Annotated in this window: 42 protein-coding genes and 1 pseudogene (1 of these 43 running past the window's edge); 21 read left to right on the top strand and 22 right to left on the bottom strand. The window is 72.8% G+C overall.

Annotated features, from left to right (window positions below; all coding sequences use genetic code 11):
• Positions 1-450: the 5' portion of a membrane protein YczE gene (gene yczE / locus IEY91_RS25645; protein WP_164326477.1), read on the bottom strand. The gene continues 240 nt to the left of window position 1, outside the view; only the first 450 of its 690 coding nucleotides appear in the window; the start codon lies at positions 448-450; its stop codon lies off the left edge, out of view.
• Positions 451-547: 97 nt separating this feature from the next.
• On the opposite strand from yczE, the gene IEY91_RS25640 reads away from it, so the two are divergent.
• Entirely contained in the window at positions 548-2,065 is a 1,518-nt protein-coding gene (locus tag IEY91_RS25640) for an SCO1417 family PLP biosynthesis transcription factor (protein WP_189175859.1), read from the top strand.
• Positions 2,066-2,106: 41 nt separating this feature from the next.
• Here IEY91_RS25640 and IEY91_RS25635 read toward each other — a convergent pair whose 3' ends face one another.
• Positions 2,107-3,681 (bottom strand): hypothetical protein, encoded by a 1,575-nt coding sequence (locus IEY91_RS25635; protein ID WP_164326479.1) that lies wholly within the window; start codon positions 3,679-3,681, stop codon positions 2,107-2,109.
• A 34-nt stretch (positions 3,682-3,715) separates the two neighbouring features.
• Positions 3,716-3,910 carry a hypothetical protein gene (locus IEY91_RS25630; RefSeq protein ID WP_016642855.1) on the bottom strand — a complete coding sequence of 65 codons (195 nt, stop codon included), beginning with the start codon at positions 3,908-3,910 and terminating at the stop codon, positions 3,716-3,718.
• Between the two features lie 326 nt (positions 3,911-4,236).
• On the opposite strand from IEY91_RS25630, the gene IEY91_RS25625 reads away from it, so the two are divergent.
• The 5 genes and pseudogenes from IEY91_RS25625 to IEY91_RS25605 all read left to right on the top strand — a co-directional run bounded on the left by IEY91_RS25625 (position 4,237) and on the right by IEY91_RS25605 (position 10,463).
• Positions 4,237-4,629, top strand: coding sequence for an ankyrin repeat domain-containing protein (locus tag IEY91_RS25625; RefSeq protein ID WP_164326480.1), 393 nt, complete (start codon positions 4,237-4,239; stop codon positions 4,627-4,629).
• 300 nt (positions 4,630-4,929) lie between these two features.
• On the top strand, positions 4,930-6,348 hold the full coding sequence (locus IEY91_RS25620; protein ID WP_164326481.1) for a HEAT repeat domain-containing protein: 1,419 nt from the start codon (positions 4,930-4,932) through the stop codon (positions 6,346-6,348).
• Positions 6,349-6,841: 493 nt separating this feature from the next.
• Entirely contained in the window at positions 6,842-7,975 is a 1,134-nt protein-coding gene (locus tag IEY91_RS25615) for a glycosyltransferase family 4 protein (RefSeq protein ID WP_189175858.1), read from the top strand.
• A gap of 14 nt (positions 7,976-7,989) precedes the next feature.
• Positions 7,990-9,135, top strand: a pseudogene (locus IEY91_RS25610) (glycosyltransferase); the annotation flags it as partial.
• 470 nt (positions 9,136-9,605) lie between these two features.
• Complete coding sequence (locus IEY91_RS25605; protein ID WP_189175857.1) at positions 9,606-10,463, top strand: SGNH/GDSL hydrolase family protein; 858 nt, start codon at positions 9,606-9,608, stop codon at positions 10,461-10,463.
• A 671-nt stretch (positions 10,464-11,134) separates the two neighbouring features.
• On the opposite strand, the gene IEY91_RS25600 is transcribed toward IEY91_RS25605, so the two are convergent.
• From IEY91_RS25600 to IEY91_RS25580, 5 genes are all read right to left on the bottom strand, one after another.
• The gene (locus IEY91_RS25600) at positions 11,135-12,019 is read right to left on the bottom strand and encodes a 5-oxoprolinase subunit C family protein (RefSeq protein WP_189175856.1); all 885 of its coding nucleotides are present in this window, start codon (positions 12,017-12,019) and stop codon (positions 11,135-11,137) included.
• Positions 12,016-12,630: a 5-oxoprolinase subunit B family protein gene (locus IEY91_RS25595; protein WP_189175855.1), complete on the bottom strand. Its 615-nt coding sequence runs from the start codon at positions 12,628-12,630 to the stop codon at positions 12,016-12,018. Before IEY91_RS25595 ends, IEY91_RS25600 begins: the two co-directional genes overlap by 4 nt.
• 176 nt (positions 12,631-12,806) lie before the next feature.
• Positions 12,807-13,571 carry a LamB/YcsF family protein gene (locus IEY91_RS25590; protein WP_189175854.1) on the bottom strand — a complete coding sequence of 255 codons (765 nt, stop codon included), beginning with the start codon at positions 13,569-13,571 and terminating at the stop codon, positions 12,807-12,809.
• 32 nt (positions 13,572-13,603) lie between these two features.
• Positions 13,604-14,401: a putative hydro-lyase gene (locus tag IEY91_RS25585; RefSeq protein ID WP_164328699.1), complete on the bottom strand. Its 798-nt coding sequence runs from the start codon at positions 14,399-14,401 to the stop codon at positions 13,604-13,606.
• 65 nt (positions 14,402-14,466) lie between these two features.
• The gene (locus IEY91_RS25580) at positions 14,467-15,768 is read right to left on the bottom strand and encodes an MFS transporter (protein WP_164326487.1); all 1,302 of its coding nucleotides are present in this window, start codon (positions 15,766-15,768) and stop codon (positions 14,467-14,469) included.
• A 231-nt stretch (positions 15,769-15,999) separates the two neighbouring features.
• Between IEY91_RS25580 and IEY91_RS25575 the strand changes: the two genes are divergently transcribed.
• The 5 genes from IEY91_RS25575 to IEY91_RS25560 all read left to right on the top strand — a co-directional run bounded on the left by IEY91_RS25575 (position 16,000) and on the right by IEY91_RS25560 (position 24,338).
• Positions 16,000-16,704: a GntR family transcriptional regulator gene (locus tag IEY91_RS25575; RefSeq protein ID WP_164326488.1), complete on the top strand. Its 705-nt coding sequence runs from the start codon at positions 16,000-16,002 to the stop codon at positions 16,702-16,704.
• 111 nt (positions 16,705-16,815) lie between these two features.
• On the top strand, positions 16,816-18,360 hold the full coding sequence (locus tag IEY91_RS25570; RefSeq protein WP_189175853.1) for a hypothetical protein: 1,545 nt from the start codon (positions 16,816-16,818) through the stop codon (positions 18,358-18,360).
• On the top strand, positions 18,360-18,494 hold the full coding sequence (locus IEY91_RS42390) for a hypothetical protein (RefSeq protein WP_268240908.1): 135 nt from the start codon (positions 18,360-18,362) through the stop codon (positions 18,492-18,494). The genes IEY91_RS25570 and IEY91_RS42390 overlap by 1 nt, the downstream gene beginning before the upstream one ends.
• Complete coding sequence (locus IEY91_RS25565) at positions 18,491-19,393, top strand: hypothetical protein (RefSeq protein WP_164326490.1); 903 nt, start codon at positions 18,491-18,493, stop codon at positions 19,391-19,393. The genes IEY91_RS42390 and IEY91_RS25565 overlap by 4 nt, the downstream gene beginning before the upstream one ends.
• 106 nt (positions 19,394-19,499) lie before the next feature.
• On the top strand, positions 19,500-24,338 hold the full coding sequence (locus IEY91_RS25560) for a hypothetical protein (protein ID WP_189175852.1): 4,839 nt from the start codon (positions 19,500-19,502) through the stop codon (positions 24,336-24,338).
• 81 nt (positions 24,339-24,419) lie between these two features.
• On the opposite strand, the gene IEY91_RS25555 is transcribed toward IEY91_RS25560, so the two are convergent.
• The 5 genes from IEY91_RS25555 to IEY91_RS25535 form a co-directional block, all read right to left on the bottom strand.
• Complete coding sequence (locus IEY91_RS25555) at positions 24,420-25,538, bottom strand: aromatic ring-hydroxylating oxygenase subunit alpha (RefSeq protein ID WP_229697230.1); 1,119 nt, start codon at positions 25,536-25,538, stop codon at positions 24,420-24,422.
• A 71-nt stretch (positions 25,539-25,609) separates the two neighbouring features.
• Positions 25,610-26,797 carry an N-methyl-L-tryptophan oxidase gene (gene solA, locus IEY91_RS25550; RefSeq protein ID WP_189175851.1) on the bottom strand — a complete coding sequence of 396 codons (1,188 nt, stop codon included), beginning with the start codon at positions 26,795-26,797 and terminating at the stop codon, positions 25,610-25,612.
• Between the two features lie 6 nt (positions 26,798-26,803).
• On the bottom strand, positions 26,804-29,269 hold the full coding sequence (locus tag IEY91_RS25545; protein ID WP_189176010.1) for a GcvT family protein: 2,466 nt from the start codon (positions 29,267-29,269) through the stop codon (positions 26,804-26,806).
• Between the two features lie 92 nt (positions 29,270-29,361).
• Entirely contained in the window at positions 29,362-30,447 is a 1,086-nt protein-coding gene (locus IEY91_RS25540; RefSeq protein ID WP_164326493.1) for an S-(hydroxymethyl)mycothiol dehydrogenase, read from the bottom strand.
• A 368-nt stretch (positions 30,448-30,815) separates the two neighbouring features.
• Positions 30,816-31,694 carry an IclR family transcriptional regulator gene (locus IEY91_RS25535; protein WP_229697229.1) on the bottom strand — a complete coding sequence of 293 codons (879 nt, stop codon included), beginning with the start codon at positions 31,692-31,694 and terminating at the stop codon, positions 30,816-30,818.
• Between the two features lie 187 nt (positions 31,695-31,881).
• Between IEY91_RS25535 and IEY91_RS25530 the strand changes: the two genes are divergently transcribed.
• Positions 31,882-32,310, top strand: a complete 429-nt coding sequence (locus IEY91_RS25530) for a bifunctional 3-phenylpropionate/cinnamic acid dioxygenase ferredoxin subunit (protein WP_189175850.1) — start codon at positions 31,882-31,884, stop codon at positions 32,308-32,310.
• On the top strand, positions 32,307-33,530 hold the full coding sequence (locus IEY91_RS25525; protein ID WP_189175849.1) for an NAD(P)/FAD-dependent oxidoreductase: 1,224 nt from the start codon (positions 32,307-32,309) through the stop codon (positions 33,528-33,530). The genes IEY91_RS25530 and IEY91_RS25525 overlap by 4 nt, the downstream gene beginning before the upstream one ends.
• A 217-nt stretch (positions 33,531-33,747) precedes the next feature.
• Here the strand turns inward: IEY91_RS25525 and IEY91_RS25520 are convergent, their stop codons facing one another.
• Complete coding sequence (locus tag IEY91_RS25520; RefSeq protein WP_189175848.1) at positions 33,748-34,302, bottom strand: hypothetical protein; 555 nt, start codon at positions 34,300-34,302, stop codon at positions 33,748-33,750.
• A 942-nt stretch (positions 34,303-35,244) separates the two neighbouring features.
• Between IEY91_RS25520 and IEY91_RS25515 the strand changes: the two genes are divergently transcribed.
• From IEY91_RS25515 to IEY91_RS25495, 5 genes are read left to right on the top strand one after another with little or no spacing between them, the layout of a single operon-like run.
• Positions 35,245-38,298, top strand: coding sequence for a nitrate- and nitrite sensing domain-containing protein (locus IEY91_RS25515; RefSeq protein ID WP_164326497.1), 3,054 nt, complete (start codon positions 35,245-35,247; stop codon positions 38,296-38,298).
• Positions 38,295-38,735, top strand: a complete 441-nt coding sequence (locus tag IEY91_RS25510) for a roadblock/LC7 domain-containing protein (protein WP_164326498.1) — start codon at positions 38,295-38,297, stop codon at positions 38,733-38,735. The genes IEY91_RS25515 and IEY91_RS25510 overlap by 4 nt, the downstream gene beginning before the upstream one ends.
• A gap of 9 nt (positions 38,736-38,744) precedes the next feature.
• Positions 38,745-39,146, top strand: coding sequence for a DUF742 domain-containing protein (locus tag IEY91_RS25505; RefSeq protein ID WP_164326499.1), 402 nt, complete (start codon positions 38,745-38,747; stop codon positions 39,144-39,146).
• Between the two features lie 25 nt (positions 39,147-39,171).
• Complete coding sequence (locus IEY91_RS25500) at positions 39,172-42,822, top strand: hydantoinase B/oxoprolinase family protein (RefSeq protein ID WP_189175847.1); 3,651 nt, start codon at positions 39,172-39,174, stop codon at positions 42,820-42,822.
• A gap of 42 nt (positions 42,823-42,864) precedes the next feature.
• The gene (locus IEY91_RS25495) at positions 42,865-43,470 is read left to right on the top strand and encodes a GTP-binding protein (protein ID WP_164326501.1); all 606 of its coding nucleotides are present in this window, start codon (positions 42,865-42,867) and stop codon (positions 43,468-43,470) included.
• 148 nt (positions 43,471-43,618) lie between these two features.
• On the opposite strand, the gene glpK is transcribed toward IEY91_RS25495, so the two are convergent.
• The 5 genes from glpK to IEY91_RS25470 form a co-directional block, all read right to left on the bottom strand.
• Positions 43,619-45,172: a glycerol kinase GlpK gene (glpK, locus tag IEY91_RS25490; protein WP_189175846.1), complete on the bottom strand. Its 1,554-nt coding sequence runs from the start codon at positions 45,170-45,172 to the stop codon at positions 43,619-43,621.
• A 24-nt stretch (positions 45,173-45,196) separates the two neighbouring features.
• Entirely contained in the window at positions 45,197-45,949 is a 753-nt protein-coding gene (locus IEY91_RS25485; RefSeq protein WP_189175845.1) for an MIP/aquaporin family protein, read from the bottom strand.
• A 370-nt stretch (positions 45,950-46,319) separates the two neighbouring features.
• Positions 46,320-47,510: a lipid-transfer protein gene (locus tag IEY91_RS25480; RefSeq protein ID WP_189175844.1), complete on the bottom strand. Its 1,191-nt coding sequence runs from the start codon at positions 47,508-47,510 to the stop codon at positions 46,320-46,322.
• Complete coding sequence (locus IEY91_RS25475) at positions 47,507-47,932, bottom strand: Zn-ribbon domain-containing OB-fold protein (protein WP_189176009.1); 426 nt, start codon at positions 47,930-47,932, stop codon at positions 47,507-47,509. Before IEY91_RS25475 ends, IEY91_RS25480 begins: the two co-directional genes overlap by 4 nt.
• A 53-nt stretch (positions 47,933-47,985) precedes the next feature.
• The gene (locus IEY91_RS25470; RefSeq protein ID WP_164326505.1) at positions 47,986-48,798 is read right to left on the bottom strand and encodes a M15 family metallopeptidase; all 813 of its coding nucleotides are present in this window, start codon (positions 48,796-48,798) and stop codon (positions 47,986-47,988) included.
• 71 nt (positions 48,799-48,869) lie between these two features.
• Here IEY91_RS25470 and IEY91_RS25465 point away from each other — a divergent pair, with 71 nt between their 5' ends.
• A complete protein-coding gene (locus tag IEY91_RS25465; protein ID WP_189175843.1) occupies positions 48,870-49,403 on the top strand; it encodes an NUDIX domain-containing protein in 534 nt (177 codons plus the stop codon).
• A 33-nt stretch (positions 49,404-49,436) separates the two neighbouring features.
• Here IEY91_RS25465 and IEY91_RS25460 read toward each other — a convergent pair whose 3' ends face one another.
• A complete protein-coding gene (locus IEY91_RS25460; protein ID WP_189175842.1) occupies positions 49,437-51,794 on the bottom strand; it encodes a glycoside hydrolase family 31 protein in 2,358 nt (785 codons plus the stop codon).
• 235 nt (positions 51,795-52,029) lie between these two features.
• Between IEY91_RS25460 and IEY91_RS25455 the strand changes: the two genes are divergently transcribed.
• Positions 52,030-54,012, top strand: coding sequence for an acetoacetate--CoA ligase (locus IEY91_RS25455; protein WP_189175841.1), 1,983 nt, complete (start codon positions 52,030-52,032; stop codon positions 54,010-54,012).
• An 80-nt stretch (positions 54,013-54,092) separates the two neighbouring features.
• The gene (locus IEY91_RS25450; RefSeq protein ID WP_189175840.1) at positions 54,093-54,986 is read left to right on the top strand and encodes a DUF8829 domain-containing protein; all 894 of its coding nucleotides are present in this window, start codon (positions 54,093-54,095) and stop codon (positions 54,984-54,986) included.
• Between the two features lie 105 nt (positions 54,987-55,091).
• Here the strand turns inward: IEY91_RS25450 and ptsP are convergent, their stop codons facing one another.
• Both ptsP and IEY91_RS25440 read right to left on the bottom strand, forming a co-directional pair.
• Positions 55,092-56,762 (bottom strand): phosphoenolpyruvate--protein phosphotransferase, encoded by a 1,671-nt coding sequence (ptsP, locus tag IEY91_RS25445; protein WP_189175839.1) that lies wholly within the window; start codon positions 56,760-56,762, stop codon positions 55,092-55,094.
• A gap of 81 nt (positions 56,763-56,843) precedes the next feature.
• Positions 56,844-57,293 carry a PTS sugar transporter subunit IIA gene (locus IEY91_RS25440; RefSeq protein WP_164326511.1) on the bottom strand — a complete coding sequence of 150 codons (450 nt, stop codon included), beginning with the start codon at positions 57,291-57,293 and terminating at the stop codon, positions 56,844-56,846.
• Between the last annotated feature and the right edge of the window lie 378 nt (positions 57,294-57,671).

Genomic DNA, 57,671 nt, shown 5'->3' with positions numbered 1-57,671 from the left:
CATCAGGCCGTCGCGCGGACCCGGCCCGAACCTGGCCGCTATGTAGAGGCCCGTCGCCACCCCGTTGAGCACGATCCCCGCCACCAGGAGCGGTATGCGGATGCCCAGGGCGTGCGCGTCCGGTACGAGGGCCAGGGTGCCGTCCATCGCCAGGCCGACCACGAAGACGTTCGACACGGTGCCGAGCCCCGGGCGCTGGCGCAGTGGGATCCACAGCAGCAGCACGGCGGCGCCCACGAAGATCGAGACGACGCCGATCGACATCCCGATGCGCTCGGCGATGCCCTGGTGCAGCACGTTCCACGGCTCGAGGCCGAGACCCGAGCGCACCAGGAGCGCGGAGCTGGCGCCGTACAGGGCGAGACCGACGTACAGCTGGCACAGCCGCCGTGTGAGGTGGCGCCCGCCGCGCGATCCCGTAGTGGGCCGACCTGATTTCGCCCTGAACAAGAGAAGCCCCCGTAGTGGTAGTGGCCTGACTCATGACACTCTGTGGCTTGGCAGAAGACGCCAACCATGGCCAATTCGATGAAGGTGGACTGGGATCATGGCTCAGTGGACATCAGCGGTGGGCTCGACCCAGCTCGCCCGGCTGCTCACCTCCCAGCAGGCGCGTCCCGCGGGCGCGGGCACCCGCCGCCCGCCCGCCTACCGCGCCCTTGCCGACGGTATCCGGCTCCTCGTCCTGGAGGGGCGCGTGCCCGTGGCCGCCCGGCTGCCCGCCGAGCGCGAGCTGGCCGTGGCGCTCGCCGTGAGCCGCACCACCGTCGCCGCCGCGTACGAGGCGCTACGGAGCGAGGGGTTCCTGGAGTCCCGCAGGGGAGCGGGCAGTTGGACCGCCGTACCCGCAGGGAACCCGCTGCCCGCGCGCGGCCTCGAACCGCTGCCCCCGGAAGCGCTCGGCTCCATGATCGACCTCGGCTGCGCGGCCCTGCCCGCGCCCGAGCCCTGGCTCACCCGCTCCGTGCAGGGCGCCCTCGAAGAGCTCCCGCCCTACGCCCATACCCACGGCGACTACCCGGCCGGACTGCCCGCGCTGCGCGCCATGCTCGCCGAGCGCTACACCGCGCGCGGGATACCGACCATGCCCGAACAGATCATGGTCACCACCGGCGCGATGGGCGCCATCGACGCGATCTGTCACCTCTTCGCGGGTCGTGGCGAACGCATCGCGGTCGAGTCGCCGAGCTACGCCAACATCCTCCAGCTCATGCGCGAGGCGGGCGCGCGCCTGGTCCCCGTGGCGATGGCCGAGGGGCTCGGCGGCTGGGACATGGACCGCTGGCGCCAGGTCCTGCGCGATGCCGCGCCCCGGCTCGCGTACGTCGTCGCCGACTTCCACAACCCGACCGGCGCGCTCGCCGACGAGGACCAGCGCCGCCGCCTCGTCGACGCGGCCCGGCACGCGGGGACCGTACTCGTCGTCGACGAGACCATGAGCGAACTGCGCCTCGACGAAGGCGACGACGAAGAATTCGCCATGCCGCGCCCCGTCTGCGGGTTCGACCCCGCGGGCTCCACCGTCATCACCGTCGGCTCGGCGAGCAAGGCCTTCTGGGCGGGCATGCGCATCGGCTGGGTGCGTGCCGCGCCCGACGTGATCCGCAGCCTGGTCGCGGCCCGCGCGTACGCCGACCTCGGCACCCCCGTCCTGGAGCAGCTTGCCCTCAACTGGCTGCTCAGCACCGGCGGTTGGCAGCAGGCCGTGGACGTACGCAGGACGCAGGCGCGCGAGAACCGCGACGCGCTGGTCGCCGCCGTGCGCCGCGAGCTGCCCGACTGGGAGTTCGAAGTGCCGCGCGGCGGGCTGACGTTGTGGGTCCGCACCGGCGGCCTGTCCGGCTCCCGCATCGCCGAGGTCGGCGAACGCGTGGGCGTCCGGGTGCCGTCGGGCCCCCGCTTCGGCGTCGACGGCGCCTTCGAGGGGTACGTACGGCTGCCGTTCACCGTCGGCGGGCCGCTGGCGGACGAGGCGGCGGTACGGCTCGCGGCGGCGGTGCGGCTCGTTCAGGCGGGGACGGGCGCGGGGTCGGGGGCGGAGGGGCCGCACACGTTCGTGGCATGAGGCGTGCTGTACGTGGCGGGTGTGCTGTACGCGCCGCGGGCTCAGCCCTCGGCGACCGCCGCCGGGGCCAGGTTCGCGTCCGCCGGTGTGGTGCGGCCCGGGAGCAGGTCGAGGACGGCCCGCCGGTGGGTGTCGCTCGTGGCGTCGTCGTACGGATCGGGGGTCGCCGGGACCTGGAGGCGCAGGACCGGGCCCGTGCCCAGGCGGGCGTAGCCGCGCCCCGGAGGCATGTCCGCCGTGGGCGTCGTGTGCGGGACCGCGCCCAGGACCTCCTCGACCTGGTCGGCGGTGGCCGGGCCGAGCAGCACGCGCGCGCGGGTGTGCTGGCGTACGGAATCGGTGAGCCCGTCCACGCCGTCGAACTGCTCGGCCACCACGACGGTGACGCCCGCCGCGCGCCCGTGCCGCAGCGGCACCTGGAGCAGTGACTGCGGATCCCGGTGGCCGTCGGCCGCGGCCAGGTGGCCGAGGACGCTCGGGCGGTCGAGGAGGATCCACAGCGGCCGTCTGGTGTCGTCGGGCGGCGGGTGGCCCGCCTGCCGGGCCCGGTTCGCCGCGATGAGGCGGCGCTCCGTCTCGTGCGCCGCCCACTCCAGGCTGGCCAGCGCCCCGGCGAGCCCGCACTCGACGGCGAGGACGCCCTCGCGCCCGGTCAGGCAGGCGTAGTCGCCGGTGCCGCTGCCCTCGACGATGACGACGTCACCGTACTGAAGCGCCTGCAGGGCGACGGAGCGCAGCAGGGTCGTGGTGCCGCTGCCGGGGCGGCCGAGGACCAGCAGGTGCGGCTCGGTGGAGCGGATGCCCGTGCGCCACACGACGGGCGGCACGTCGCGCTGCTCGTCGCCGTCGGCCACGGGCAGGGTGCGCTGCACGGCGGTGGGGTCGGTGAAGCCGAGGACGGTCTCGCCGGGCGCGGTGACGAAGCGCTGGGCGGCGATGTCGGTGGGCAGCGGCGGGAGCACGGTGACGGCGAGGGTGTTGCCCTCCTCGTCCCACGCGAAGTGGTATTCGCGGCCGCGCCCCGACTTGGCGTGCAGCACCTGCTCGATCCGCGCGCGGGACGCGGTCTCGCCGTCGGTGAAGTACGTGGGATAACGCATCACCAGGTGGGCGATCCGGCCGTCGCCGTCGAACGCGTACGAGGTGAAGGCCTTGTCCCACTCGCCGCCGTGGGCGAACAGCGGGCTCGGGTCCTCGGGGACGGAGAAGTACGGAACGAGCGCTTCGTAGAGCGACTGCAGCCGTTGGACCTGGGCGTCGTCCGGGCCGGAGGGGGCCGGCGCGGTGCGCTCACGCCCGGTCCAGGCGGCTGCCGCCATCAGGCAGATGGCGGCGAGCAGCGGACCGTAGGGGATGAGTGCCACGACGAGAACAAGAGAAGCGACCAGGAACAGCAGCGAACCGCGCCGTTCCTTGGGCGTCGCCGCCCACTTGCGCCGCCCGGCTCCGGCGAGGCGGCGCAGCCCGCGCGTGATGGTGATCAGCGGGTGGAGGACGTCGGTGGCACTGTCGGCGGCCGACCGGGCCACCTCGCGACTGCGCGCGATGTGCTCCCGGCTCCGGGCGATCTGGGCGGTGCCGGTGCTCAGGATGCGGGGGAGGGGGCGCCGGGCCACGTCGGTCTCCTGGAAGTGGTGGTGAGGAAAGCCGTCAGAACTTGATCCCGCCGAGCAGGCTCGCGAGGCTCGCGCTGCCCGCCTTGATGCTCGGAGCGATGGCCGTGCCCGCGAGGAAGAAGCCGAAGAGGGCGCAGACCACCGCGTGGGAGGCCTTCAGCCCGTCCTTGCGGAAGAACAGGAAGGCGATGATGCCGAGGAGCACGACGCCCGAGATGGACAGGACCATGGGAGTTCTCCTGAGTGAGGGGACAGTCACCATCAGTACTTCCAGGCTCACAGCATGTATCCATGCGATAAAAGCTGCAAATGGGGGATATTTCAGTTATTTCGCCCGGATGGTGGTGGGCTGTTGAGGCGTGCGCGAGCGGGTTCGGGCCGCGTCGTCCGGCCGCGCTGATCTTTGCCTCCGACGCGGTCGGTCATGTGCCGTGACGGGCAGTACCCTGTCGATTCACTCGTACGGCCGCAGGAACGGCGGCGGTGCGGGTGCGGTCACCCCCAGTACGGGTGCCGTCACCCCTGAGTCACGCGAGCGCGAAAGGCGGTCACACCATGAGTGAAGCCCCCGACCCCGAGGTCGTGGAGCTGGCGGGCAAGATCTTCGATCTGGCCCGGGCGGGCGACACCGACGCCCTCGCCTCGTACGTCGACGCGGGCGTGCCCGCGAACCTCACCAACGACAGCGGCGACTCGCTCGTGATGCTGGCCGCCTACCACGGCCACGCGGCCGCCGTGCGCGCCCTCATCGAGCGCGGCGCGGACGCCAACCGCATCAACGACAAGGGCCAGACGCCGCTCGCCGGCGCCGTCTTCAAGGGCTCCGACGACGTGGTGCGGGCGCTGCTCGACGGCGGCGCCGATCCGGCCGCGGGCACCCCCTCGGCGATCGACACCGCGCGCATGTTCCAAAAGACCGAGCTGCTCGGGCTGTTCGGGGCAGCCTGAGCGGGGTACGCGACCTGGCACGACGGGGGCGCCGGAAATGTGGTCGCGGCGGGCTGAACCGCTGGGTCATCATGACGACGTGATTCACGGACGCGACGTCGGGGCAGATGTTGCCGCAGCGCGCGGACCGTGAGCGGCCCGACCCCGGACTTGGCGTCCGGGAACCTCCGGGTCACCGACGAGAGGCAGAGGAAGATGGTCTTCAGCAAGCAAGAGACGGCGGGCGGCCCGACGTGTTGGCGCACGGCCAGGTAGTGCGGATTCCCGGTTGCGTCGACGCTTGATGTGAGGCTGTTTCCCATGTTCGAACCGGTCATAGCGCCCAGCGGTACGCTGCTCGGCCTGCTGCAGCGGGGCCGCGGCGACGGCACGCTGCACGCCCTCACCGCGCCACGGTCCGAGGCGCTCTCCGCCCTCGACCACTGTGTGCTGCACGATCCGCGGCACGACTGGCAGGTGGAGAACCGCTCCCTGTACTACGCCCGTCTCTACCTCGATCTGAACGGCGGGCTCGGCGCCATCGAGCGCCACCTCTTCGACCCCGACGACACGCTCGACCCGGACGACTCACGCACCGGGCTCGCGCTTTCGGTCCTCGGCCACCTCGCTTCGTACGACAGGCTGGACGCGCTGCGACTGCTGCGCAGGTACGCCGAGTACGGCGCGAACTGGGCCTGGGCCCTGGACGAGCTGGCCCTGCGAGACGACGACGCGGGCCTGCGCGCCCTCGCCGGGCCCGTGCTCGCCAGATTCCCCGCCGACGCCGAGGGCGAGGCCGCCCTGGCCACCGCCGTGCGCGACGCCTTCGAGCCGCGGCCCTGGCGGCTGTGGGCCGACGATCCGCGCCCCGGGATCGGCGCCCGTGTGCGCGCCGCCGGCGAACGCGGCTCCTTCGACCGCTGGCAGCGCCAGATGGAACCGACCGGGCCACGGCCCGGCTGGAGCGTCCAGGCCGTGTTCGACTGGGCCCAGGAAGGCCTTGACCGGGGGGCCGCGCTGCATGTGCCGGCCGCCCGCTGCCTGACCGCCGTCGCCGGGCCCGAGGACCGCGCCGAGATCGTGCGGGCCGCCCGGCACGGCACGGACGGGGCACGCGGCACCGCCTTGCGGTACTTGGCCGACACCCACGATCCCGACGTGCTCGACCTCCTGGAAGAAGCGGCCCAGAGCACCTCGCGTGCCGTCGTCGACATCGCGGCCGAGACGTTCGAGCGGATGCGCTCCGTCGCCGCCGTCGACCGGGCCCGACAGTGGGCCGGCCGGCCCGACGCGCTCGGCGCGGCCGCCGGACGCGTCCTCGCCTGCCGCGGCGGCGCCCAGGACAGCCAGCTCGTGCTCGCCGCGCTGCGCGAGGCGGTGCGCGGTGACGGCCCGGACGAGTCGACCCTGTGGCCGCTCGTCGACGGCGCCGGACGCCTCGGCATCGGCTGCGCGGCGCCCGTCCTGCGCCATGTCTACCGCGAGACCGCCTCCTCCCACCTCAGAGGCCGCGCCGCCCGCGCGCTGGCCGCCACCGACCCCTCCTTCGCCGCCGGCTTCGCCGTCGAGTGCCTGTGGGACTGCGAGGAGTCCACCCGCGAAGTCGCCGCCCGCCACGCCGAGACCGGCGACGCCCGCGTCGTCAACCGCCTCCGCAGACTGGCGGCGGATCCCGCCGAGGAGGACGACGTGCAGTCGGCGGTACGGAGCCGTATCGGGCCGGACGCGCCCGCTGTGTGAGCGGAGCCGCTTGGCGCGGTGCGGCGGGTGCCCTGTGGGTGCCCCGGCTGCTCCGCGGGACGACGGGGAGTGCACCGGGCAGGGGGAGCTGCACTGCGCGGGGGGTGCTGTCCCGCATGCCGCACTCGCCCGGTGCCGAACGGGGCGATGTTCCGCATGCCGCATCCGACGCGGGGGCGGGATGCGTCGCGTGGGCACCGACCCTTGCGGGACGCCGGGCCCGTGCGCTGCCGCGGGGGAGACGCTTCGCGCACCGCACCCCCCGATGCGGAGCGTCACGTACCGCCGCACGGGCCACGTAGTCGTCGCTCGCCGCACGCGGCCAGCACGCGGCCACGGTGCCGGGAACCCCGCTCGCCGCTCCCGCCCAGTACGGAACGTCCCCGCGTGCGGCGAATGGCCGGATCCCGCGGTGCGGAACGCTCATGGGACGTTCCACGTCAGGAAAGATCCACTTTGACGTGGGCACGCCCCGTCTGACGACAACACGGGTATGCGTGTCGTCATCGTCACCGAATCCTTTCCCCCCGACATCAACGGCGTGTCGCACTGCGCCCTGCAGACCGCGCGGCAGCTCGTCGCGCGCGGTCACGATCCGCTCGTCGTCGCCCCGGCCACCTCGGCCGGCGCCGCCGACGACACCGCAGACACCCTCTCCCCGTGCCCCGTCGTCCGCGTGCCGTCCCTGCCTCTCCCCGGATACCCCCAGGTCAGGGTCGCGCTGCCGAGCCGACGCCTTGCGGCCGCGCTGAGCGCGCACCAGGCCGACCTCGTCCACCTGGCGAGCCCCTTCGTCCTCGGCGCCCGCGGCATGGCCGCCGCCGTACGCAAGGACCTGCCCACCGTCGCCGTCTACCAGACCGACCTCGGCGGCTACGCGCGTACGTACGTGGGCATGGGCGAAGCCACCGCGTGGCGGCGCATCCGTGCGGTGCACGCCGCCGCCGACCGCACCCTCGCGCCGTCCACCGCGGCCCTCACCGACCTGGTGGCGCACGGCGTGCCCCGGGTGCGGCTGTGGCCGCGCGGCGTGGACACCGACCGGTTCCGGCCCGCGCTCAGGGACGCCGCCCTGCGCCGCGCACTCGCCCCCAACGGCGAACTGATCGTCGGCTACGTAGGACGGCTCGCCCCCGAGAAGCACGTCGAGCTCCTGGCCAGGGTGTGCGGCCTCGACGGGGTCCGCGTCGTGGTCGTGGGCGACGGGCCGAGCGCGGGCGCCCTGGAAACCGCGCTCCCCGGGGCCGCGCTGCTCGGCCGCCGCACCGGCGACGAACTCGCCCGGATCTTCGCCTCACTGGACGTCTTCGTACACACCGGCCCCCTGGAGACCTTCTGCCAGACCGTGCAGGAGGCCATGGCCAGCGGCGTGCCCGTCGTCGCGCCCGCCGTGGGCGGACCCCTCGACCTGGTGGTCCCCGGACGCACCGGCAGCCTCGTCCGGCCCGGTGACGACGCCGCCGTACGGGACGCGGTGTGGGCGATGGCCGCCGACCCGGGGCTGCGGGCCGCCTACGGAGCCGCCGGGCGCGCCGCCGTGCAGGGGCGCACCTGGGACGCCGTCGGCGACCAGCTGATCGAGCACTACGAAGAAGTGCTCGCCGAGCGCACGGCGGTGGCGGCATGACCGCGGCCCTGGGCATGAGCACGCTGGGCGCGGCACGCTCCGCGCGGACCACGGGGCCGATGCGGATCGTGCGCCTCGCCAACTTCGTCACGCCCTCATCGGGCGGACTGCGCACCGCGCTGCGGGAGCTGGGGCGCGGGTATCTGGCCGCCGGCCACGAGCCCGTGCTCATCGTCCCCGGCGAGCGGGCCGGGGCCGCCGAGACCGAGCAGGGGCTCGTCATCACCCTGCCCGGACACGTGCTGCCCGGCACCGGCGGCTACCGCGTCCTCGCCGACCGGCGCCGCGTGACCCGCCTCCTGGAACGCCTCGCCCCAGACCGCCTCGAAGTGTCCGACCGCACCACGCTGCGCTGGACCGGCGAGTGGGCGCGCCGCGCCCGGGTCCCGGCCGTGATGGTCTCCCACGAGGCGGCCGACGCGGTCATGCGCACCTGGGGGGTGCCGCCCGCCCTCGCGCGCCGCGCCGCCGACGCGCTCAACTCCCGCACCGCGCACGCCTACGCGCGCGTGGTGTGCACCACGGCATGGGCGGAGCGCGAGTTCGTACGCATCGGCGCGGGCAATGTCGTACGCGCCCCCCTGGGCGTCGACCTGGCGGACCGCCACCCGGGGCTGCGGGACAGGCGCGTACGTGACCGCTACGCGCGCGAGGACGACGTTTTCCTGTTGCTGTGCTCCCGCCTCTCCGTGGAGAAACGTCCCGGCACGGCGCTCGACACCCTGGAGACCCTGCGCGGGCGCGGCGTACCGGCCGTCCTCGTCGTCGCGGGCGACGGGCCGCTGCGCGCGCGGCTCGAACAACGGGCACAGGAGCGGGGGTTGCCGGTGACCTTCCTCGGCCATGTCGCGGACCGTGCCGTCCTCGGCGCGCTCCAGGCGACGGCCGACGTGTGCCTCGCGCCGGGACCCTGTGAGACCTTCGGCCTCGCCGCCCTCGAAGCCCTCGCGTGCGGCACCCCGGTGGTGGCCAGCGCCTCGTCCGCCCTCCCGGAGATCGTGGCCGGCGCGGGCGCGGCGGCGGCCGACACTGCGCGCACCTTCGCCCACGCGGTCCACGCGGTCCTCGAACGTCCGGAGCCCGCCAGGCGCGCGGCGGCACGTGCGCGTGCGGAGTGTTTTGGGTGGGATGCGGCTGTGGGGGCGTTCTTGGCGGCGCATGGGGTGGGAGCTGGGGGCGGTGACGTTGTTGCTTCCGTTGCGGGGTCCGTGGGCGAGGGGGTTGCTTCGGCGGTCGGTCCTGTGGGCAAGGGTGTTGCTCTGGCGGTGGACCTTGTGGGTGACGGTGTTGCTCAGGAGGTGGGCCCTGTGCGCAATGGTGTTGCTCGGGAGGCGGACCTCGTGGGCGACGGTGTTGCTCCGGAGGTAGGCCCTGTGGGCCATGGTGTTGCTCCCGAGGTGGACCTCGTGCGTGACGGTGTTGCTTCGGCGGCGGGCCCCGTGCGCAACGGTGTTGCCTCGGCGGCGGGCCCCGGGCACGGAGCCGCTGCGCTGCCGACAGCGGCTGAGCAGGGCGCCACCGCTGCGGCGGCTGGGGCGGGGCACGTCGACGTGGTGCCCACTGTGGGCCGGGGCCGTTCGCTGCGGCTCGTGGCGGGCACCGGCGGGGTGCCGGACGGGGGCGGTGGCGGATGAAGCCGGTGACGTACGTCGCGCTCGGGGACTCGCTCACGCAAGGCGTGGGGGACCCCGTGGACGGCGCGTGGCGGGGCTGGGCGGCACTGCTCGCCGCGGGCCTGGGCACGCCCCAACGGCCCGTGGAATTCCACAACCTGGCCGCCAGCGGGGCGCAGACCTGCGACGTACACGGCCACCAGATGCCGCGTGCGCTGACCCTGCGACCCGACATCGTGTCCGTCGTCGTCGGTGTCAACGACACGCTGCGCTGCACCTTCGACATCGGTGCCGTCGCCGGTCGCCTCGACGAGGTCTACGGCGCCGTCACGGCGGACGGCGCCGTGCTGCTCACGGCCTGCATGCCCGACCCCGGGGCGATGCTGGGCCTCCCCGGTGCGCTCGGCCGCCCGCTGGCGCGGCGGCAGCGGGCGGTCAACGCCGTCGTACACGCGCTGTCCGAGCGATACGGCGCCGTCCACCTGCACGCCGCGGGCGAGGAGTGGATCGCCGACCGCGCGCTGTGGAGCGCCGACCGCCTGCACCCCGGCGAGCGCGGCCACCGCGTGTTCGCCGCCCGCTGCCACGCCCTGCTCGCCGCCGAGGGCCTCGCATCCGGCGCCGGCCCCGGCCTCGACCCCGAACGCCCGCCGCCCACCCACGCGGCGAGCCTGCTCTGGCTTGCCACGGCCGGCACCGGCTGGGTCGCCCGACGCTGCACCGACCTGCTGCCGCAGTTGCTCAGCCTCGCCGCGGAGGAAGTACGGCACCGGGTGCGCGGCACGAGCGGCGGCCTGGACGTACGGGCCGCGCACGCGGCGACGGCCGCGCTGGCCGGGCTTGCGGGGGTGGAGCGGCGGGTGGAGGCGGCTTGAGGGGTGGCTGGCGGCTGGGTGCCGATGGTGGTTGGGGGAGGCGGCTTGGCGGGGCGACGCAGGGGTGGCGGGGACGCCTGAAGCCGGGCTGGGTGCGCCGACGTCAACGCGTCCGCGTGCCGGGCTTCGGCGGTGGAGACACCCGAAGGCGGGCAGGTGTGAAGGGAGGCAGGCCCGACACCGCCGTGTCAGAACGCCCGGTTCTCGTCGGTGGGGACGCTGGAGGCGGGCACGCTTCCTCCACCGCGTCCGTGCGCTGGCCTGCGGTGGCTGGGGCGCCCGAGGCCGGACAGGCTCGATGCCACCGTGGCCGTGCGCCTGGTCTCGGTGATGGGACGCTCGACGGCGGGGAGGCCTATTGGACCGCGTCCGCGTGCCGGTCCGTAGCGGCGGGGACGCCCGAGGCTGGGCAGTCCTCCGTAGGTCTGACGTCACCGTGTCCGATCTCGGAGGCGGGGACACCCGTAGGCGGGCAGGCCGATGTCACCGTGTCCGTTGCTGGCCTGCGGCAGCGAGGGCGCCGAGGCCGGTCAGGGCCGACACCATCGCGTCCGGGTGTCCGCCCGTGGCGGCTAGGACGCCCGAAGGCGGGCGCGCCCACGCCACCACGCCCGCGCCACCACGCCCGCGCTCCGGCCCGCAGCAGCGGGAACGCCCGAAGCCCCGCCGTCTCACCCCCGCCGCCCCGGCCAACCCCCCACCCCCACGAACCGCACCACCGTCCCCGGCACCGCCTGGGCCGCCGCTGCGAGGTCTCGTTCCCTGACGACGCCCACCACCGGGTAGCCGCCGGTGGTCGGATGGTCGGCGAGGAACACCACGGGACTGCCGTCCGGCGGCACCTGGACCGCGCCGAGGACCATGCCCTCGCTGGGCAGTTCACCGCCCACCGCCCGTTCCAGGGGCGGCCCTTCGGTGCGCAGGCCGATGCGGTTGCTGGCGGACGACACGCGGTACGCGCGCGTGGTGAGCGTGCGCAGGGCCGTGGCCGTGAACCAGTCCGCGCGGGGCCCGGGCGTCACCCGGAGGATCAGTTCCCTCGGCGGGCCGGGCTGCGCGGCGGTGTCCACGCGCGCGTGGGTGACGGGTGCGACTCCCAGGGGCAGCACCGCGCCGTCCGTGAGCGGGGGCGGGCCGAGCCCGGACAGCAGGTCGGTGGAGCGGCTGCCGAGGACCGGTTCGACGGCGATCCCGCCGCCGACGGCGACGTAACCGCGTACTCCGGAGACAGCGGACCCCACATCGAGGAGCGCACCGGCCGGTACTCGGATCGGGGCACCCCAGGCCGCCGCCCGCCCGTCCACCGTCACCGGACAGGGAGCACCGCCCACGGCGACGGTGACCGCGCAACGGGGCCTCAGCGCGCAGCCGTTGAGGGTGGTCTCCAGGACGGCGGCGTCGGGCGGGTTGCCGACGAGACGGTTCACCAGGGCGGCGGCGGGCCGGTCGAGGGCGCCGGAACGGGGCACCCCCAGGTGGGCGTGCCCCGGCCGCCCCTCGTCCTGCACCGTGGTGAGTGCCCCGGCCCTGACGACCGCGATGGCCCGGTCGGTCATGCGGCCTCCGGCACGAAGCGGACCCGGGCGCCCGGCGTGAGGAGCGCGGCGGGCACGCGCGCGTGGTCCCACAGCACCGCGTCCGTGGAACCGATGAGCTGCCAACCCCCGGGCGAGGGCCGCGGATACACGCCCGTGTAGGGCCCGGCGAGGCCGACGGAGCCAGCAGGCACCGCCGTGCGCGGGGTCGCGCGGCGCGGCACCTCGGGCAGGTCGCCGGAGCCGGTCAGATAGCCGAAGCCGGGCGCGAACCCGCAGAAGGCGACGCGGAATTCGGCCGCCGAGTGGATCCGCGCCACGTCCCGCACCGGCACGTTCCACAGCGCCGCCACGTCGGCCAGGTCCGGGCCGTCGTACCGCACCGGGATCTCCAGGACGCCCTCCGCGCGGGCGGCCGGCGGCGGGATCTCCCAGGAGGGCAGCCGCGCGGCGAGCCGGAGCGGGTCGTCGAGACCGTCGAGCAGCACGGTGCGTGCGGCGGGCACGATCTCGCGCACGGTGAGGTCGCCCTCCGCGCGGCGCCGCAGCAACTCGGCGTGCAGGGCCGCGGCGGCGGCACCGTCGGCCAACTCGACGAGGAGGGCGCGCTCGCCCATGGGCAGGACGTGCATGGGCGGGGTGTCCGCGTACGAGGGTGCCGCGGGCGGGTTCCCTGGGCGTGCGGTGCTGGGCGGGCCTTCCGCACTCGTGGCCCCGGCCGGCCCCGTCGCGCGCACGTCTCCCGCGCCCACGCTCCCAGCCACCGCGGCCGTGCCCCCTGTAGGGGAAATCCCCGCCGACGGCACCCTCATGCGAACGCCTCCACCCGCACACCCGACTCCTCGAGCCGCGCCCGCACCTCCCGCGCGAGCCCCACCGCTCCGGGAGTGTCGCCGTGCAGGCACAGCGACCGCGCGCGGACAGCGATTTGCTGTCCTCCGTGGGACGTGACGGTGCCGAACCGGGCGAGTCCCAGGGACCGTTCGACGACGGCGTCCGGCTCCGTGATGACGGCCCCGTCGGTGCCGCGCGGCACCAGCGTGCCCTCGTCGGTGTACGCGCGGTCCGCGAACGCCTCCGTGACGACCGGCAGTCCGGCCTTGTCCGCCGCCTCCAGGAGGCGCGATCCGGGCAGGCCGAGCACGGGCAGCCGGTCGTCGGCGAGGAGCACCCCCTCGACGACGGCGCCCGCCTGCTCCATGTCGTGGACGACGCGGTTGTACAGCGCGCCGTGCGGCTTGACGTACGCCACGCGCGTGCCCGCCGCCCGCGCGAACACCTCCAGGGCGCCGATCTGGTACGCCACTTCGGCCGCGAGTTCCGCCGACGGCACGTCCATCGCGCGCCGCCCGAAGCCCGCCAGGTCGCGGTACGACACCTGGGCGCCGACGCGCACCCCGCGCTCGGCCGCGCGCTCGCACACGCGCCGCATGGTGGCCGCGTCGCCCGCGTGGAAGCCGCAGGCCACATTGGCGCTGGTGACGACGGAGAGCAGCTCCTCGTCGTCGGTGAGCCGCCAGCGCCCGAAGCCCTCGCCGAGGTCGGCGTTGAGATCGATCGAGGCCCAGGTCATGTACGTGTCGCTCCCGTGTCTCTCGTGTGCCCTCAAGCGACGCGGTACTGCTCGTCGCGGGCGTCGGTGATGAACATCTGGCCCGGCGCGTGCGTGATCGCGAACGGCGGCCGCGAGGCCATCACGGCCGCCTGCGGCGTCACTCCGCACGCCCAGAACACCGGGATGTCGTCGGGCTCGGCGGCCACCGGATCGCCGAAGTCGGGCTTGCCGAGGTCGGCGATGCCGAGGCCGCCCGGGTCGCCGCAGTGCACCGGCGCGCCGTGCACCGCGGGCAGCAGGGCGGTCTCCCGGATCGCCGCGGCCAGGTCGCCGGGCGGCACCGGGCGCATGGAGACCACCATGGGCCCGCCGATCCGCCCCGCCTGACGGCACCGGCGGTCGGTGACGTACATGGCGACGTTGCGGCCCTGCTCGACATGGCGCAGCGGCACGCCCGCCGCCGCGAGCGCCCACTCGAAGGTGAAGCTGCAGCCGATGACGAACGACACCAGGTCCTCGCGCCAGTGCGCGAGCACGTCGGTGGGTTCCTCGGCCAACTCGCCGTCGTGCCAGACGCGGTAGCGCGGCAGGTCCGTGCGCAGGTCCGCGTCCGGGGCGAGCGGCGTGGACCAGGAGCCCGCGTCGGTGACGTCGAGAACCGGGCAGGCCTTGGGGTTTCGCTGGCAGAACAGGAGCATGTCGTACGCCCAGTCGGCAGGCACGGACACGAGGTTCGCCTGAGTGTGCCCGCGCGCCCAGCCGGCCGTGGGGCCGCTGAGGCCCGAGCGGAACGCCGCGCGGGCCTCCTGGGGGCTCAGGTCGGCTCCGGGGCTTCCCGCGACCTCCAGGGTCTCGGCGGCTCCACAGTCCTCAACGGCCGCGAGGCTCGCGGAAGTTCCCTCCCCTTCGTGATTCACAGAAGTTCCCTCCCGCGCGTCTCGGGCAGTCCGAAGAGGGCGATCACCGCGAGCGCGTAACCGAACGCCCCGAAGATCAGCGCACCGCCCACGCCCCAGCTGTCCGCGAGGAAGCCGACGGTCGTGGGGAAGATGGCACCCACTGCGCGGCCGGTGTTGTACGTGAAGCCCTGCCCCGTGCCGCGCACGGCCGCCGGGTACAGCTCGCTCAGGAAGGAACCGAAGCCGCTGAAGATCGCCGACATGCAGAAGCCGAGCGGGAAACCGAGGACCAGGAGAACGCCGTTGGCCCCGTCCGGGATGTTCGTGTACGCGGCGATGCTGGCCGCGGACAGGAACGCGAACAGCGCGATGTTGCGCTTGCGCCCCAGCTTGTCGGTCAGATAACCGCCGGTCAGATAGCCGATGAAGGCGCCGGAGATGAGGAACGTGAGATAGCCGCCGGTGCCGACGACGGTCAGCCCGCGGTCTTCCTTGAGGTACGTCGGCACCCAGGTGGCGAGCGTGTAGTAGCCGCCCTGGACACCCGTGGACAGCAGCACCGCGAAGCACGTCGTGCGCAGCATGCCCGGCTTGAAGATGGCCGTGAACGAGCCCTTCTCCGTGCTCCGTTCACGCTCGGCGGCCGCCTCCGGGGCGTCGTGCACATTGCGGCGTACGTAGATGACGAGCAGCGCGGGCAGCGCGCCGGTGAAGAACATCACGCGCCAGGCGATGTCGTCGTCCATGAACTGGAAGACCAGCGTGTAGACGATCGCGGCGAGGCCCCAGCCCACGGCCCAGGAGCTCTGGATCGCGCCGAGCGTGCGGCCGCGGTTCTTGGCGGTCGAGTACTCGGCGACCAGGATCGCGCCGACCGCCCACTCGCCGCCGAAACCGAGGCCCTGGAGGGCGCGGAAGACCAGCAGAGTCTCGTAGTTGGGCGCGAAGCCGCAGGCGACGGTGAACACGGCGTACGTGATCACGGTGATCATCAGGGCCTTGACCCGGCCTATGCGATCGGCCACGACGCCCGCGACGGCTCCGCCCACGGCGGAGACGACCAGCGTGACGGTCGTGAACAGGCCCGTCTGGCCGCTGTTCAGGCCGAAGTAGGCCGACAGCGCGACCATGCTCAGGGGCAGCGTGAAGTAGTCGTAGGAGTCCAGCGCGTACCCGCCGAAGGCGCCGGCGAACGCCCGGCGGCCGCGCGGTCCGAGCGCGCGCAGCCAGCCGAACGCGCCGTCGTCGTCGGGGTGTTGGTCCGCGCGCGGCTGGTCGTCCAGCTCGGTCGCGGCGGGCGGTGGAGTCGTACTCATGGGCACCTCGCAGAGGGGTCGGCGGTGCTGGAGGGTGCTTCTGAGGAGCGGTGTTGGTGCTGGAAGGCGCTTCAAAGGAGCGGCGGTGGTGCGGGGAGTGGCGCTTGCCGGGCAACGGGGACGTCGCTTGCCGGACAACGTAGAGGATTGTTCAACGATCCCTCAATACCCATGTTGTCTCGTTCTTGTATCTGCGATTGAATCCGGGCATGGCTGAGGGGATGGCTGATCATGGCTGAACTGACCGGTCTCGCCGACGACCGCGCGCTCCTGGGACGTACGAGCACCGCGGAGCGGGTCGCGGACATCCTCCGGAGCCGTATCGCGGAGGGGTACTTCCCGCCCGGCACCCGCCTCTCGGAGGACAGCATCGGCGGCGCGCTCGGCGTCTCCCGCAACACCCTGCGCGAGGCCTTCCGGCTGCTCACCCACGAGCGGCTGCTCGTCCACGAGCTCAACCGCGGCGTCTTCGTGCGGGTCCTGACCGTCGACGACGTAGAGGACATCTACCGCACCCGGCGCCTGGTCGAATGCGCCGTCGTGCACGCGCTCGGGCGCCCGCCGTACGCCGTGGACGCGCTCGCCGCAGCCGTCGCCGAGGGCAGGGCGGCCGCCGGACGGCGGGACTGGAAGGGCGTCTCCACGGCCAACATCCACTTCCACCGGGAACTCGTCGCGCTCGCCGGGAGCGCCCGCACCGACGAACTGATGCGCAGCGTCTTCGCCGAACTGCGGCTCGCCTTCCACGTGGTGGACGACCCGCGCCGCCTCCACGAGCCCTATCTCGTACGCAACCAGGAGATTCTGGACGCCCTGCGGGCCGGCCTCGGGCCGAAGGCCGAGCGGCTGCTCGCGGTCTACCTGGACGACTCGCTCCAGGGCCTGGTCGACACGTACGCGCGGCGCGTGGCGGCGGGCGGTCCCGGCGCGGGCTGAGGGGGTCGCGGCCCGTACGGGCCGCTCGTACGGCCGTCGTGCCCGGTCGACGCGGGCGGGGCATCTGCGTCGTTTCGACCGTTGTCAGACCGAGGACCTAGTCTGTGCACCGTGACTTCGCCTGCCGTACCGGACTTCGTTCCGCCCCAGCTCAGCGCGGGGCCGCGGCCCGCTCCGGGCCCGGCCGCCGACGAGGGCCTGGCGCGGCGCCTGCGCGCGCTCGCGTGCACGGCGCCGCTGCACGACCTGGACACCCGCAAGGCGAACCTCGCGGGGGAGTATTCGGTGTACGCGATGGCGGAGGTGGCCCTCTCCGCCATCGACCTCGTCACGCTGAACATGGACTTCGACACGGGCGCCGACCACGAGCAGATAGTGGCCCGGCTGCTGCCCCGCGTCGCCGCCCAGGCCCCGCGCCGCCCGACCGCCGAGCACGAGCGCGTCGCCCGTTGGGTCCTGGAGAACCTGATCAATGTGGGCAGCGTGGACCGCGGCTTCCGCGCGGTGTACGGCACCTTCGGCGCGGACGGGACATATGTCCGGCGTGACTACGACTTCAAGCTGATCGAGGAGGTCCCCGGGTACGGCGGCGGTGTCTACCTGCGCACCACCGACGAGGCCGTGAACGTCCTCGTGGGCGCCCTCGACACGGACGTCACCAGCGCCCAGATCGCCGCCGAGGTGAAGCTGGAGGTCCTCATCAACCGAGGACGCCTCGCCGACGCCCAGCTCGCCGCCGAGCAGGCGCGGTATCGCACCGTGCAGTACTCGGAGACCCTCCGCAAGGCCCTGGACGCGACCCGGCGCAACGTCCGCGCGGTGGACTGGCTCCAGGCCGTCCCGGACATGATCGCCGAGGCCCTGGACCACGTGGCCGACCGGTATCGCCACGAGAACGCGATCCTGACGAACATCCGCAAGGTGCGCGACGAGTCCGAGGCCGTCTCCGACTCCGCGGCGGGCGAGCACAAGCGCCGCGCCGCCGAGCTCGTCGACATCGTCAAGGACTGCATCCGCCGCCACACCCAGCTCCAGTCCCGGCTGCTCGAAGCGGGCCCCCTGTTCCGCGCCGAGCAGGACCGGCAGGCCTTCGCGACACCCACCGCCCGCGCGGGACTCGATCTGTACGGCCAGCTGATCGCCCCCGTCCTGCCGCTCCCCGCCGAGCAGGCGATCCGCGTGACGGACGCCTTCTTCGCGCGCGGGACGGGCCTGCGCACCCCGGTGTCGGTGCGGGTCGGCGACCTCGTCGACATACTGCTCACGCCGCCGCAGGAGCGCGAGCACCTGGGCGCGGAGATGCCCGAGCCCGACCTCATCGCCACCCCCGACGACAGCCGCTTCAGCGAGGAGCAGCTGGCGAGCGCGATGGAGCTGCTCGCGCTGCCGTCCGACGCGCCGCGCCGGCTCTCCGGGCTGCTCGCCGACGCCCGCCGCCGCGACCCCGAACTGCCCTACCTGGTCGCCCTGCTGGCCGTCCACGCCGCGAGCCCGCCGGTCGGCACGGCCTACCGCCAGGGCGAGCAGCAGCTCCTGTTCGCCGTGGACGACGGCACCGAACTCGACGACCCGGAGTTCGGCGGCGCCGACCTCATCGTCGGCACGGCCCTGCTCGACGCGGCGGGCATGGCGGCCGACCGTACGGAGGCCGCGTGATGACCACGCCCACTGGGCCTCGCACCGCCCTGGCCCCTGCCGCCCCCGGGGACGTACGCACGGCCCCCGACGACACGGGCCCCGCCCCCGAACACGTACGACCGACGGACCGCACCAAGGAGCCCAAGCCGTGACCGATCACCCCGCAGAGCACGCCGCGTGGGGCGAGCCGGACGCCAGCGCGGCCCCGGCGGCCGCCCCCGCGGGGGCCGCCGTCACGCCGGCCGACGCCGCCGACGCGGCACGGCTCGTCGCGTTCGGGCTCCAGCCCAAGCTCCAGCCCGCCCGCGACCAGGAGTACGGCGAACTGCTCCGTCGGTACCGCGAGGACCCGCCGTTCGCCCGCCTCGCCGACGCTGTGGCGGCCGGGCTCGGCCTCGTCGTCCTGGAGGTGTCCACGCGCGCGGGGATGGCGGTGACCGCCGCCGAGGACTCCGTGTTCGCCGTCCGCATGGGCGACTACGCACGCCGCGCCGCCGCCGACTCCACCGACCGCTTCCTGCACGGCCTCGCCCACCTCGCCGTCGCCGCCATGGCCTTCCCGCGCCCCGAGGACCTCGCCGACGACGGGTACATCGGACGCGTCACCGTCAACGGCGTCGACGCCTTCGTGCGGCAGGCCTGCCGCCGCCTGGAGGAGCGCGCCGAGGAGCAGGGCGAGAACACCGACCCGGCGACGGACGCGCCCGGCCTGGAGTCCGCCTGGCGGATCTGGGCGCGCCGCAGCTCCACCGGCGCCACCAAGGACGCCCGCAGACTCGCCGGTTCGACCACCGGCATCGTCGGCAAGGCCGCCGCGTTCCTGACCGACTCCGGCTTCCTCCAGCGCACGGGCGACGACTCCGGAGGGACGTACCGCACGACCGCGCGCTATCAGCTCCAGGTCCGCGACATGGCGGGCACCGCCGCCATGGCCGAGCTCCTGGAGCTCGGCGTCGTGCCCGTCACCGACGGCTCCGCGACGCTGCTGCCTCCCGACGACACCGACGACCTGGAGCTGGCGGCCGACGCGGGCCTTCCGTTCCACTCCTGAGCCGCACCCTCCGGTGGTCGCGGCCGAGCCGACCGCCCCCCCACGAACTGCCTCACGCTCCGCACGACTTAACGATCCGCACGACTTACGACGAGAGTCCGCCGCCATGTACGAGCTGTCCCGGGTCCGCCTCTACTCCATCGGCCCTGCCGGTGCGCGCTACGCCGACACCGTGCTGGACCTGCGCGGTGTCGGCGACGTGGTGCCCGACCCCGCGCCCGCGCAGGCGGAGTTCTTCGAGGAGGAGCCCGTCGGCCCGCCGCGCCGCCCGGCGCCCGCGGGCGTGCTCTTCCTGGAGAACGGCGGCGGCAAGTCCGTCCTGCTCAAGCTGATCTTCTCCGTGATGCTGCCGGGCCACCGGAACACGCTGGGCGGCGCCAGCTCCGGCGTGCTGCGCAAGTTCCTCCTGGCCGACGACTGCGGACACGTCGCCCTGGAGTGGCAGCACACGCTCACCGGCGAGTGCGTCGTCGTCGGCAAGGTCAGCGAGTGGCGCGGGCGGCAGGTCTCCAACGACCCGCGGAAGTTCGCCGAGGCCTGGTACTCCTTCCGGCCCGGGCCCGGCCTGAGCCTGGACTCGCTGCCGGTCGCCGAGTCCACCGCGGTGCGCCCCTCCGTGGAGGGCGCCTCCGGCGCCCAGGGGCGGCGGCGCACCATGAAGGGCTTCAGGGACGCCCTCATGGAGGCCACGAAGGCGTACCCGCACCTCGAAGTGCACTGGGAAGAGATCCACGACCGCTGGAACGAACACCTCGGGGACCTGGGTCTCGACCCCGAACTGTTCCGCTACCAGCGGGAGATGAACGCCGACGAGGGCGAGGCAGCCGGCCTGTTCGCCGTCAAGAAGGACTCCGACTTCACCGACCTGCTGCTGCGCGCCGTCACCGACACCCGCGACACGGACGGCCTCGCCGACCTCGTGCACGGCTTCGGCAACAAGCTGGGCCGCCGCGCCGAGCTGATCGCCGAGCGGGACTTCACCGCCGGTTCCGTCGACCTGCTCGGCCGCATCGTCGACGCCGCGGACACCCGGGCACGCGCGCGTGACGTGCACGCGGGCGCCGAACGCCGCACCCGCACGCTCGCCCGCCGCCTGTCCACCCGTGCCGTCGAGGAGCGGGGCCGCGCCGCCGAGCTCGCCGAGCAGGTCACCGCGGCCGCCCACACCGTCACGGCCGCCGAGCAGGCCCGCGGCCGCTCCGCGCTGATCGCCGCCGAACTCGCCTACCGGCACGCCTCGCTGGCCCTCACCGTGGCGGAGAAGGCCGCTGCCGCGCAGCGCCGCGAGCTCGCCGACGCGCGCACCCTGCACTCCGCCTGGCAGGCCGCAGAGGCCGTCCTGCGCCACCGCGCCGCCGCCGACCGCTCCGCGCGCGTGGCCGTCGCGATCCGCGAGGCCGAGCGCGACGCCGCGCCCGCGCTCGCCGCCCGCGCGAAGGCCGCCGCCGATCTCGTACGCGCCCTGCACACCGCGGCCGAAGGCGCCGAGTCCCAGGCCAACGAGGTGGAGGAGCGCTCGGCGGCCCTCCAGGAGACCGGCGAGGCAGCGCACCGCGACGCCACCTCCGCCGCCACCGAGGCGCAGCGCGCCCGCAGCGAGGCCGGACACCTGCGCCAGCGCCTCAGTGAGGTCGAGCAGGAGACCGCCGAGGCGGTCCGCGCGGGCTGGCTCGACGACAGCGCTCCCGACGCCGACCCGGCCCGTGCCGCGCTCGCCGCGAGCGACGCCGAGAAGACGGCCGTCACCGCCTGGGACGAGGCACGGGAAGGCGCCCGCCGCTCCGCCGACCAGGCCAAGGAGGCCGGCGCGGCCGAGGCCCGCGCGGAGCTGACGGCGGCCCGCGCGGCGGACGCCGCGACGGCGGCGGAGCAGGCGTACGACGCCGAGCGGCGCGCCGCGGACTCCCTGGCGCAGGACGACCGGCTTGTCGAGCTTCTGGGGCTGCCGGGTGTGTCCGGTGGGGGCGTACGAGGTGGGGTGCCGCAGCCTCGGTACGCAGGGGCCGATTCGGGGGACGCCGGGGAGGGTTCCCCGGAGAGCGCCCAGGGCGAGGCGCCAGGCCTGGCCGGTGCGTCGGACGCCGACGCTGGTCAGGGAGCACGTGCGCACGGCGGCACCGAAAGCGACGCCTCCGGCGCTGATAGGGCGGCCCGCGAGGACGCGCACGCGGACACCGGCACGACCTCGAACGGCTCCCGGCGGGCCGTCGACTCCAGCCTGGCCCCGCTCTCCCCGGACGACCTGGACCGCAGTGCCGACGACCTGAAGACCCTCCTCGACGACGGAGTGGCCGCCGCCGAGCGGCAGTTGTTCGAGCTGCGCACGGCCGCCGCCGACGACTCCCGGATCCTCGGCGCCCTCGGCGACGGCGGTCTGCTGCCGCCCGGCCCCGACGTCCTCGCCACCGTCGAGTTCCTCGGGGAGCACGGCATTCCGGCGCTTCCGGGATGGCGCTATCTGGCGCAGGCCGTCGATCCCGCCGACCACGCGCGCGTGCTCGCGGCGCGCCCCGAACTGGTCGACGGCGTCGTCATCACCGACCCGCACACGCACGCCCGCGCGCGCGAAGCGCTCGCCGGTGCCGCGCTGCTGCCGCGCTCCACGGTCGCCGTGGGTACCGCCGCCGCGCTCCTCGCCCCGGTGCCGGACGGCGCCACGGGCTCCGCCGAGGACGTCTTCCTCGTACCGCCGAACCCGGCCATGCACGACGAGCACGCCGCCGACGAGGAGCGCCAGGCCCTGCGCGCCCGCGCCACCCTGCGCGACGACGAGATCCGCGCCCTTGCTCAGCGCCTCGCCAAGGACCGGGAGCTGGCCGCGCGGCTCGCCTCCTGGCGGTCCGGCTGCCCGGCCGGGCGCCTCACCGAACTCGCCGTCGCCGCCCGGGACGCGCGCGCCTTCGCCGAGGAGGCCGAGGCCGAGCTGGCCGAGGCCCGCACCGTACGCGCGGAGGCCGACGAGGCAGCCGCCGACGCCGCCCGCGTACGCGACGAGAGGCAGGAGGCCGCCCAGCGCGCCAGGCGCGCCGCCGACGCGCTCGCCGGGCTCGCGTTCCGCCTCCGCGAGCGCGCAGGCTGGCAGGCGAAACTGCGGGAACTGGCCGACGACGCCGTGGAGTCGGAGGCCCGCGCCCAGTCCTGCCTGGACCGCGCCCGCGCCGCCGACGAGGACCGCCGCGCCGCCCAGCGCGCCGCCGACGACGCCCGCCGCACCGCGCGTGCCCTCCGCGCGGAGCGCGCCGAGATCGCGGGCGCCCCCGAAGACGTGCCGTTGGACCAGGACGCCCCGAAGACCTCGCTGCCCGCCCTCCGCGAGGCCTACCGCGCGGCATCGCAGCTCTACGAAAAGGTCGGTGTCGGCGCCGACCTGCGCGCCGAACAGGCCCGCGCGGAGAGCGACGAGAGCGCCGCCGTGGCCGAGCTCGACCGGCTCAGCAACAAGGTGCGCACCCGTGCCGCCCAGCTCCTCGAAGGCACCGACGGCGCCGACGGACCCTCCCGGCAGGCCGCCGCCGCCCGCGCGGAGGCACAGGTCCAGCTCATCGAGTCCCGTGCCTCCACCGCCAGCGAACAACTCGGCAGGCTCCGCGGCGAGGCCGAACGGCACGCCCCCGAAGACGGCGACGCGCACACCGAGCTTCCCGAAGAGCTCGTCCCCGCCGACGCCGAACAGGCCCAGACCCTGCTGCGCACGGCCACCGGTGAACTGGCCGCGCACACGGAGGCGTTGAGCCAGGCCAAGGAGGCGCACGCCGCGCTGCTGCACACCCACCGAGCCACGGAGGAGGCGGGCGGCGGCTTCGACGAGACGGCGGCGCTCCTGCGCGACCTGCTGCGCGAGCACCACGACCCCCACGACACCGACGACGAGCAGCCCGAGCCCTACCCCGGCACCCTCGAGGAGGCCCGCCAGGCCGCCGCCGAGGCCCGCCGCTCCCTGCGCGGCTGCGCCGCCGACCTGTCCGCCGCCGAGTCGGCCGTCCGCGAAGCCGGCGACATCCTGGTGCGGCACGCCAACTCCACCCGGTACGAACAGGTTCGCACCCCCGCCCGCCAGCAGATCCGCGAACTGCCCGCGTCCGCCCTGCCCGAGCACGCCAAGAAGTGGGCCGACGCCTTCGCACCCCGCCTGCGCGTGCTCACCGACGAGCTGGAGCAGCTGGAGCGCAACCGCGACAGCATCGTCGACCGGCTGCGCGGCCTGGTCGAGTCCTCGCTCGCCACGCTCCGCGCCGCCCAGCGCCTCTCCAAGCTGCCCGAAGGCCTGGGGGAGTGGTCCGGCCAGGAGTTCCTGCGCGTCCGCTTCGAAGAGCCCGACCAGGCGACGCTCACCGAACGCCTCGGCGAGGTCATCGACGAGGCCACACGCGCGGCCGTGAAGAAGAACTCCGACCTCCGCAGAGACGGAATGTCCCTGCTGCTCAGGGGAGTTCAGGCCGCCCTGGAGCCGCGCGGCATCGCTGTGGAGATCCTCAAGCCGGACGCCGTGCTGCGCGCCGAGCGCGTGCCGGTCGGGCAGATGGGCGACGTCTTCTCCGGAGGCCAGCTGCTCACCGCAGCCATCGCCCTGTACTGCACGATGGCCGCGCTGCGCTCCAACGACCGCGGCCGCGACAAGCACCGGCACGCGGGCACGCTGTTCCTCGACAACCCCATCGGCCGCGCCAACGCGACGTACCTCCTGGAACTCCAGCGCGCCGTGTCGGACGCCCTCGGCGTCCAGCTCCTGTACACCACCGGCCTGTTCGACACGACGGCGCTCGCGGAGTTCCCGCTGGTCATCCGGCTCCGCAACGACGCCGACCTGCGCGCGGGCCTGAAGTACATCAGCGTCGAGGAACACCTGCGCCCTGGCCTGCCGCAGGAGCAGCAGGCCCCGGCAGGGGAGACGGTGCACGGGGAGATCACCGCGACAAGGATGTTCAAGAAGCCCGTCGCCGGGTGAGCCGTTTCACGCGGCCGGCCGCCGCGGGAGGCGTGCGTGCGGCCGGCCGCAGAACGGTGTGCTCAGGGGGTAATGGGGTGCTCAGGCGGTCAGGTGCCGGATGAGCCACTCGTGGAAGATGCCGATGTGGTGCTCGGTCGGCACCAGTACGCCGCCGCCCCGGTAGGCGCGTGAGCCCATCGCGGGCTGCGTGCGCTCGCAGGCCGCGAAGTCCTGTTCGTTGACCCGGTGGAACAGCTCGACCGACTTCGACAGATCCGCTCCGGAGGCGACGATGTCGGGTGCGTACAGCCAGTCGCACTCGACGACCGTGCGGTCCACGGCCAGCGGGAACATCCGGTGCAGGATGACGTGGTCGGGCACCAGGTTGACGAAGACAGTCGGCTTCACGGTGATCGCGTAGTAGCGGCGGTCCTGGTCGTCGGCCACCCCGGGCAGGCGCCCGAAGCCCGCGCTGCCGTCGACAGTGAAGCCGTGCACGTCCTCTCCGAAGACGGCGCCGTGCCCTACGTAGTACTGCGCCGCGAAGCCGTCGGCGAACTCCGGCAGCACATCGGTCAGCTCGGGGTGGATGGTCGCGCAGTGATAGCACTCCATGAAGTTCTCGACGATCAGCTTCCAGTTGGCGCGCACGTCGTAGCGGACGCGGTGGCCGAGCGCCAGGTCCTGCGTGCGGTAGCGCTCGATGGACGCGGGATCGCCGAGGCGTTCCACGGCCTCGCCGATCACGGTGTCCTCGAAGGACGGCGGCTGCTCGGCCAGACACACCCAGGCGTAGCCGAGCCACTCCCGCAGCGCGACCTCGACCAGGCCGTGGGCGGCGCGGTCGACGTCCGGCATCCGCGTCAGGTTGGGCGCCGCGATCAGGCGGCCGTCCAGGTCGTACGTCCAGGCGTGGTACGGACACTGGAGGCTGCGGCGGACCTCGCCCGCCTCGTCGGCGCACAGGCGGGCGCCACGGTGCCGGCAGACGTTGAGGAAGGCGCGCAGGCCGCCGTCGCGGGCACGAGTGATCAGGACGCTCTCACGGCCGATCTGGACGGTGCGGTACGCGCCGGGCCCGCCGAGGTCGGCGGCGCGCACGGCACAGCACCACAGGGACTCGAAGAGGCGCTCCTGCTCCTGCCGGAAGACGTCGGGATCGGTGTAGTAGTGGCCGGGCAGCGTCGCGATGAGGCTCGCGGAGACCTCTGTCGTCACGTCCGTACTCCTCAGACGGGCGCCGCGGTGGGCGCGAAGGCGACCGCGGGAACGCGATCACGGGGATGCGGTCAGACGGGTGCCGCGGCGGGCGCGGGATCGAGCGGACCGGTGATCCGGCGCGGGTCGAAGAGCCCGATGGGATGCCCGGTGGTGCCGTCGAGCGCCAGGTCGGCGAGGATCTCGCCGACCACCGGCACGAACTTGAACCCGTGCCCGGAGAAGCCGCAGGCCACCGTCACCGACTCCGGGTGCTCCGGATGCCGCGTGATGACGAAGTGCTCGTCGGGCGTCGTCGTATACATGCAGGTCGACGCCTTCAGCAGGCGCCCGGGCAGCAGCGGGATGTGCCGCGCCATGTGCTCGGCCATGGCCGCCACTTCGTGCGGATGGACCGTGCGGTCGATGGTCTCCGGAGTGCACACGCTGCCGTTGCGGAAGAAGGCGACCTTCACGCCGAGGTCCGGTCCGTCGATCGAGGGGAAGCCGTACACCTGCATGCCGGCGGCGTCCTCCCAGACGTAGATCGGATGGTGCTCCGGAAGGAACGGGCCCACGCCGCCCGTCGGCTGGAACCAGTACATGATCTGCCGCTCGATGGTGAACGGAACCCCGAGGTCCGCGAGCAGTCCCGGCGCCCAGGCACCCGGGCAGATCACCAACTGGCCGGCGGTGTAGGTGTCTTCGGCGGTGTGCACGCGCACCCCGCCGCCGTACGGCTCCCAGCGCGTCACCGGCTCCTCGAAGTGCAGGTCGGCGCCCTGGCGGGTGGCGAGCTGCAGATGCGCGGCCACCGTGTTCTCCGGGCGGACCAGCCCCGCGCGCTCCTCGTACAGCGCCACCTCGTCGTCGCGCGGCGTGAGCGTCGGGAAGCGGCGGCGGATCTCCTGCGAGTCGAGCATCTCGTGCGGCAGGCCCCAGGTCTCGGCGGAGAGCCGCGCCCCGGAGACCACCCGCCCGTCCGGCCTGCCGACCATCACACCGCCGCACAGGGTGGCGATCCGACGTCCGGTGTCCTGTTCCAGTTTTTCGTAGAGCTCGTACGCGCGCAGCAGCAGTGGTACGTACGCGGGGTCCTCGAAGTACGACTGCCGCGTGACCCGGGAGCCGCCGTGGCTGGAGCCGCGCTGGTGCACGGGACCGAACTTCTCCAGGCCGAGGACACGGGCCCCGCGCGCGGACAGGTGGTGGGCGGCGGCGCTGCCCATGCCGCCCAGGCCGATCACGATCACGTCGTGGCTGGGGGTGGTGGGGGACACGGCGGGTCACCTCCGGATTCGGGTCATCTCGGGGTCGAAGAGCGGTTCGTCGGCGACGGTCGCGGGGACCTGCTCACCGAAGTACTCGATGTGCACGCCGGTGCCCGCGGTGAGCGGCGGCAGCCAGGCGTAGGCGACGCAGCGGCCCAGGGTGTAGCCGTACGCGGCGCTGGTGACGTACCCGGCGGGTGCGGCATCGCTGCCGAGGCGTACGGCTTCGCTGCCGACGCGTGCGGCTTCCCCGCCGAGGTACACGGGTTCCTTGCCGAGGACGACGGCGGCCGGGTCGTCGAGGAGGAGCGCGGTGAGCCTGCGCGTGAGCGGGCCGCGCCGTGCGAGCGCATCGCGGCCCACGAAGTCGTCCTTGTCCATGCGGACGGCGAAGCCGACACCCGCCTCGTACGGGTCGTGTTCGGCGGTCATGTCCTGGCCCCAGGCGCGGTAGCCCTTCTCCAGGCGCAGGCTGTTGAAGGCGCTGCGCCCGGCGGCGACCACGCCCAGCTCCCGCCCCGCCTCCCACAGCGTGTCCCACAGCCGGAGTCCCAGGTCGGCGCTGGTGTACAACTCCCAGCCCAGTTCCCCGACATAGCTCAGGCGCAGTGCCGTCACCGGCACATGGCCGAGGTGCGTCCGGCGTGCCTTGAAGTACCCGAAGGCCTCGTGCGAGAAGTCGTCGCGGGTCAGCGGCTGCACGAGGGCGCGGGCCAGCGGTCCCCACACGCCGACGCAGCACGTCCCTTGGGTGATCTCCCTGATGTGCACGTCGTCGGGCGCGTGCGACTGTAGCCAGGAGAGATCGGCGGGGGAGTTGGCGCCGACCTGGAAGTGCGCGGGGGCGAGCCGTGCCACGGTCAGGTCGGAGCGGATGCCGCCCGCCTCGTCGAGAAGGAGGGTGTAGGTGACCGAACCAGGCTTCTTGCGAAGGTTGTTGGTGGTCATGCGCTGAAGGAAGCCGAGAGCTCCGGGGCCGGTGACCTCCAGACGGCGCAGGGGCGTCATGTCGTACAGCGCGACCCGCTCGCGGGTGGCCCGCGCCTCCGCGGCGGCGATGGGCGACCAGTACCGACCCGACCAGGCGTCCCGCGCGGGCACGTCCACGTCGGCGGCGAGCGCTGCGTTGGCCTCGTACCAATGGGGCCGCTCCCAGCCGCCGCCCTCCAGGAAGACCGCGCCGAGCTCCTGCTGGCGCGCGTAGAAGGGGCTGACGCGCAGGGGGCGCGGCTCGTCCATGGGCTGGTGCGGGTGGATGACGTCGTACACCTCGACGAACTGCCGCGCGCCGCGGTCGGTGACGTACGCGGGGGAGCGCTGGGCGTCCTCGAAGCGGGTGAGGTCGCAGTCGTGGATGTCGGTGGTGGGCCGGCCGTCGACCATCCACTCGGCGACGGCCTTCGCCACACCGGCGGAGTGCGTGACCCAGACGGCCTCGGCGAGCCAGAAGCCGCGCAGCGCGGGGGACTCACCGAGCAGCGGCATGCCGTCCGGCGTGAAGGAGAACACGCCGTTGAAGCCCTCTTCGACGGCCGACTCCTTGAGCGCGGGCAGCAGTCCGCAGCAGTCCTGCCAGCTCGGCGCGAAGTCCTCCTCGGTGAACGGGTACGAGGACGGCATGGCCAGGCCGCCGGCGGTCGCCTCGTCGTACGCGGGCACGGCGAACGGGTCGACGGGCAGCGGTCGGTGGGCGTACGACCCGATGCCGACGCGGTCGGTGTGCTCACGGAAGTACAGGTCACGGTCCTGGAAGCGGAGGATGGGCCGGGAGGCCTCCGTGCGCGGGTCGTTCACGCCGGCGAGCTCGGGCAGCGGCAGCGTGCGCGCGTACTGGTGGGCGAGGGGCTGCAGCGGTACGTCGACGCCCGCCATACGGCCGATCACCGGCCCCCAGAAGCCCGCCGCGGACACGACGTGGTCGGCGGGGAAGGTGCCGCGGTCGGTGACGACGCCGGTGACGCGGCCCTCCGCGCGCTCGATGCCGGTGACCGTGTGCCGGTCCAGGAAGCGGGCGCCGCGGGCCGTCGCGCGTTCGATCTGCGCGCGGCAGGCGAGGACGGCGCGGGCGAGGCCGTCGTCGGGCGTGTACAGGCCGCCGAGCACCTGGCCGGTGTCGAGCAGTGGCCACAGCTCCTTGCAGTGCGCGGCGTCCACCAACTCGGCGCGGATGCCCCAGGACGCGGCGAGGCCCGCCCTGCGGTGCAGGTCGGCCCAGCGCTCCTGCGTGGTGGCCAGCTCCAGGCCGCCCACCGGGTTGAAGCACGAGAGCCCGTCCACGGTGAGCTCGCCGAACTTCCGCACGGTGTACGCGGCGAACTCGCTCAGCGTCTTGGACGGGCTGGTCTGGAAGACGAGCCCGGGCGCGTGCGAGGTGGACCCGCCCGGGGCGGGCAGCGGCCCCTGTTCGAGGACGGTGACGTCGGTCCAGCCCCGGGCGGTCAGCTCGTCGGCGAGGGAGCAGCCGACGATTCCGGCACCGATGACGACGACGCGGGGGCCGGCCGGGGTGTCCCGCGCGTCCGCGGAGTCCGTGTCCCGCGTGCCGTGGGGCTGTGGCTCTTGCCGTACGCCGCTCACAGGACCACCACCGATCGCAGCACCTCGCCGCGCTGCATCCTGGCGAACGCCTCCTCGACCTCGTCGAGAGCGATCTTCTCCGTCACGAAGGCGCCGAGGTCGAGCCTGCGGCTGAGGTACTGGTCGACGAGCAGGGGGAAGTCCCGCGTGGGCAGGCAGTCGCCGTACCACGAGGACTTGAGCGCGCCGCCGCGCGAGAACAGGTCGATCAGCGGCAGCTCGACGGCCATCGCCGGATCGGGCACACCGACCTGGACGAGCACGCCCGCGTGGTCGCGCATGTAGAAGGCCTGTTTGTACGTTTCCGGGATGCCGACCGCGTCGATGGCGACGTCGACGCCGAAGCCGCCGGTGAGCCCACGCACCGCCTCGACGGGGTCGGTGCCCCGGGAGTTGACGGTGTGGGTGGCCCCGAAGCGGGTGGCGCCGTCGAGCTTCGCGTCGTCGATGTCGACGGCGATCACGCGCCGCGCCCCGGCGAGCGAGGCCCCGGCGATCGCGGCGCAGCCGACGCCGCCACAGCCGATGACGGCGACGGTGTCGCCGCGGCCCACGTTCCCCGTGTTCACGGCCGCCCCGTAGCCGGCCATCACGCCGCAGCCGATCAGCCCGGCCGCCTCCGGCCGGGCCGCAGGGTCGACCTTCACGGCCTGGCCCGCGGCCACGAGCGTCTTCTCGGCGAAGGCGCCGATGCCGAGCGCCGCGCTGAGCGGGGTGCCGTCCAGGAGCGTCATGGGTTGTGCCGCGTTGCGCGAGTCGAAGCAGTACCAGGGGCGACCGCGCAGGCAGGAGCGGCACGTTCCGCAGGGGGCGCGCCAGGCGATGACCACGTAGTCGCCGGGCCTCAGGCCGCCCACGTCGGAGCCGACCGCCTCGACGGTTCCGGCGGCCTCGTGGCCGAGCAGGAACGGGAAGTCGTCGGAGACCGCGCCTTCCCGGTAGTGCAGATCGGTGTGGCAGACCCCGCAGGCCTGCACGGAGACAAGTACCTCTCCCGGTCCGGGATCCGGCACGACGATCGTCTGCACCTCGACGGGTGCGCCCTTCTTCGCGGCGACGACGCCACGGACCTCGTGTGGCACGGCCAGGCTCCTCGACTGTGAGTCGTTGTTGCGTACTCCACGATCGGTTGCGCTATGAGAGACATCGTGGGAGCGACATCAAGGAGCCGTCAAGGGGCGGGAGTGAACGCTCGGCAAAACGCCGCGGCGGCGCGGAACGGTCCCGGCGCGAGGCAGGGTGGGAGGGGGCGGGACGGCGCAAGGCAGAGCGAGAGGGAGGGCGGCGGAGGGCGGCGCAGAGCGGTGGAGGGCGGCGGGGAGTGGTGGAGCGAGACGGCGCGCGACGACGGAGCGCGGAGCCGGGAATGATCCGGCTCCGCGCTCGCTCCCGGGCTCTGCCTGGGGCCGCGGGCCCTGCGGACGGTTTCAGAAGTCGCCGGACGGCGGCTTCAGAACCCGTAGCCCATCCGGCGCGACAGCTCCACCGCTGCCGCGACCGTGCGCTTGGCCAGCTCGGTGAGCCGGTCCTCGGTCAGCCGGTACACCGGCCCGGAGGCGCTGAGGGCGCCGATGACCTTGCCGTCGTGCGCGCGCACCGGCGCCGCCACGGCGGCAAGGCCCACCTCCAGCTCCTCCACGGCGATCGCGAAACCCTGCTGGACGACGGTCTCCAGGTCGCGGCGCAGTGCCACCGTCCCGGTCACCGTCTGCTCGGTGATGCGCGGCAGCGTGCGGGCGATCAGGCCCTCGCGCAGGGTCGTCGGGAGGTGCGCCAGCAGCACCTTGCCGCTGGAGGTGGCGTGCAGGGGGGTGCGCCGGCCGAGCCAGTTCTGCGCGGTCACGGACGCCGGGCCGCGGGCCTGCATGATGTTGACCGCGGCGTCGTCGTCGATCACCGCGATGTTGACCGTCTCGCCCAGCTCGTCCGCGAGATCGCGGCAGACCGGCCCGCCCTCCTGGGAGATGTCCATCCGCACGGCCGCCGCCCCGGCAAGGCGCAGCACACCGGCACCGAGGAAGTACTTGCCGCGGTCCTTCGCCTGCCCCACGAGGCCGCGGTTCTCGAGCACGCCGAGCAGCCGGAACGCCGTCGACTTGTGCACCCCCAGCTCGTCGGCGATCTCGGTGACCCCCGCCTCGCCGTGCCGGGCGAGGATCTCCAGGACGCTGACCGCGCGGTCCACGGACTGGACGGAACCGGCGGGCGCCTTGGCCTGTGCCTCGCGCGGCTTCCCGGGCTGTTGCGGGTGCGCCTCACCGCGCTGTTCGGACGGCGTCTCCTGATGCGGCTCCTCGTTCTGGCCAGGCTCTTTCCGCGTGCGGGTCATATCTCAACTCTCACCACTCGGCGGCCGCTTGAAGCCGCGTCCCAGGGAGCCCCTTGACGCGATGGGCATCCCACCGGATTCTGTTGCGCATAGCGCTCTCTGGTGCGCCATATGAAACTCCATGTTACCGAAGAGTCCCTGGCCGAAACGGCTCGCAACCGGGCCGACACATCCAGAGGAGGCCCCCGTGATTCCCGTCTGCCGCCTTGAAGACCTCCCCGCGGGCGAGTCCGTCCGTCTCGACACCACGCCGCCCGTCGCGGTGTTCAACGCCGACGGCGCGCTGTACGCCGTCGACGACACCTGCAGCCACCAGGACGCCTCCCTCTCCGAGGGCTGGCTCGAAGGCTGCCTGGTCGAGTGCCCGCTGCACGCTGCCACCTTCGATCTCCGTACCGGTCAGCCGACCTGTCTGCCGGCCCGCCGCCCGGTGCGCACCCACCGCGTGAGCGTGGTCGACGGAACGATCCATGTCCACCTGACCGAGCCCGCGGCCGTCCCTGTCCCCGTCCCGGCCTCCGCCACCTCAGCCATCGTCCCGGCAGGCGTTTCCGGCGCAGGCTCCCTGTCCGCGACCGCACACAGCACGCTGACCGGTGAGGGCTCCGCCGCATGAACACCGTCACTGTCGTCGGCGCCTCCCTCGCCGGGCTATACGCGGCGCGCGAGCTGCGCGCCCAGGGCTTCGACGGACGCCTCGTCATCGTCGGCGCCGAGCCCCACCTGCCGTACGACCGCCCGCCCCTGTCCAAGGACTTCCTCACCTCCGATCCCTCCAACCTCCTGGTCGGCGGAGCCGCGGAAGCCCCACTCGCACTCACCGACACCGAGGAGATCGGCGAGCTGGCCGCCGAATGGCTGCTCGGCGTCCACGCGACCGGCCTCGACCAGCACGCTCGCGCCGTTCTCCTCGACGACGGCCGGTCCGTCGTCACCGACGGCGTGGTCGTCGCGACCGGCGCGTCGGCCCGCCGCCTGCCCGGCCCGTGGCCCGCGGGCGTCCACACCCTGCGCACGCTCGACGACGCCCGCGCCCTCCGCGCCGACCTGGCCCAGGGCACACGGCGAGTCGTGGTGATCGGCGGCGGTTTCATCGGCGCGGAGACGGCGTCGTCGTGCGTCGCCCTCGGCCACGACGTGACCGTCGTCGAAGCCGCCCCTCTGCCTCTGCTGCCCCAACTCGGCCCGGATATGGGCGCGTTCTGCGCCGACCTGCACCGGCGGGGAGGCACCCGCCTGCTCACCGGAACGGGCGTGGCGGGCCTCCACCGAGTGGCCTCCCCCCACAGCCACAGCCACAGCCACAGCCACAGCCCCGGCCACGTCACCGCGGTCGAACTCTCCGACGGCCGTCTCCTGCCCGCCGACGTGGTCGTCGTCGGCATCGGCGCCGCCCCCAACACCGCCTGGCTCGCGGGCACGTCACTCGCCGTGCGCGACGGTGTCGTGTGCGACGACGGCTGTGTCACGTCCCTGCCCAATGTGGTCGCCGTCGGCGACGTCGCCCGCGTCGGCGGCGTCCGCGCCGAACACTGGACGAGCGCGACGGAACTACCCCGCGTCGCCGTACGCAACTTGCTCGCCGCCCGCACCGTGGAGACGGTCACCGCACTCCCGTACTTCTGGTCCGACCAGTACGGCTCCCGCATCCAGTTCGCCGGACACCGCCCCGCCGACGCCACCGTACGCATCGAGGAAGGCAGCCCTGATGACGGCAGCTTCCTGGCCGTGTACGAACACGCGGGCCGCGTCACCGCCGCCCTGGCCGTCGACTGCCCTCGCCCCTTCATGAAGGTGAGACGGGAGCTGAGGGCGCGACAGGTGGCCGCGGTCTGACGGCGGCGGCACGCTGCTGACGGAGGTGTGTGCAGGCGGCCAGGATCCCGACATCGCCCAGGTGGCCAAGGTCCCGACGTCGTCCGGGCGGTCAGGGTCCGACATCGCCCGGGCGGCCAAGGCCCCAGCGCAGTCCGGGCGGCCAAAGCCCCGACACCGTTCAGCTGCTGGCCGAAGCCCCGGCGCAGTCGGCCCCGTGGCCTCGGCCCATCCCGGGTCAGGAGTGAGACAACTGTCCCGCCCCGCCCGGGTTCCGTATGCCCTCCTTGGCGCGGGCGGCCACCCGTGCCTCGCGACGGGCCCTGCGCCGCTCGCGCCGCAGCCGGCGTGCCGTGCTGCTGGGCACCGACACCACGCCGTTGCGCTGGTTCCAGACCTGGCGGGTCACCCAGACGTCACACACGGCCCAGGTGGCGCCGACCGTGCTGGCCACGCTGCTCAGCACCATGGGGAAGGCCAGCCAGGACTCGGCCATCGCGCAGAAGAACGCCGTCATCGCCTGGATGAGCGTCAACGACACGATGAGCACCGCACGGACGGCCGCCGTGCGCACGGGGTCCGGCAGCCGCCGCCGGGTGGCGGGCTCCTCCACCCACAAGGGCTGCCGATCCGGCTCCTCGCTGTCGTCCAGAGCGTCGGCGTACTCGCGCCGCCCTCGTGCCTTGGAGCGCTCCCTGCCATCCGCCACCGCGGCCAACTCCCGCCGCTCCGGCGCCTTTCCTGCCTCACCGGACGCACGCCGCTCCGGCGCCTCGCTCGCCCCGAGTGGCATCCGCCGCTCCGGCGCTTCGGCCGCCCCGCCGGACCCCCGCTGCTCCACAGCTTCGCCCGCCGCGCTCGACGCACGCCGCTCCGCGGTACCGGCGAGTTCCCGCCCCTCGCCGCCTGTTCTCGCCCCACCCCGGGGCGCACTTCCCGTTCCCGCCGCAGGCCGGGCTGCCTCCGCGGGACGTGCTCCCTCCGCGGGGTGCACCTCCTCTGGGGCCCGCACCGCCTCCGCGAGGCGCGAGGTCGTCGCCGCCCCCGCCGTCTTCCGCTCAGCCCGCCCCTCGCCCAACTCCTCGCCCACGCGAGCCACTTCAACGCTCGTGGGCTTCCCGGACCCCCCGCGTCCAGACGGCCCGTCCTCGGCCGCCCCGCTCCCGGACGCCCGCCGGCGCTCTTTCGTACCCATCAACTCGTCACTCCCCCCGCTGCCTTGCCCGTGCCGCTGTCCTGCCCCTGCCTCGCGGCCGGTCCATCGAGAGCTCTCATGTCCGACTCTCCACTTGCTGCCCGTTTTACGCTGCTTTACGCCGCGCCGCCAGGGCCTCCACCGCGTCGTACCGCCGACTCTCGTGTCGGCGGACCCCCATGCCGCTCCGTCCCCGCCCGCACCGTCCCTCGTACAGATCGACGAATGGGCGCCGCGGAAGATTCCCGGCCCGGGACGAGAGATCGCCTTTCGGCCCGAACGGTTCCATGCGGCGAACACTTCAGGCCAACTGGGCCCGTCGGTACGGGTGATGGAGTCGGCTGGCATGTGCCACTTGCGGGAGGCAATCTCCCCCAATGGGCGGACAACTGAGGACGCCCCTTTCACGTCACGGCTGAAAAGCGTCCGGACGTGCCTTCGAGTTGCCCGTGTGTCAGTAGTAGGCTCGCGCCGTTTGTTGACGCACATGTGTGCCCCGGGCCATTGCGCGGCTGTAAGGGGCCCTATCTGGGGGAGGCCATGCGCTTTCGCGGGAAGTCCATCCGCCGGAAGATCGTGGCATTGCTGCTCGTGCCGCTCGTGTCCCTCACGGCGATCTGGGGCTTTGCCACGTTCCTCACCGGGCGCGAGGCGAACAAGCTGATCGACACGGCCTACATCCTCGACGACCTGGCCAGACCCGTCCAGGACACCGCCCAGGTGGTCCAGGAGGAGCGGCGCCAGACGCTCGTCTACTTGGCGGATCCCCGTGCCTCGGACGCCCTCGCCGCGCTGCGCCGCAGCCGTGAGGCCACCGACAAACATGTGGCCGAAGTCGAGTCCAAGGCCAAGAGCTCCGACTCCCGTGAGGTCCTCGACGGTCAGTCCGAGGAGCGCCTGACCGTCGCGCTCGACGCCTTCAAGGGGCTCGACGCGCTGCGCCGCACGGTCGAGGAAGGCACGATCAGCCGCGACAAGGCGCTGAAGATGTACACGCGCCTGACCGACCCCTGCTTCGGCTTCCTGATGACGCTCAACGCCCTCGACGACGTCGGTGTGACCGCGGAGGGCCGCGCCCTCGTCGGCATCGGCCAGGCCCGCGAACTGCTGTCCCGTGAGGACGCGTTGATCGGATCGGCCCTGGTCGCGGGAACCGTCACCAAGGGTGAGATCCGCCAGGTCACCGACCTCGTGGCGCAGCGGACCATGCTCCTCGACAACAGCCTCATCCAGCTCCCCGACGACGAGCGCGCCCGCTACGAGCGCTACTGGAACGGCGCCGAGACGAGCCGGCTGCGCGACGCGGAGAAGTCCCTCATGGAGTCCGGCGGGGGCACCCCGCGCGGGGTCACCTCCAGCGACTGGAACCGTGAGGCTGACAAGATCCTCACGAGCCTCGACGACCGCGACGAGGACGCCGTCGACCGCCTGCGCGACCGGGCCCGCCCTGAAGCCGTCGGCGTCATCGTGCAACTCGCCGTCGCCGGTGTGCTCGGCCTGCTCGCCGTACTCTTCTCGATCTTCCTCTCCGTCCGAGTCGGACGCAGCCTCATCCGCGACCTGCGCCGCCTGCGCCTGGAGGCCCACGAGGCGTCCGGTGTGCGGCTCCCCGGCCTGCTGCGCCGCCTCGCGTCCGGCGAGCAGGTCGACGTGGAGACCGAGGCTCCGCGCCTGACGTACGACAAGGACGAGATCGGGCAGGTCGGCCAGGCGATGAACACCCTGCAGCGCGCCGCCGTCGAGGCCACCGTCAAACAGGCCGACCTGCGCCGTGGCGTCTCCGAAGTGTTCGTCAACCTCGCCCGCCGCAGCCAGGTCCTGCTGCACAAGCAGCTCACGCTCCTCGACACCATGGAGCGCAGGACCGAGGACACCGACGAACTCGCCGACCTCTTCCGCCTGGACCACCTCACCACCCGCATGCGGCGGCACGCCGAAGGCCTCGTGATCCTCTCCGGCGCCGCCCCCTCGCGGCAGTGGCGCAAGCCCGTCCAGCTCATGGACGTCGTCCGCGCCGCCGTCGCCGAGGTGGAGGACTACGAGCGCATCGAGGTGCGCCGCCTGCCGCGCATCGCCGTCACCGGCCCCGCGGTCGCCGACCTCACGCACCTGCTGGCCGAACTCCTGGAGAACGCCACGGTGTTCTCGCCGCCGCACACCGCGGTGCAGGTCCTGGGGGAGCACGTCGCCAACGGCTTCACCCTGGAGATCCACGACCGCGGCCTCGGCATGGCCTCCGAAGCGCTCCTCGACGCCAACCTCCGCCTCGCCGAGACCCCCGAGTTCGAGCTGTCCGACACCGACCGTCTCGGCCTCTTCGTAGTCAGCCGGCTGGCCCAGCGCCAGCGCGTCCGGGTGTCCCTTCAGCCCTCCCCGTACGGCGGCACCACCGCCGTCGTGTTCATCCCGGAGTCGCTGCTCACCGACGACGTGCCCGACACCGGAGGCGTCGGTTTCCGTCTCGACCGGCCGCAGCCGCAGAAGTCCGTGGGCGACACCGCCGACGACCGCGCCGCGGCCCTCGCGCAGGTCCCCGTCGAGCTCCCCGGACTCCCCGCGTCCCTCCTGGACGGACCGGTCGAGCTGGAGGCGCCGGTCGGCATGGCCGGGCTCGACGGCTTCCCGGGCGCCCTTGAGGACGAGGACAGTGAGCGCGGCGGACTGTTCCGTCCGCGCCGTCGCGTCGCGGAGACCCCCGGAGAGCAGCACCAACAGGCCCGCGACGCACGCGAGTCCGACCTCGGCGAACCGGCCCGCGCCGCCGACTCCGCCGGACACGACGCCCTGCACCCCGAAGAGCCCCTGGACGACGAGCTCACCACCGGCGGCACCGTGCCCCTGGCCCGCCGCCGCGCGCCGAAGCTGGTGTCCTCGCACGGCCGCCGCGTCGGCCCCACGCGTACCCGCGACGCGGACGCCGCCGACCCCGAGGGCGACGACGCCCGCGCGCGGCGTGGCGAGAACGGCGCCGCACGGCCCGGCCGCGGCTTCGCGCGCGGGGCCGATGTCCGCGGCCCGGGGGACGGATTCGGCGCCCCCGCGCGGGATGCCGTCGACGCCTCCGGAGACGCAGCTCTCGATCTGCCGCGACGCCCCCGGTCGGACTCGGGCTGGCCCGATCTGACCCCGCCGCGTCCCCTGGGCACGGACGGCCCCGCAGGGGCGCAGCCGCTCCTGCCCCGGCGCCGTCCGATGACGGACGCGCCGCGCGCCACCACCCGCACGGAGACAGCGCCCGGTGCGGACCGGGCGGCAAGGACGGACAGAGAACCCATGGACCGGGCCGCAGGCAGCACGGAGACGCCGCCCCGCACGGCGGCCCAGGAACCGGTCGTGCCGGCCGCAGGCGGGCTGCCCCGCAGGGTCCGGCAGGCGAATCTCGCCCCGCAGCTGAAGGACAGCCCGGACCGCCGTACGGAGCTCGACACGGCCCCCGCAGGGGCCGGAGCGGAGGAACGCGACGCCGACGAGGTACGCAGCCGGATGGCTTCGCTCCAGCGTGGCTGGCAGCGCGGCCGCGAAGAGAACGCCTCGGGCGACGACGTCCCGGACGGCGCAGCACCAGGAACGACATCTGAGGGGGACGGTCGATGACCGCACCGAAGGCCGACGCACGCACCACCGCGACCGGGGGATCGGGAGAGCTGAACTGGCTCCTCGACGACTTGGTGGAGCGTGTCGGCAGCATCCGCAAAGCGCTCGTGCTCTCCGGAGACGGTCTGCCCACTGGCGTGTCGAAGAATCTGACCCGCGAGGACAGTGAGCATCTCGCCGCCGTCGCGTCCGGATTCCACAGCCTCGCCAAAGGCGTCGGGCGCCACTTCGACGCGGGCAAGGTCCGCCAGACGGTCGTCGAGCTGGACGAGGCCTTCCTCTTCGTCACGGCCGCGGGCGACGGGAGCTGCCTCGCCGTCCTCGCGGACGCGGACTCCGACGTCGGTCTGGTCGCGTACGAGATGACGCTGCTGGTCAAGAGGGTGGGTGTGCATCTGGGTTCGGCGCCACGCACCGACCTGCCCACGGGAGGGTAGTGGGAGGGCATGAGCGACGACGACGGTCAGGCCGCACTGCCCCACTGGTTCGACGACGACGCCGGTCCGGTGGTGCGCCCGTACGCCATGACGCGTGGCCGCACCACCAGCACGGGCCAGCACCGCCTCGACCTCATCGCGGTCGTGATCGCGGAGTCGCGTGCCGAGGAGACGGAGGCCGACCAGACGCTGTCCCCGGAGCACGTGGACATCGTCGGCCTGTGCCGCGACACCCCGCAGTCCGTCGCGGAACTCGCGGCGGAACTGGACCTTCCGATCGGCGTGGTCCGCGTCCTGATAGGTGATCTGGTCGACGACCGACTGGTGCACGTGACCCGCCCCGTACCCCCCGCCGAGCTGCCGGACGAGAGTATTCTGCGCGACGTGATCAACGGCCTCCGGGCGCTCTGAACAGCGCGAAAGCGGGGATTGAGACGTGACAGGCTGGCAGTTCTGGGTCGACAGGGGCGGCACGTTCACGGATGTCGTCGCACGCCGCCCGGACGGTGGCCTGCGCACGCACAAGCTCCTGTCGGACAACCCCGCGCGCTATGCCGACGCGGCCGTCGCGGGCATCCGGGAACTCCTCGTCCAGGATGGCGTGCTCGACGCGGACGTCTCGCGCGGCGTGGGTGACGTACCGATCGACGTGGTCCGCATGGGCACCACCGTCGCCACCAACGCCCTCCTGGAGCGCAAGGGCGAGCCGACCGCTCTGGTCATCACGCGCGGCTTCCGCGACGCGCTGCGCATCGCGTATCAGAACCGCCCGCGGATCTTCGCCCGCGCCATCGTCCTCCCCGAAGAGCTCTACGAGCGCGTCATCGAGTTCGACGAGCGCGTGGGCGCCGACGGCGAGGTCCTGCGCGCCCCCGACCTCGGCGCACTCGCCGGGGCCCTGCGGCAGGCCCACGACGACGGGATCCGTGCCGTCGCCGTCGTCTGCATGCACAGCCACCTGTACCCCGCCCACGAGCAGGCGGCCGGTGAACTCGCGCGCCGGACCGGCTTCCCGCAGGTCTCGCTCTCCAGCGAGGCCAGCCCCCTGATGAAGCTCGTCCCGCGCGGCGACACGGCGGTCGTCGACGCCTATCTGTCGCCCGTCCTGCGGCGCTACGTGGAGCACGTCGCCGACGAACTCCAGGGCGTGCGGCTGATGTTCATGCAGTCCAACGGCGGGCTCGCGGACGCCGGTCAGTTCCGGGGCAAGGACGCCATCCTGTCCGGGCCCGCGGGCGGCATCGTCGGGATGGCCCGCATGTCGCGGCTCGCCGGGTTCGACCGGGTCATCGGCTTCGACATGGGCGGTACGTCGACGGACGTGTCGCACTACGCCGGTGCGTACGAACGCGTCTTCACGACGCGGATCGCCGGTGTACGCCTGCGTGCCCCCATGCTCGACATCCACACCGTCGCCGCGGGCGGCGGCTCCGTGCTGCACTTCGACGGCGCCCGCTACCGCGTGGGGCCCGACTCGGCGGGCGCGGCCCCCGGCCCCGCGAGCTACCGCGGCGGCGGCCCGCTGACGGTCACCGACGCCAACGTGGCCCTCGGCCGCGTCCAAGCCGCCCACTTCCCACGGGTGTTCGGCCCGGACGGCGACCAGCCGCTCGACGACGCGCTCGTCCGCGACCGCTTCGCCGACCTCGCCCGGGAGATCACCGAGCGGACCGGCGACGACCGCACCCCGGAGCAGGTCGCCGAGGGCTACCTCCAGATCGCCGTCGCCAACATCGCCGCCGCCGTGAAGCGCATCTCGGTCCAGAAGGGCCACGACGTCACGCGCTACGCCCTGACGACGTTCGGCGGCGCGGGCGGCCAGCACGCGTGCATGGTGGCCGACTCGCTCGGCATCCGCACCGTCCTCGTGCCGCCCATGGCGGGCGTCCTGTCCGCGCTCGGCATCGGCCTCGCCGACACCACGGCGATGCGCGAGCAGTCCGTGGAGGCGCCCCTGGAGGTCGCCTCGATGCCGCGCGTGCACAAGACGGCCGACGACCTGGAGGCCGCGGCCCGCGATCAACTCGCCGCCGAGGACGTGCCGGCCGACCGCGTGCACGTCACGCGCCGCGCCCACCTGCGCTACGACGGCACCGACACCACCCTCACCGTCGAGCTCACCGAGCCGGACGCCATGACCCGCGCCTTCGAGGAACGCCACCGCGCCACCTACTCCTTCGCCCTGGACCGCCCCGTCGTCGTCGAAGCGCTCTCCGTGGAGGCCACCGGGCTCACCGAGCCCCCGGACCTCTCGGTGCTCGGCGGTGCGGCCGAGCGCGGCACCGCGCGGACCGTGCGCCTGCACACGGGCGGCTCCTGGCGTGAAGTGCCCCTGCACCGGCGCGAGGAACTGCCGCCCGGGGAGCGGGTCACCGGGCCCGCGATCATCACGGAGGCCAGCGCCACGACCGTCGTGGACGACGGCTGGCGGGCTGCCATGACCGACGACGGGCACCTGGTCATGGAACGGGTGGCGGCGCCCGCGAGTTCCGCCGCCGGGACGGAGGCCGACCCGGTCCTCCTCGAAGTCTTCAACAACCTCTTCATGTCGATCGCCGAGCAGATGGGCGCCCGCCTGGAGTCCACCGCCCAGTCGGTCAACATCAAGGAGAGGCTCGATTTCTCCTGCGCCCTGTTCGACCCGGATGGCAGTCTCGTCGCCAACGCCCCCCACATCCCCGTCCACCTGGGATCCATGGGCACCAGCGTCAAGGAGGTCATCCGCCGCCGCGGCACCACCATGCGGCCGGGCGACGCCTACGCGGTCAACGACCCGTACCACGGAGGCACGCACCTCCCGGACGTCACCGTCATCACCCCCGTCTTCGACTCCTCCGGAGAGCGGATTCTCTTCTACGTGGCCTCACGCGGCCACCACGCGGAGATCGGCGGCATCGCGCCCGGCTCCATGCCCGCGCACAGCCGCACCATCGACGAGGAGGGCATCCTCTTCGACAACTGGCTGCTCGTGGAAGCCGGCCGCTTCCGCGAGGCCGAGACCCTGAGCCTGCTGACCGACACCCGCTACCCCTCCCGCAACCCCGCCACCAACCTCGCCGACCTGCGCGCCCAGATCGCCGCCAACCAGAAGGGCGTCGACGAAGTGGGCCGCATGATCGACAACTTCGGGCTCGATGTCGTACAGGCCTACATGCGGCACGTCCAGGACAACGCCGAGGACTCCGTACGACGCGTCATCGACACCCTGGAAGAGGGCGAGTTCACCTACGAGACCGACTCGGGCGCCCTCATCCGAGTACGCGTCTCCGTAGACCGCGAACAACGCACGGCCACCGTGGACTTCACCGGGACTTCGCCCCAGCTGACCACCAACTTCAACGCGCCCTTCGCCGTGGTCAACGCCGCTGTCCTGTACGTCTTCCGCACGCTGGTCGACGACGACATCCCCCTCAACGACGGCTGTCTGCGGCCGCTGCGCATCATCGTGCCGACGGGAAGCTTCCTGTCGCCGGAGCCACCGGCGGCCGTGGTCGCGGGCAACGTGGAGACCTCACAGGCGATCACAGGAGCCCTCTACGGAGCGCTCGGTGTGCAGGCCGAGGGCTCCGGCACCATGAACAACGTCACCTTCGGCAACGACCGCTACCAGTACTACGAGACGGTGGCCTCCGGCTCCGGCGCGGGTGACGGCTTCGACGGCGCCTCCGTCGTACAGACCCACATGACCAACTCGCGGCTCACCGACCCCGAAGTCCTCGAATGGCGACTGCCCGTCGTCCTCGAGGAGTTCGCCGTACGCCACGCCAGCGGCGGCAACGGCCGCTGGCGGGGCGGAGACGGCGCCGTACGCCGCATCCGCTTCCGTGAGCCCATGACGGTCTCCACGCTGTCCCAGCACCGCGTGGTGCCGCCCTACGGCATGGCGGGCGGCGAGCCGGGCGCCCTCGGCTCGGGCCGCGTCGAGCGCGCCGACGGAAGCGTCGTACGGCTCGACGGCAGCGACTCGGCCGACACCGGCCTCGGCGACGTACTCGTGATCGAAACACCGGGCGGCGGCGGGTACGGCCCGCCACCGCAGCGCACCACCGGCGCACGCGCCGCACCCGACGCACCACGCCCCAACTGACGCACGCGACACCACTGATGACTGATGCAGGAGAAGAGAGCAATGATCTTCAAGCGTTCTGAGCGCGGCACGGCCCCAGTCGAGCCGGTCACGCTGAAGATCCTGGTCGCGGGCGGCTTCGGCGTGGGCAAGACGACCCTCGTCGGCGCCGTCAGCGAGATCAAGCCACTGCGCACGGAGGAGAACCTCAGCGAGGCCGGGCGGCCCGTCGACGACACCAACGGCGTCCCTGGCAAGCACACCACCACCGTGGCCATGGACTTCGGCCGGATCACGGTGCGCGAGGACCTGGTCCTGTACCTCTTCGGCACCCCCGGACAGGACCGCTTCTGGTTCCTCTGGGACGAGCTGGCCACCGGGGCGCTCGGGGCCGTGGTGCTCGCCGACACCCGCCGCCTGGAGGACTGCTTCGCCGCCGTCGACTACTTCGAACGCCGCTCCATACCGTTCGTCGTCGGCGTCAACTGCTTCGAGGGGGCGACGCGTTACCCCGGCGACGCGGTACGCCACGCCCTGGACCTCGACGAGAACACGCCCGTGGTGCTGTGCGACGCGCGCGAGAAGGAGTCCGTCAAGGAGGTCCTGATCGACGTCGTCGAGCACGCGATGGCCATCGGGGCGGCGGCCAGGGAGCCGGTCGCCACCTGACGCGGGCGGTCACGGCCCGTACCCTCGCCGACCGGGGTACGGGCCGCGCACCGGCCACGCGCGCGTGCGGCCCGACGGCCGTCCACGCGCGCGTGCCTGCCGCACGCGCCTCGGCCGGGGCGATGGCCGGGGGCGCGCGGCAAGTGCCTCAGCTTCCGGAGTCGGCGCCGCCACCACTGGAGGCGGCGGTGTCCTCTTCGTGCCACCCGAAGCTGCGCTCCACCGCCTTGCGCCAGTTGCGGTACTCGCGCTCGCGCTCGGCGTCCGCCATCTGCGGCGTCCACTCGGCGTCGCGCTGCCAGTGGGCCTTCAGCTCGTCCAGGTCGTTCCACACGCCCGTCGCGAGCCCGGCGGCGTACGCGGCACCCAGGCACGTCGTCTCAGAGACCCGCGGCCGGATGACGGGCACGCCGAGGACGTCGGCCTGGTGCTGCATCAGCAGGTTGTTCTTGGTCATGCCGCCGTCCACCTTCAGGGTGGTGATGCGCACCCCGGAGTCCTGGTACATCGCGTCGACGACCTCGCGGGTCTGCCAGCTCGTCGCCTCCAGGACCGCGCGGGCGAGGTGCGCCTTGGTGACGTACCTGGTGAGGCCCGTGACGACACCGCGCGCGTCGGAGCGCCAGTACGGCGCGAACAGGCCGGAGAACGCGGGCACGATGTAGGCCCCGCCGTTGTCGTCCACGCTCGCCGCGAGTGTCTCGATCTCGTCGGCGCTGCGGATGATGCCGAGCTGATCGCGGAACCACTGCACGAGCGCCCCGGTGATCGCGATCGAGCCCTCCAGGCAGTACACCGGAGCCTCGGAGCCGATCTTGTAGCCCATGGTCGTGAGCAGGCCGCTCTTGGAGGCCACGGGCCGGTTGCCGGTGTTGAGCAGCAGGAAGCTGCCCGTGCCGTAGGTGTTCTTGGCCGTCCCGGTGTCGTAGCAGGCCTGTCCGAAGATCGCCGCCTGCTGGTCGCCGAGCGCGGAGGCGACGGGCACGCCCGCGAGTTGCCCGACGGCCGTTCCGTACACCTCGGCCGACGACTTGATCTCCGGAAGGACCGCTTCGGGGACGTTCATCGCCGACAGGATCGAGGCGTCCCACTGCAGGGTCTCCAGGTTCATCAGCATCGTGCGCCCGGCGTTGGTGACGTCGGTGACGTGTACGCCGCCGTCCGTGCCGCCGGTGAGGTTCCAGATGAGCCAGGAGTCGATGGTTCCGAAGGCGATGTCGCCGCGCTCGGCGCGTGCCCGCAGGCCGGGGACGTTGTCGAGCAGCCAGGCCGCCTTCGGCCCGGAGAAGTAGCTCGCCAGCGGCAGGCCGGTCTGGTCACGGAAGCGGTCCTGGCCGTCGGAGCCGCCCAGTTCGTTGCAGAGCGCCGATGTCCGGGTGTCCTGCCAGACGATCGCGTTGTGCACGGGTTTGCCGGTGGCGCGGTCCCACAGGACCGTCGTCTCCCGCTGGTTGGTGATGCCGAGCGCGCTGAGCTGGTCGGCGCGCAGTCCCGCCTTGGCGAGCGCGCCCGCCACGACCGCCTGCACCTTGGACCAGATCTCGGTCGCGTCGTGCTCCACCCAGCCGGGCTTGGGAAAGATCTGCCGGTGCTCGCGCTGGTCCACGGCGACGATCGCGCCGTCCTGGTCGAAGACGATGCAGCGGCTCGAGGTGGTGCCCTGGTCGATTGCGGCGACGAATTTCACGGAGCTGTCCGTCATGGCTACCCCTTGGAGGAAGGCTGCTCAGAAGGCTGCGTTGTAGATGAGGCCCGCCAGGAGTCCGCCGATCAGCGGCCCGGCGACCGGAACCCAGGCGTAACTCCAGTCCGACGTCCCCTTGTTCGGGATCGGCAGGAAGTGGTGTACGACGCGCGGGCCGAGATCACGCGCGGGGTTGATGGCGTACCCGGTGGGCCCGCCGAGCGAGAGGCCGATGCCGACGACGAGGAACGCGACGATCAGGATCTGCGTGCCGGACTCACCGAGCCCCTTGGTGAGTCCGAAGGCGAGGATGGGCAGCACCAGGGCGACGGTCCCGATGATCTCGGTGAGCAGGTTGGCGACCGGGTTCCTGATCTCCGGGATGGTGGAGAAGATGCCGAGCGTCGGCGTGGGGCTGTCGGTCCCGGGCCCGCCCTTGGCGCCACGTGTGGCGTTGGCGTTGAACTGCGCGAGATACACCAGGTACGCGAGGGCGGCGCCGAGCATGGCGCCGATCATCTGCCCCGCCAGATAGATCCAGACCTTGTCCCATTTCTCGGTGTCGACGGCGATGCCGAGCGTGACGGCCGGGTTGAGATGCCCGCCGGACAGCGGCGCGGCGGTGTAGGCGCCCGCCATCACACCGAAGCCCCAGCCGAACGCGATGACGATCCACCCGGAGGCCTTGGCCTTCGAGTGGTTCAGAGTGACGGCGGCGCACACACCGGCGCCGAAGAGAATCAGGATCGCGGTGCCGATGATCTCACCGACGAAGATGTCCCCATTCGAGTACATGGCGGCTCCTAGGCCTTTGCCCGGGGTGGTGGGCCCCGGTACTCCGTGCAGGGTGCGTTCCCACGACTACTGCCCGGCCGCTGCCCGCCGCACCGGCGGAAGACAGGGGGTCCCGCGCCCCGCCCGGCCTCGGTGACGAGCGTGCCGTCGCAGTCGAATCGCCCATGGGGGATGACCCGTTGAACAGGCTCTTCGTGCTGAGCCTTGGAGCACACGGGCCCTGAGCGGCGAGGTGCCGAAGAGCGGCGATCCCGACTGACACCGGGAAGTGTTCACCGGTGGTGATGGAGCGTCAAGGTCGCGGACGCCACGGGTTGACCGGCGCGACGCCTTCCGTGGCGGACCCCCGCGGCGGCGCCTGTGGCCACCTTCAGCGCACCGCCACCACCGACGAGCCGTGCCCGAACAGACCCTGGTTCGCGGTGATCCCGACCCGCGCCCCCTCGACCTGCCGCGCGCCCGCCGTACCTCTCAACTGCCAAGTCAACTCGCATACTTGGGCGATGGCCTGGGCCGGAACGGCCTCTCCGAAGGAGGCGAGTCCACCACTGGTGTTCACGGGTATGCGCCCGCCGGGCGCGGTCGTGCCCTCCCGCAGGAGCTTGGCGCCCTCGCCCGCACCGCACAGGCCCAGGTCCTCGTACCACTGGAGTTCCAGGGCCGTCGACAGGTCGTACACCTCGGCCACGGAGAGGTCGTCGGGGCCGATGCCCGCCTCTTCGTATGCCGCGTGCGCCACGGACTGCCGGAAGGTGTGCTCGGCGGGCGGCACGGCCGCGGCCGAGTCGGTGGCGATGTCCGGCAGATCCAGGACCGTGTTCGGATAGGTGGGCGTGACGGTGGACACCGCGCGGATGCGCACCGGTGCTGCCGCGTCGTGCCGGCGGGCGAAGTCCAGCGTGGACAGCACGAGCGCCGCCGCGCCGTCCGACGTGGCGCAGATGTCGAGCAGCCGCAGCGGATCGGCGACGACGGCGGATGCGGCGACCTCGTCGGCGGTGACGGGCTTGCGGTAGCGCGCGTTCGGATTGAGCGCCCCCAGGGCCGCGTTCTTCACCTTGACGTGCGCGAAGTCCTCCAGGGTGTCGCCGTGCACGGCCATGCGGCGGCGGGCGTACAGCGCGAAGTACGCGGGGTTCGTGGCGCCGAGTACGCGGAAACGCAGCCAGTCCGGGTCGTCGGGCCGGTCGCCTCCCGCGGGCCGGAAGAAGCCCTTCGGGGCGGCGTCCGCGCCGACCACGAGGACCACGTCGGCGAGCCCGGCGAGCAACTGGGCGCGCGCCGTGGCGATCGCCTGGGCCCCGGACGCGCACGCCGCGTACACGCTGGCCACGCGCGCGCCCTGCCAGCCGAGCGCCTTGGCGAACGTCGCCCCCGCCACGTACCCGGGATACCCGCCCCGCACGGTGTCCGCGCCCACGACGGACGTGATGTCCCGCCAGTCGACCCCCGCGTCCGCAAGGGCCGCCCGCGCCGCCACCGTCCCGTACTCGACGAAGCCGCGTCCCCACTTGCCCCAGGGGTGCATGCCCGCGCCGAGCACCGCCACGTCATCGGTCATGCCGTCACCCCCACGGGTCGCCAGTGCCACGTCGTCCACGTCGTCCCGGCGTCCTCCCCAAGTACGCCGGGGACGACCTCCACCTCCATGCCGACCTCCAAGTCGGCCACGGTCACCCCCGGAGCCGCCTGCCCGAGCACCACCATGCGCTCCGCCTCCAGCTCCACAGCGATCAACGTGTAGGGCTCCCAAGGAAGTTCCGGGTCCGAGACGTACGGCGCCGGCGGGCGGTAGCGGCCGTCGGTGTACGACCACACCCGCCCGCGCCGCGACAGCGCGACCTCGACAAGCTCGTCCCCGGCGCACCCGGGATTGCGGCAGAAGCTCTCCTCGCGCGGGAAGAAAACGGCGGAGCACGCCGCGCACCGCGTGCCGAGGAGCCGGAAGCCGTCCCCCTCTCCGTCGAACCACCGCGCCACCACGGGCGTACGCACTCGCGACAAGGCCCCTCCCGCACACTGGATCTGACGGAACGTCAGAAGTGTGCCACGGGCAGCGCCCGGCGCGACACCGGGAAGTCGAAGTAGGTGTCGGGGAAGGGCTCGGGCTTGTACGTGAAGTGCCACCACTCCTCGGGAAGGTTGACGAAGCCGGACTTCACGAGCGTGCCGCGCAGCAGGTCCCGGTGCGCGCGCTGTTTCGCGGTCACGCGCGGGTCGTCGGTGTGGGAGAGCGTGTCGAAGCAGTCGAACCCGGTGCCCATGTCGACGGAGTTGTCGGGGAATCGCTCGCCCTGGGGCCCGTAACAGGGCTTCAGCGGCTCTCCGGGGACGTACGGCCGGGTCGGCTTCGCCGGGAGCCGCACGATCGTCAGATCCACCGTGGAGCCCCTGCTGTGCCCCGACTTCTTGGCGATGTAGCCGTCTTCGAAGAGGCGCGTCTTGTCCACCCGGGGATAGAACTCGCCCTTCATGCGCTCGTCTTTCAGATCCTCGGCCCACCGCACGAAGTGGTCCACGGCCCGCTGCGGCCGGTAGCAGTCGTACACCTTCAGGGAGTAGCCCTTGCGCAACAGGCTCCGCTGCGCCTTGTGCAGTGCCTTCGCCGCGGGTTCGGTGAGGATGCACATCGGCTTCCGGTAGCCGTCGATGGGCTCGCCCACGAAGTTGTGCGGGGTGAAGTAGCGCATCTCCTGGATGATCGTCGGGTCCACGTCCCTGAGCGCCACGAAGCCTTTGGGGGCCTGGGGTTCGGTGTGCGCCTGGGCGGGGGTGGGCACCGTGGCCGCGGCGAACAGGGCGGCGGCGGTGACGGCGAGTTTCCGCAGAGCGGGGGCGAACAGTGTCATGCACCCGCGTCTATCAGGAGGTTGGCCCTCCGCGGAAGACCGGCACCCGGAGATCGGATACAGTCCGCCGCGTGTCCCCAACCCTGCACCCCACCAACTCGGCACCGGATTCCCACTGCTCAAGCTGTGGCGCGCTCTACGGAGACCACGTCACAGGCTGGCCCCGCAACTGCCCGGACTGCGAAACCGTGGCCTACCGGAATCCGCTGCCCGTCGCCATAGCCCTCCAGCCGGCGTACGACACGAAGGGCACCGGCCTCGTCGTCGTGACCCGGTCCATCGCCCCCGCGCGCGGAGGCACCGCCCTGCCCGGCGGCTACGTGGACCACCGCGAGGACTGGCGCCATGCCGTCGTCCGGGAACTCAAGGAAGAGACAGGCATCAGCGCGGCGAGCCATGACGTACGCATCGTCGAGGTGCTCAGCTCGCCCGACGGGCATGTGCTGCTGTTCGGCCTGCTGCCCGAACGGCCGGCGACCGACCTGCCGCAGTCGGCGCCGACAGACGAGACGGACGGCTGGGACCTGCTGCACCGGCCCACCGAACTCGCCTTCCCGCTGCACACGTCGGTGGTACGCGGATGGTTCGAGGGCCGCTACATCTGATCTCGCGGGCCGCGCCCGGCCGCGGTGGTCGTCTCACACCCCGCGCACCCGCACCGTGTACTCCACGGCCCGCTGCGGCCCGTCGCCCTCCTTCTCGACCACGAGCTCGTCCCCGCTCCAGCGCGCACCGAAGCGCTGGAGCTCCGGGTCCTCCCACCCGTCACCGGCGTCCGCGATCACCAGACCACCGCCGGAGCGCCCCTTCGCGGGTGCCCACACCTCCAGCGCGAGCTGCCCGTCCGCGCCCCGGACGGGCAGCACGGCGCCCGCGCGCGCGAGCACCGGTATGCGGGCCAGGGGAGCGTCCAGGAGGACCTTGCCGGGCCCTTCGTACGCCCGCTCCGTCACGGTGTCGTACCACCGGCCGGGCGGCAGCCGCACGGTCCTGTCGACGACGCCCTCCCGCAGCACGGGCGCGACCAGCAGACAGTCCCCGAGCAGGAACGCGTCCTCGCAGTCCCGCAGCGCCCTGTCCTCGGGACACCCCCACCACAGGGGACGCACATACGGCGCGCCGGTGCGCCGCGCCAGGTGCGCGAGCGTCACGAAGTACGGCAGCAGCCGGCCCCGCTCGGCGAGCGCCACGCGCGCGTGCTCCAGCACATCGGGCCCGAACTCCCAGGGCTCCCTGCGACCGGCGTGCAGGGCCGCGTGCGTACGGAACAGCGGGAGATACGCCCCGAGTTGGAACCACCGCAGATACAGCTCCGGCGACGGACTGCCGTCGAAGCCTCCGATGTCCGGTCCGGAGTACGGCACCCCACAGAGGCCGAGCCCGAGCACCAGCGCGAGCGAGGCCCGCAGCCCCGGCCAGTCGCTGGCCACATCGCCCGACCACGTACCTCCGTAGCGCTGCATTCCCGCCCAGCCGGAGCGCGAGAAGAGGAACGGCCGCTCCGTGGGCCGCAGTTCGCGCATCCCTTCATAGCCCGCGCGGGCCATCCCGAGGGCATAGATGTTGTGCGCCTCCCGGTGATCGCCGCCACGCCCCTCCATCGCGTGCCGGGCGGAGCGGGGGAGGGTCGTCTCCCCGAAGGCCGCGAACGACACCGGCTCGTTCATGTCGTGCCAGAAGCCCGCGAAACCCTGCGCGAGCCGCTCGTCGTAGAGCCCGCCCCACCACTTGCGCACCCGCCCGGCCGTGAAGTCCGGGTACACCGACTCACCGGGCCAGACCAGGCCCCGCACGGCCCGCCCCGCCGCGTCCCGCACGAACGCGTCCGCCGCGGCCCCGCTGTCGTACACCGCGTTCCCCGGCTGGGCCTTCACCGCGGGATCCACGATCGACACCAGCCGGATGCCCGCTCCGCGCAACTCGGCGGCCAGCTTCGGCAGGGCGGGGAAGCGCTCCTTGTCCACCGTGAACACCTGGTGCCCGTCGAAGTGGTCGATGTCCAAGTGCACGGCGTCCAGGGGAAGTCCGCGCTCCTGGTAGCCCGCGACGATCCTGCGCACCTCCTGCTCGCTGCCGAAGCCCCACCGCGCGTGATGGTGCCCGAGCGCCCATGCCGGCGGCACCGTGGGGGTGCCTGTGAGCGTCGCCCAGGAGTGCAGCACGCGCGCGGGGGTGCCCATCATGACCCAGCACCGCAGCGGCCCCCCGTCCATGCGGACCTCGCACGAGCCCGCCCTGTCGTGCCCGGAACCGGCGCCCTCCTGGCCTTCGCGCACGGTCACCGTGCCGTCCCAGGTGTTGTCGTGGAACACCAGATGCGTCCCCACGTCGGCGACGACCCACTGGACCGGCATCGTGATGTACAGCGGGTCGTCCGCGGGCCCGAAGGAGCCACCGGGATCCGTGTTCCACAAGCGGTACGTCCCGTTCCGCAGCCGTGGCCCCGAAGCCCGCCCGCCGAGACCGAAAAACCGTGCGTCCGGCGCCACCTCCGACCGCTGCACCCAGCGTGCCGTACCGCCCCCGACCGGCTCCCACCAGCGCGGCGGCAGATCGCGCCGCAGCATCACCCCGCCGGGCGTGCGCAGCTCGACCGCGCCGTGCCGCGAGACGACCACGGTGGCCCGCTCCGACACCACCCGCCAGCCGCCCTCCTTGTCGGGCTCGAGCACGGCCCGCGGATCCGCCTCGGGACTGCCGGCGGCCAGCGCGTACGACGGATCGGGCTCGGCGCCGTCCCAGCCCCAGAACACCGCCCCGCCCGACGTGACCCGCACCCTCAGCTCGGACCGCGCGAACCGCACCACACCACCGCCCGGGCCGGGCTCCACCAGGGTGACGGGACCCGGCGTCCGGGCCCGCTCGGTGCCCCGCGGCGGCAGACCCGCCGCGTCGGTCCGCCGCCGACGCCATGCCGAGCGCACCATGCGCAACCCATGGGCCGTGTCGGACAGGCCGACCGCCTTCACCGAACGCACCAGGTCACGACCGTTCATGCTGCTCACCCTGCCACCGAAGGAGCAGCAGGAGTACCGCGTTCAACTGCCGTTCATCCCGAGCGCCGACTTGCGTTACCCACTCTCTCCGGAGACACCCCACAAGGCCCGTCCGGCAGGACACCCTGGTGCGGAAGTCGATCACATGGCATCGTCCGTGTCATCCGTGTCACGCGCACACCACGCCCGTGCGCACGACAGCCGCCCACGACGCGCACAGTCCAGGAGCAGACCCATGTCCTCAGCGAACCCCTCGCCGCTCTGGCAGCCGGACCAGCAGCGGATCGCCGGCGCACAGGTCACACGTTTCCAGGCATGGGCCGCCGAGCACCACGGAGCGCCCGCCACGGGCGGCTACGAGTCCCTGCACCGCTGGTCCGTCGACGAGCTCGACACCTTCTGGGAAGCCGTCACCGAATGGTTCGACGTGCGCTTCTCGACGCCCTACGCGCGCGTGCTCGGCGACCGCTCCATGCCCGGCGCCGAGTGGTTCCCGGGCGCCACCCTCAACTACGCCGAGCACGCCCTGCGCGCGGGCGAGGACCCCGCGCGCGCGGACACCCCGGCGATCCTCCACGTGGACGAGTCGCAGGACCCGACCCCGCTCAGCTGGTCCGAGCTGCGCCGCCAAGTGGGGTCCCTGGCCGCGGAGCTCCGTGGCCTCGGCGTGCGCCCCGGAGACCGCGTCAGCGGCTACCTGCCGAACACCCCCGAGGCCGTCGTCGCCCTCCTCGCGACCGCCGCCGTCGGTGCCGTCTGGACCTCGTGCGCGCCCGACTTCGGCGCCCGCAGCGTCCTCGACCGCTTCCAGCAGGTCGAACCGGTGGTCCTCTTCACGGTCGACGGCTACCGCTACGGCGGCAAGGAACACGACCGCCGCGACACCGTCACCGAACTGCGCCGTGAACTGCCCACCCTGCGCGCGGTCGTCCACATCCCCCTCCTCGGCACCGAGGCTCCCGAGGGCGCACTGGACTGGTCCGCGCTCACCGCGGCGGACACGGCCCCCGTCTTCGAAGCAGTCCCCTTCGACCACCCGCTCTGGGTGCTCTACTCCTCCGGGACGACGGGCCTGCCCAAGGCGATCGTCCAGTCCCAGGGCGGCATCCTCGTAGAGCACCTGAAGCAGGTCGGCCTGCACTGCGACCTCGGCCCCGACGACCGGTTCTTCTGGTACACGTCCACCGGCTGGATGATGTGGAACTTCCTCGTCTCCGGCCTGCTCACGGGCACGACGATCGTCGTCTACGACGGCAGCCCCGGCTACCCCGACACCGCCGCCCAGTGGCGCGTGGCCGAGCGCACCGGAGCGACACTCTTCGGGACGTCCGCCGCGTACGTCATGGCCTGCCGCAAGGCGGACGTGCACCCCGCGCGGGACTTCGACCTCTCCCGCGTGCAGTGCGTGGCCACCACCGGCTCACCGCTGCCGCCCGACGGATTCCGTTGGCTGCACGACGAGTTCGCCGACGCCTCCGGAGAGGTGTGGATCGCCTCCGTGAGCGGCGGCACCGACGTCTGCTCCTGCTTCGCGGGCGCCGTACCGACGCTCCCCGTCCACATCGGCGAACTCCAGGCGCCCTGCCTGGGCACCGATCTCCAGGCCTGGGACGCCCAGGGCAAGCCGCTCATCGACGAAGTCGGCGAACTCGTCGTCACCAACCCGATGCCGTCCATGCCGATCCACTTCTGGAACGACCCGGACGGCAGCCGCTACCACGACAGCTACTTCGACACCTACCCCGGAGTCTGGCGCCACGGCGACTGGATCACCCTCACCTCGCGAGGCTCCGTCGTCATCCACGGCCGCTCCGACTCGACGCTCAACCGTCAGGGCGTACGTATGGGTTCCGCCGACATCTACGAAGCCGTCGAACGCCTCCCGGAGATCCGCGAGTCCCTGGTCATCGGCGTCGAGCTGCCCGACGGCGGCTACTGGATGCCGCTGTTCATCCACCTCGCCCCTGGAGCCACGCTCGACGACGACCTGCGCGCCCGCATCAAGCAGACCATCCGCGAACAGCTCTCGCCCCGCCACGTCCCGGACGAGGTCATCGAGGTGCCCGGCATTCCGCACACCCTCACGGGCAAGCGCATCGAGGTCCCGGTCAAGCGCCTCCTCCAGGGCACACCGCTGCAGAAGGCGGTCAACGCGGGCTCGGTCGACAACATCGAACTGCTCCGCTTCTACGAGCGGCTGGCCCGCGAACGCGCCTGAACCCCTCACGCTCAGCGGTCATTGTCAGTGCCTCCCGTTACGGTGAGTGAGCATTGATCGACTGACCGCAGGGGGGAATCATGGGGCACACCCAGCACGACACGATGCGACGCGTCCTGCGCCGCGAGGTCGCCGGCACCATCGGCCTGCTGGCCGACGCCGAGGACTTCGCGGCCATGCGCCGGTATCGCACCTTCACCTTCGACGACCACGTGACGTATCTGCAGCAGGTGGAGGCGTTGCTCAGGTCCTTCGCCGCCCAGGGCAGGCTGACGTGCGTCGCGCTCTTCGACCCGGAGGAGTATGCGGAGTTCTGCGCGGAGAACGACCTCGATCCGGACGCCTCCGCGAGCCGCACCCGCTTCACCGCCGAACTGGCGACAACGGGCCCGACCATGCCGTACGACGGCCAGACCTTGGCCGAGATGGTCCCAGAGCTCGTCGACGAGACCGTCCGGCAGAGCACCTGGGAGTACGCGACGATGCTCCTGGCCCGCATCGGCGCCTGCGCGGACTGCGGTGTCGACATCGGACGTGCGGCCTTCGCCCGGGCCTCCGACCTGCTCATGCGCGCGATCGGCACCGGCGGCCCCGTCGCCCGCCACCTCGTGTGCAGCGTCCCGTGCGACGGTCAGACCCTCCTCGCCGCACTGCACGTCACGTGCGCCGACGACGGAAGTCCCCAACTGGACGAGACGGAGGCTCTGGAGTTCACGACGGTCCTGGCGGTGGGCATCGCGATCCAGAGCTCCGGCGGTCTGGTGATGCGTACCAGCGACGGCACCCGCGACCGCGTCCACGGCTGGCGCCTGGAAGGCGAGCGACTGCACCCTCTCACCTCCGCGGAGGTCTTCGACGCCTACTGCACCGACGCCCGCTCCGGCGACCTCATCGCCCCGGAGTCCGGCGTCGACTACTGCGCGGCACCCGACCTGGGGGAGGACGAGGAGCGAGGAGGGGGACACCGCCACTGACGCGGGAGGGCGCCCCACCCTCGCGGGTGGAGCGCCCTCCTGCTCAGCCTTCTGAACTGCCGTCACTCGTCGTCGGACGGCATGCCCAGGACGGACCGGGTCCGACTACTCGCCGGACAGCACGGCCTGAGCCGCCTTGCGCGCCTCTTCGGCACTGTCGGCGGCGCGTGCCGCGGCCGCGGCACGCTCGCACTGGGCCAGCGTGTACTTGCCCAGCGTCGCCCGGACGTAAGGAATCGACGCGGCGCCCATGGACAGGGAGGTGACACCCAGACCGGTCAGCACACACGCGAGCAGCGGGTCGGACGCGGCCTCACCGCACACGCCACAGCTCTTGCCCTCGGCCTTCGCGGACTCGGCGGAGAGCGCGACCAGGTCGAGCAGCGCGGGCTGCCACGGGTCCTGCAGCCGGGACACCGCTCCGACCTGCCGGTCGGCGGCGAAGGTGTACTGCGCCAGGTCGTTGGTGCCGAGCGAAAGGAACTCGACTTCCTGGAGGATCGAGCGCGCCCGCAGCGCGGCGGACGGAATCTCCACCATGGCGCCGAACTTGGCCTGCAGCCCTGCCTCACGGCAGGCGTCGGCGAACGCCTTGGCGTCCGCACGGTCCGCGACCATCGGAGCCATGACCTCAAGGTAGACGGGAAGCCCCTCTACGGCCTTGGCCAGCGCGGTCAGCTGGGTCCGCAGCACCTCCGGGTGCTCGAGCAGTGAACGCAGGCCGCGCACACCGAGGGCCGGGTTCGGCTCGTCGGTCGGCGTCAGGAAGTCGAGCGGCTTGTCCGCACCGGCGTCGAGGACGCGGACGACGACGCGCCCTTCGGGGAAGGCTTCGAGGACCTTGCGGTAGGCCTCGACCTGCTTCTCCTCGGTCGGCGCCTTGGTGCTGTCGTCGAGGAAGAGGAACTCCGTACGGAACAGGCCGACGCCCTCGGCACCCGCCTCGACCGCGGCGGGCACGTCGGCGGGACCGCCGATGTTCGCGAGCAGCGGCACCTTGTGTCCGTCGGAGGTGGCGCCCGGCCCGGTCGACGCGGCGAGCGCGGCCTTGCGCGTGGCCGCGGCGGCCTCCAGCTCGGCGCGCTTCTCCGCGCTGGGGTCGACGAAGATCTCGCCGGTGCTGCCGTCGACGGCCACGACCGTGCCCTCGGCGAGCTCACCGGCACCGGGCAGCGCGACGATGGCGGGCACACCGAGCGCCCGGGCCAGGATCGCGCTGTGGCTGGTCGGTCCACCCTCTTCGGTGACGAAGCCGAGCACGAGCGTCGGGTCGAGGAGAGCGGTGTCCGCGGGCGCGAGGTCACGTGCGATGAGGACGTACGGCTCGTCGCTGTCCGGCACACCCGGCATCGGGACGCCGAGCAGCCGGGCGACGATACGATTCCGCACGTCGTCGAGGTCGGCGACGCGACCGGCCATGTACTCACCCGCGCCCGCGAGGAGCTCGCGGTAGTGGGAGAACGCGTCGTAGATACCGCGCTCGGCGGTGCTGCCGACGGCGATGCGCCGGTCCACGTCGGCGATCAGCTCCGGGTCTTGAGCGATCATCGCTTGCGCTTCGAGCACTGCCTGGGCCTCGCCACCGGCCAGGTTGCCGCGTGCCATCAGGTCGGCGGCCACAGCCTCGACGGCCTTGCGGGCGCGCCCCTGTTCGCGCTCCGCGTCCTCCGCCGGGATCTGCTTGGCCGGAGGCTCGAGGACCGCCGTGCCCATGTGCCGAACCTCGCCGATCGCCACCCCGTGGCTCACGCCGACGCCTCGCAGCGTTGTCTCCATTGCACCCGTCTCCGGTAGTGCGACGGGCCCAGCCGCCGCGGTGGATGTCCTACCTGCCGTCGACCAGCGACGGCGCTGCCGTCACTTCCAGGCGAAGAGAGCGTCGCCGGCCTTCACTTCGCCGTCCTCAACGAGGTCGGACAGCGACTCGGCCGTCGCCTCGAGCGCCACGATGGGGCACACCGGAGACTTGCCGGCGGCCTCGACGGCGGCCGGGTCCCAGCGCACCACGGACTGACCCCGCTGTACGGTGTCTCCCTTGTTGACCAGGAGCTCGAAGCCCTCGCCATTGAGCTGAACGGTGTCGATGCCCAGGTGCGTGAGAACCCCGTGGCCCTCGGCGTCCACCACGACGAAGGCGTGCGGGTGAAGAGAGACGATGACGCCGTCGACGGGAGCCACCGCCTCGCCGGGCTCGCGCACCGGGTCGATGGCCGTGCCGGGGCCGACCATCGCTCCCGAGAACACGGGATCGGGTACCGCAGCGAGTCCGATGGCGCGTCCAGCAAGCGGGGACGAAACGCTGGTCATGGCAAGCCTCCCAGGGGGTGGAGATTCGATACCGCCGTCACTACCTGTCCTGGACGACGCACTGTTCAGAAGCGTAAGTCATAAGAAGTCCCGGTTCCGCACGAGAGGTCCCGGTTGGCAGACGTAGAAGCACTGCACAAACGATTTGCGCCGACCCGGACGCCGTTGTAGAGTCGGACTCCTGCCCAGCGCCGAACGACGCACTTAAGCGTCGTGGCCAGGCAGCAACTATCGAGTCGGATCCTATCGTGGGGTCTGGTTCCTCATGTCCACAGATCATCGTGGTCAGAGAGGCGAAAACGACCTGATAGAGTTTGGAAACACCGAAGGGAAGCGCCCGGAGGAAAGCCCGAGAGGGTGAGTACAAAGGAAGCGTCC

This window comes from Streptomyces lasiicapitis, from assembly GCF_014646335.1.
In the GTDB taxonomy this organism is placed as follows: domain Bacteria; phylum Actinomycetota; class Actinomycetes; order Streptomycetales; family Streptomycetaceae; genus Streptomyces; species Streptomyces lasiicapitis.
The sequence above is the reverse complement of the archived record's forward strand: the minus strand, read 5'-3'. Positions and strand labels throughout refer to the sequence as shown.

Bases quoted from the DNA above. Each gene is read 5' to 3' on its own strand.
- IEY91_RS25640 (WP_189175859.1), top strand. From the start codon at position 548: ATGGCTCAGTGGACATCAGCGGTGGGCTCGACCCAGCTCGCCCGGCTG.
- IEY91_RS25630 (WP_016642855.1), bottom strand. From the start codon at position 3,910: ATGGTCCTGTCCATCTCGGGCGTCGTGCTCCTCGGCATCATCGCCTTC.
- IEY91_RS25625 (WP_164326480.1), top strand. From the start codon at position 4,237: ATGAGTGAAGCCCCCGACCCCGAGGTCGTGGAGCTGGCGGGCAAGATC.
- IEY91_RS25620 (WP_164326481.1), top strand. From the start codon at position 4,930: ATGTTCGAACCGGTCATAGCGCCCAGCGGTACGCTGCTCGGCCTGCTG.
- IEY91_RS25615 (WP_189175858.1), top strand. From the start codon at position 6,842: ATGCGTGTCGTCATCGTCACCGAATCCTTTCCCCCCGACATCAACGGC.
- IEY91_RS25605 (WP_189175857.1), top strand. From the start codon at position 9,606: ATGAAGCCGGTGACGTACGTCGCGCTCGGGGACTCGCTCACGCAAGGC.
- IEY91_RS25600 (WP_189175856.1), bottom strand. From the start codon at position 12,019: ATGACCGACCGGGCCATCGCGGTCGTCAGGGCCGGGGCACTCACCACG.
- IEY91_RS25595 (WP_189175855.1), bottom strand. From the start codon at position 12,630: ATGCACGTCCTGCCCATGGGCGAGCGCGCCCTCCTCGTCGAGTTGGCC.
- IEY91_RS25590 (WP_189175854.1), bottom strand. From the start codon at position 13,571: ATGACCTGGGCCTCGATCGATCTCAACGCCGACCTCGGCGAGGGCTTC.
- IEY91_RS25580 (WP_164326487.1), bottom strand. From the start codon at position 15,768: ATGAGTACGACTCCACCGCCCGCCGCGACCGAGCTGGACGACCAGCCG.
- IEY91_RS25575 (WP_164326488.1), top strand. From the start codon at position 16,000: ATGGCTGAACTGACCGGTCTCGCCGACGACCGCGCGCTCCTGGGACGT.
- IEY91_RS42390 (WP_268240908.1), top strand. From the start codon at position 18,360: ATGACCACGCCCACTGGGCCTCGCACCGCCCTGGCCCCTGCCGCCCCC.
- IEY91_RS25560 (WP_189175852.1), top strand. From the start codon at position 19,500: ATGTACGAGCTGTCCCGGGTCCGCCTCTACTCCATCGGCCCTGCCGGT.
- IEY91_RS25535 (WP_229697229.1), bottom strand. From the start codon at position 31,694: ATGACCCGCACGCGGAAAGAGCCTGGCCAGAACGAGGAGCCGCATCAG.
- IEY91_RS25525 (WP_189175849.1), top strand. From the start codon at position 32,307: ATGAACACCGTCACTGTCGTCGGCGCCTCCCTCGCCGGGCTATACGCG.
- IEY91_RS25520 (WP_189175848.1), bottom strand. From the start codon at position 34,302: ATGCCACTCGGGGCGAGCGAGGCGCCGGAGCGGCGTGCGTCCGGTGAG.
- IEY91_RS25515 (WP_164326497.1), top strand. From the start codon at position 35,245: ATGCGCTTTCGCGGGAAGTCCATCCGCCGGAAGATCGTGGCATTGCTG.
- IEY91_RS25510 (WP_164326498.1), top strand. From the start codon at position 38,295: ATGACCGCACCGAAGGCCGACGCACGCACCACCGCGACCGGGGGATCG.
- IEY91_RS25505 (WP_164326499.1), top strand. From the start codon at position 38,745: ATGAGCGACGACGACGGTCAGGCCGCACTGCCCCACTGGTTCGACGAC.
- IEY91_RS25495 (WP_164326501.1), top strand. From the start codon at position 42,865: ATGATCTTCAAGCGTTCTGAGCGCGGCACGGCCCCAGTCGAGCCGGTC.
- glpK (WP_189175846.1), bottom strand. From the start codon at position 45,172: ATGACGGACAGCTCCGTGAAATTCGTCGCCGCAATCGACCAGGGCACC.
- IEY91_RS25485 (WP_189175845.1), bottom strand. From the start codon at position 45,949: ATGTACTCGAATGGGGACATCTTCGTCGGTGAGATCATCGGCACCGCG.
- IEY91_RS25480 (WP_189175844.1), bottom strand. From the start codon at position 47,510: ATGACCGATGACGTGGCGGTGCTCGGCGCGGGCATGCACCCCTGGGGC.
- IEY91_RS25470 (WP_164326505.1), bottom strand. From the start codon at position 48,798: ATGACACTGTTCGCCCCCGCTCTGCGGAAACTCGCCGTCACCGCCGCC.
- IEY91_RS25460 (WP_189175842.1), bottom strand. From the start codon at position 51,794: ATGAACGGTCGTGACCTGGTGCGTTCGGTGAAGGCGGTCGGCCTGTCC.
- IEY91_RS25455 (WP_189175841.1), top strand. From the start codon at position 52,030: ATGTCCTCAGCGAACCCCTCGCCGCTCTGGCAGCCGGACCAGCAGCGG.
- IEY91_RS25450 (WP_189175840.1), top strand. From the start codon at position 54,093: ATGGGGCACACCCAGCACGACACGATGCGACGCGTCCTGCGCCGCGAG.
- ptsP (WP_189175839.1), bottom strand. From the start codon at position 56,762: ATGGAGACAACGCTGCGAGGCGTCGGCGTGAGCCACGGGGTGGCGATC.
- IEY91_RS25440 (WP_164326511.1), bottom strand. From the start codon at position 57,293: ATGACCAGCGTTTCGTCCCCGCTTGCTGGACGCGCCATCGGACTCGCT.